Source organism: Oceanobacillus sojae (assembly GCF_007991515.1).
Classification (GTDB): Bacteria; Bacillota; Bacilli; order Bacillales; family Amphibacillaceae; genus Oceanobacillus; species Oceanobacillus sojae.
Window position 1 is genome coordinate 230,687 of record NZ_BJYM01000001.1, and the last position, 57,671, is coordinate 288,357.

General features: G+C 38.0%; 56 protein-coding genes, 2 tRNA genes, 2 pseudogenes and 2 other annotated features (2 of these 62 running past the window's edge). Of the genes and pseudogenes, 10 read left to right on the plus strand and 50 right to left on the minus strand.

Annotated features, from left to right (window positions below):
- Positions 1-263: the 5' portion of a YhcN/YlaJ family sporulation lipoprotein gene (locus OSO01_RS01160; protein WP_186813509.1), read on the minus strand. 232 nt of this gene lie to the left of the window's left edge; the window shows 263 of its 495 coding nt (coding positions 1-263); the start codon lies at positions 261-263; the stop codon falls past the left edge of the window.
- Between the two features lie 68 nt (positions 264-331).
- Complete coding sequence (safA, locus tag OSO01_RS23525; RefSeq protein ID WP_222595710.1) at positions 332-1,528, minus strand: SafA/ExsA family spore coat assembly protein; 1,197 nt, start codon at positions 1,526-1,528, stop codon at positions 332-334.
- A gap of 524 nt (positions 1,529-2,052) precedes the next feature.
- Between safA and OSO01_RS01170 the strand changes: the two genes are divergently transcribed.
- The gene (locus OSO01_RS01170; RefSeq protein ID WP_147207899.1) at positions 2,053-3,675 is read left to right on the plus strand and encodes a BCCT family transporter; all 1,623 of its coding nucleotides are present in this window, start codon (positions 2,053-2,055) and stop codon (positions 3,673-3,675) included.
- A 104-nt stretch (positions 3,676-3,779) separates the two neighbouring features.
- On the opposite strand, the gene pheA is transcribed toward OSO01_RS01170, so the two are convergent.
- The 7 genes from pheA to OSO01_RS01205 form a co-directional block, all read right to left on the minus strand.
- Positions 3,780-4,628 (minus strand): prephenate dehydratase, encoded by an 849-nt coding sequence (gene pheA, locus OSO01_RS01175; protein ID WP_147207900.1) that lies wholly within the window; start codon positions 4,626-4,628, stop codon positions 3,780-3,782.
- A 217-nt stretch (positions 4,629-4,845) separates the two neighbouring features.
- Positions 4,846-6,126, minus strand: a complete 1,281-nt coding sequence (obgE, locus tag OSO01_RS01180) for a GTPase ObgE (protein WP_147207901.1) — start codon at positions 6,124-6,126, stop codon at positions 4,846-4,848.
- Positions 6,127-6,128: 2 nt separating this feature from the next.
- Entirely contained in the window at positions 6,129-6,662 is a 534-nt protein-coding gene (locus tag OSO01_RS01185) for a Spo0B domain-containing protein (protein WP_147207902.1), read from the minus strand.
- Positions 6,663-6,817: 155 nt separating this feature from the next.
- Positions 6,818-7,108, minus strand: coding sequence for a 50S ribosomal protein L27 (gene rpmA, locus OSO01_RS01190; protein ID WP_147207903.1), 291 nt, complete (start codon positions 7,106-7,108; stop codon positions 6,818-6,820).
- 14 nt (positions 7,109-7,122) lie between these two features.
- Complete coding sequence (locus OSO01_RS01195) at positions 7,123-7,452, minus strand: ribosomal-processing cysteine protease Prp (RefSeq protein ID WP_147207904.1); 330 nt, start codon at positions 7,450-7,452, stop codon at positions 7,123-7,125.
- A gap of 17 nt (positions 7,453-7,469) precedes the next feature.
- Entirely contained in the window at positions 7,470-7,778 is a 309-nt protein-coding gene (gene rplU, locus OSO01_RS01200) for a 50S ribosomal protein L21 (RefSeq protein ID WP_147207905.1), read from the minus strand.
- A 15-nt stretch (positions 7,779-7,793) separates the two neighbouring features.
- Positions 7,794-7,868 (minus strand) — a sequence feature (ribosomal protein L21 leader region).
- Positions 7,869-7,989: 121 nt separating this feature from the next.
- Complete coding sequence (locus tag OSO01_RS01205) at positions 7,990-9,069, minus strand: serine hydrolase domain-containing protein (protein ID WP_147207906.1); 1,080 nt, start codon at positions 9,067-9,069, stop codon at positions 7,990-7,992.
- A 554-nt stretch (positions 9,070-9,623) separates the two neighbouring features.
- Between OSO01_RS01205 and OSO01_RS01210 the strand changes: the two genes are divergently transcribed.
- Positions 9,624-10,406, plus strand: a complete 783-nt coding sequence (locus OSO01_RS01210) for a M23 family metallopeptidase (protein ID WP_147207907.1) — start codon at positions 9,624-9,626, stop codon at positions 10,404-10,406.
- Positions 10,390-11,256 (plus strand): M50 family metallopeptidase, encoded by an 867-nt coding sequence (locus OSO01_RS01215; RefSeq protein ID WP_307725827.1) that lies wholly within the window; start codon positions 10,390-10,392, stop codon positions 11,254-11,256. Before OSO01_RS01210 ends, OSO01_RS01215 begins: the two co-directional genes overlap by 17 nt.
- 52 nt (positions 11,257-11,308) lie before the next feature.
- On the opposite strand, the gene minD is transcribed toward OSO01_RS01215, so the two are convergent.
- The 10 genes and pseudogenes from minD to OSO01_RS01260 all read right to left on the minus strand — a co-directional run bounded on the left by minD (position 11,309) and on the right by OSO01_RS01260 (position 20,271).
- Positions 11,309-12,103: a septum site-determining protein MinD gene (minD, locus tag OSO01_RS01220; RefSeq protein WP_147207908.1), complete on the minus strand. Its 795-nt coding sequence runs from the start codon at positions 12,101-12,103 to the stop codon at positions 11,309-11,311.
- Positions 12,096-12,782: a septum site-determining protein MinC gene (gene minC / locus OSO01_RS01225; protein ID WP_147207909.1), complete on the minus strand. Its 687-nt coding sequence runs from the start codon at positions 12,780-12,782 to the stop codon at positions 12,096-12,098. Before minC ends, minD begins: the two co-directional genes overlap by 8 nt.
- A gap of 114 nt (positions 12,783-12,896) precedes the next feature.
- Positions 12,897-13,421, minus strand: a complete 525-nt coding sequence (gene mreD / locus OSO01_RS01230; RefSeq protein ID WP_147207910.1) for a rod shape-determining protein MreD — start codon at positions 13,419-13,421, stop codon at positions 12,897-12,899.
- Positions 13,418-14,296, minus strand: coding sequence for a rod shape-determining protein MreC (gene mreC, locus OSO01_RS01235; RefSeq protein ID WP_147207911.1), 879 nt, complete (start codon positions 14,294-14,296; stop codon positions 13,418-13,420). Before mreC ends, mreD begins: the two co-directional genes overlap by 4 nt.
- 15 nt (positions 14,297-14,311) lie before the next feature.
- Entirely contained in the window at positions 14,312-15,349 is a 1,038-nt protein-coding gene (locus OSO01_RS01240; RefSeq protein ID WP_147207912.1) for a rod shape-determining protein, read from the minus strand.
- A gap of 207 nt (positions 15,350-15,556) precedes the next feature.
- Positions 15,557-16,243, minus strand: coding sequence for a RadC family protein (gene radC / locus OSO01_RS01245; protein ID WP_147207913.1), 687 nt, complete (start codon positions 16,241-16,243; stop codon positions 15,557-15,559).
- Positions 16,244-16,522: 279 nt separating this feature from the next.
- Positions 16,523-17,443: pseudogene (locus tag OSO01_RS01250) on the minus strand (RNA-guided endonuclease TnpB family protein).
- 139 nt (positions 17,444-17,582) lie between these two features.
- A complete protein-coding gene (locus OSO01_RS24030; RefSeq protein WP_371863274.1) occupies positions 17,583-17,753 on the minus strand; it encodes a helix-turn-helix domain-containing protein in 171 nt (56 codons plus the stop codon).
- Positions 17,754-18,018: 265 nt separating this feature from the next.
- A complete protein-coding gene (locus OSO01_RS01255) occupies positions 18,019-18,885 on the minus strand; it encodes an SPOR domain-containing protein (protein ID WP_147207914.1) in 867 nt (288 codons plus the stop codon).
- 129 nt (positions 18,886-19,014) lie between these two features.
- A complete protein-coding gene (locus OSO01_RS01260; RefSeq protein WP_186813511.1) occupies positions 19,015-20,271 on the minus strand; it encodes a bifunctional folylpolyglutamate synthase/dihydrofolate synthase in 1,257 nt (418 codons plus the stop codon).
- A gap of 267 nt (positions 20,272-20,538) precedes the next feature.
- Here OSO01_RS01260 and OSO01_RS01265 point away from each other — a divergent pair, with 267 nt between their 5' ends.
- Positions 20,539-21,435, plus strand: coding sequence for an ATP-grasp domain-containing protein (locus tag OSO01_RS01265; RefSeq protein ID WP_147207916.1), 897 nt, complete (start codon positions 20,539-20,541; stop codon positions 21,433-21,435).
- Positions 21,432-22,286 (plus strand): ATP-grasp domain-containing protein, encoded by an 855-nt coding sequence (locus tag OSO01_RS01270; protein WP_147207917.1) that lies wholly within the window; start codon positions 21,432-21,434, stop codon positions 22,284-22,286. Before OSO01_RS01265 ends, OSO01_RS01270 begins: the two co-directional genes overlap by 4 nt.
- Before the next feature lie 26 nt (positions 22,287-22,312).
- Here OSO01_RS01270 and OSO01_RS01275 read toward each other — a convergent pair whose 3' ends face one another.
- Positions 22,313-24,958: a valine--tRNA ligase gene (locus OSO01_RS01275; protein WP_147207918.1), complete on the minus strand. Its 2,646-nt coding sequence runs from the start codon at positions 24,956-24,958 to the stop codon at positions 22,313-22,315.
- 51 nt (positions 24,959-25,009) lie between these two features.
- Positions 25,010-25,254, minus strand: a binding site (T-box leader).
- A 232-nt stretch (positions 25,255-25,486) separates the two neighbouring features.
- Here OSO01_RS01275 and OSO01_RS01280 point away from each other — a divergent pair.
- A complete protein-coding gene (locus tag OSO01_RS01280) occupies positions 25,487-25,675 on the plus strand; it encodes a YszA family small membrane protein (RefSeq protein WP_147207919.1) in 189 nt (62 codons plus the stop codon).
- On the opposite strand, the gene ysxE is transcribed toward OSO01_RS01280, so the two are convergent.
- From ysxE to hemA, 8 genes are all read right to left on the minus strand, one after another.
- Complete coding sequence (gene ysxE, locus OSO01_RS01285) at positions 25,672-26,670, minus strand: spore coat protein YsxE (protein ID WP_147207920.1); 999 nt, start codon at positions 26,668-26,670, stop codon at positions 25,672-25,674. The genes OSO01_RS01280 and ysxE overlap by 4 nt on opposite strands.
- A 163-nt stretch (positions 26,671-26,833) precedes the next feature.
- Positions 26,834-27,988: a stage VI sporulation protein D gene (gene spoVID, locus OSO01_RS01290; protein ID WP_147207921.1), complete on the minus strand. Its 1,155-nt coding sequence runs from the start codon at positions 27,986-27,988 to the stop codon at positions 26,834-26,836.
- A 236-nt stretch (positions 27,989-28,224) separates the two neighbouring features.
- On the minus strand, positions 28,225-28,488 hold the full coding sequence (locus OSO01_RS01295) for a PDZ domain-containing protein (protein ID WP_147207922.1): 264 nt from the start codon (positions 28,486-28,488) through the stop codon (positions 28,225-28,227).
- A gap of 208 nt (positions 28,489-28,696) precedes the next feature.
- Positions 28,697-29,983 carry a glutamate-1-semialdehyde 2,1-aminomutase gene (hemL, locus tag OSO01_RS01300; RefSeq protein WP_147207923.1) on the minus strand — a complete coding sequence of 429 codons (1,287 nt, stop codon included), beginning with the start codon at positions 29,981-29,983 and terminating at the stop codon, positions 28,697-28,699.
- 12 nt (positions 29,984-29,995) lie between these two features.
- A complete protein-coding gene (gene hemB / locus OSO01_RS01305) occupies positions 29,996-30,979 on the minus strand; it encodes a porphobilinogen synthase (RefSeq protein ID WP_147207924.1) in 984 nt (327 codons plus the stop codon).
- Positions 30,972-31,739, minus strand: a complete 768-nt coding sequence (locus OSO01_RS01310; protein ID WP_147207925.1) for a uroporphyrinogen-III synthase — start codon at positions 31,737-31,739, stop codon at positions 30,972-30,974. Before OSO01_RS01310 ends, hemB begins: the two co-directional genes overlap by 8 nt.
- A 2-nt stretch (positions 31,740-31,741) precedes the next feature.
- Positions 31,742-32,668 carry a hydroxymethylbilane synthase gene (gene hemC / locus OSO01_RS01315; protein ID WP_147207926.1) on the minus strand — a complete coding sequence of 309 codons (927 nt, stop codon included), beginning with the start codon at positions 32,666-32,668 and terminating at the stop codon, positions 31,742-31,744.
- A gap of 121 nt (positions 32,669-32,789) precedes the next feature.
- Positions 32,790-34,163: a glutamyl-tRNA reductase gene (hemA, locus tag OSO01_RS01320; RefSeq protein ID WP_147207927.1), complete on the minus strand. Its 1,374-nt coding sequence runs from the start codon at positions 34,161-34,163 to the stop codon at positions 32,790-32,792.
- 312 nt (positions 34,164-34,475) lie between these two features.
- Between hemA and OSO01_RS01325 the strand changes: the two genes are divergently transcribed.
- Positions 34,476-34,955 carry a LiaI-LiaF-like domain-containing protein gene (locus OSO01_RS01325; protein ID WP_147207928.1) on the plus strand — a complete coding sequence of 160 codons (480 nt, stop codon included), beginning with the start codon at positions 34,476-34,478 and terminating at the stop codon, positions 34,953-34,955.
- A 62-nt stretch (positions 34,956-35,017) separates the two neighbouring features.
- Here the strand turns inward: OSO01_RS01325 and yihA are convergent, their stop codons facing one another.
- The 6 genes and pseudogenes from yihA to OSO01_RS01355 all read right to left on the minus strand — a co-directional run bounded on the left by yihA (position 35,018) and on the right by OSO01_RS01355 (position 42,295).
- Positions 35,018-35,599 carry a ribosome biogenesis GTP-binding protein YihA/YsxC gene (gene yihA / locus OSO01_RS01330; protein WP_147207929.1) on the minus strand — a complete coding sequence of 194 codons (582 nt, stop codon included), beginning with the start codon at positions 35,597-35,599 and terminating at the stop codon, positions 35,018-35,020.
- Between the two features lies 1 nt (position 35,600).
- Entirely contained in the window at positions 35,601-37,925 is a 2,325-nt protein-coding gene (gene lon / locus OSO01_RS01335; RefSeq protein ID WP_147207930.1) for an endopeptidase La, read from the minus strand.
- 230 nt (positions 37,926-38,155) lie between these two features.
- A complete protein-coding gene (gene clpX, locus OSO01_RS01340) occupies positions 38,156-39,433 on the minus strand; it encodes an ATP-dependent protease ATP-binding subunit ClpX (RefSeq protein ID WP_147207931.1) in 1,278 nt (425 codons plus the stop codon).
- Positions 39,433-39,513: pseudogene (locus OSO01_RS24035) on the minus strand (hypothetical protein); the annotation flags it as partial. The pseudogene OSO01_RS24035 and the gene clpX, both read right to left, overlap by 1 nt.
- 401 nt (positions 39,514-39,914) lie before the next feature.
- Complete coding sequence (tig, locus tag OSO01_RS01350) at positions 39,915-41,201, minus strand: trigger factor (RefSeq protein ID WP_147207932.1); 1,287 nt, start codon at positions 41,199-41,201, stop codon at positions 39,915-39,917.
- Positions 41,202-41,320: 119 nt separating this feature from the next.
- Positions 41,321-42,295, minus strand: a complete 975-nt coding sequence (locus tag OSO01_RS01355; protein ID WP_147207933.1) for a tetratricopeptide repeat protein — start codon at positions 42,293-42,295, stop codon at positions 41,321-41,323.
- Between the two features lie 791 nt (positions 42,296-43,086).
- Between OSO01_RS01355 and OSO01_RS01360 the strand changes: the two genes are divergently transcribed.
- Positions 43,087-43,467: a hypothetical protein gene (locus OSO01_RS01360; RefSeq protein WP_147207934.1), complete on the plus strand. Its 381-nt coding sequence runs from the start codon at positions 43,087-43,089 to the stop codon at positions 43,465-43,467.
- A gap of 684 nt (positions 43,468-44,151) precedes the next feature.
- Here the strand turns inward: OSO01_RS01360 and OSO01_RS01365 are convergent.
- The 11 genes from OSO01_RS01365 to OSO01_RS01415 form a co-directional block, all read right to left on the minus strand.
- A complete protein-coding gene (locus OSO01_RS01365; protein ID WP_186813513.1) occupies positions 44,152-44,394 on the minus strand; it encodes a hypothetical protein in 243 nt (80 codons plus the stop codon).
- Between the two features lie 574 nt (positions 44,395-44,968).
- Positions 44,969-45,340, minus strand: coding sequence for a peptidoglycan recognition protein family protein (locus OSO01_RS24040; RefSeq protein ID WP_222595711.1), 372 nt, complete (start codon positions 45,338-45,340; stop codon positions 44,969-44,971).
- A 10-nt stretch (positions 45,341-45,350) separates the two neighbouring features.
- Positions 45,351-45,626: a phage holin gene (locus tag OSO01_RS01375; RefSeq protein ID WP_147207936.1), complete on the minus strand. Its 276-nt coding sequence runs from the start codon at positions 45,624-45,626 to the stop codon at positions 45,351-45,353.
- 164 nt (positions 45,627-45,790) lie between these two features.
- Positions 45,791-45,864, minus strand: a tRNA-Arg gene (locus tag OSO01_RS01380).
- 4 nt (positions 45,865-45,868) lie between these two features.
- Positions 45,869-45,942, minus strand: a tRNA-Gly gene (locus tag OSO01_RS01385).
- A gap of 237 nt (positions 45,943-46,179) precedes the next feature.
- Positions 46,180-46,689, minus strand: coding sequence for a metallophosphoesterase (locus tag OSO01_RS01390; protein ID WP_147207937.1), 510 nt, complete (start codon positions 46,687-46,689; stop codon positions 46,180-46,182).
- A 24-nt stretch (positions 46,690-46,713) separates the two neighbouring features.
- The gene (locus OSO01_RS01395) at positions 46,714-47,307 is read right to left on the minus strand and encodes an XTP/dITP diphosphatase (RefSeq protein WP_147207938.1); all 594 of its coding nucleotides are present in this window, start codon (positions 47,305-47,307) and stop codon (positions 46,714-46,716) included.
- 21 nt (positions 47,308-47,328) lie between these two features.
- A complete protein-coding gene (gene rph, locus OSO01_RS01400; protein WP_147207939.1) occupies positions 47,329-48,075 on the minus strand; it encodes a ribonuclease PH in 747 nt (248 codons plus the stop codon).
- Between the two features lie 183 nt (positions 48,076-48,258).
- Positions 48,259-49,317, minus strand: coding sequence for a GerMN domain-containing protein (locus OSO01_RS01405; protein ID WP_147207940.1), 1,059 nt, complete (start codon positions 49,315-49,317; stop codon positions 48,259-48,261).
- A 374-nt stretch (positions 49,318-49,691) separates the two neighbouring features.
- A complete protein-coding gene (racE, locus tag OSO01_RS01410; protein ID WP_147207941.1) occupies positions 49,692-50,507 on the minus strand; it encodes a glutamate racemase in 816 nt (271 codons plus the stop codon).
- A gap of 25 nt (positions 50,508-50,532) precedes the next feature.
- Positions 50,533-50,949 carry a MarR family winged helix-turn-helix transcriptional regulator gene (locus OSO01_RS01415; RefSeq protein ID WP_186813517.1) on the minus strand — a complete coding sequence of 139 codons (417 nt, stop codon included), beginning with the start codon at positions 50,947-50,949 and terminating at the stop codon, positions 50,533-50,535.
- Positions 50,950-51,442: 493 nt separating this feature from the next.
- Here OSO01_RS01415 and OSO01_RS01420 point away from each other — a divergent pair, with 493 nt between their 5' ends.
- Positions 51,443-51,667: a helix-turn-helix domain-containing protein gene (locus OSO01_RS01420; RefSeq protein WP_040981732.1), complete on the plus strand. Its 225-nt coding sequence runs from the start codon at positions 51,443-51,445 to the stop codon at positions 51,665-51,667.
- Positions 51,668-52,151: 484 nt separating this feature from the next.
- On the opposite strand, the gene OSO01_RS01425 is transcribed toward OSO01_RS01420, so the two are convergent.
- The 4 genes from OSO01_RS01425 to OSO01_RS01440 all read right to left on the minus strand — a co-directional run bounded on the left by OSO01_RS01425 (position 52,152) and on the right by OSO01_RS01440 (position 55,916).
- A complete protein-coding gene (locus tag OSO01_RS01425) occupies positions 52,152-52,592 on the minus strand; it encodes an acyl-CoA thioesterase (RefSeq protein ID WP_147207942.1) in 441 nt (146 codons plus the stop codon).
- Positions 52,593-52,728: 136 nt separating this feature from the next.
- Entirely contained in the window at positions 52,729-53,493 is a 765-nt protein-coding gene (gene sdhB / locus OSO01_RS01430) for a succinate dehydrogenase iron-sulfur subunit (protein ID WP_147207943.1), read from the minus strand.
- 15 nt (positions 53,494-53,508) lie between these two features.
- The gene (gene sdhA, locus OSO01_RS01435; protein WP_147207944.1) at positions 53,509-55,260 is read right to left on the minus strand and encodes a succinate dehydrogenase flavoprotein subunit; all 1,752 of its coding nucleotides are present in this window, start codon (positions 55,258-55,260) and stop codon (positions 53,509-53,511) included.
- A 35-nt stretch (positions 55,261-55,295) separates the two neighbouring features.
- A complete protein-coding gene (locus OSO01_RS01440; RefSeq protein WP_147207945.1) occupies positions 55,296-55,916 on the minus strand; it encodes a succinate dehydrogenase cytochrome b558 subunit in 621 nt (206 codons plus the stop codon).
- A 482-nt stretch (positions 55,917-56,398) separates the two neighbouring features.
- On the opposite strand from OSO01_RS01440, the gene OSO01_RS01445 reads away from it, so the two are divergent.
- Positions 56,399-56,851, plus strand: coding sequence for a DUF2507 domain-containing protein (locus tag OSO01_RS01445; RefSeq protein ID WP_147207946.1), 453 nt, complete (start codon positions 56,399-56,401; stop codon positions 56,849-56,851).
- An 81-nt stretch (positions 56,852-56,932) separates the two neighbouring features.
- Here OSO01_RS01445 and uvrC read toward each other — a convergent pair whose 3' ends face one another.
- Positions 56,933-57,671, minus strand: partial view of an excinuclease ABC subunit UvrC gene (uvrC, locus tag OSO01_RS01450; protein WP_147207947.1) — the 3' end only. 1,070 nt of this gene lie beyond the right edge of the window; 739 of the gene's 1,809 nt are visible here — the last part of the coding sequence; its start codon lies beyond the right edge, outside the window; the stop codon is at positions 56,933-56,935.

Below are 57,671 nucleotides of genomic sequence, written 5' to 3' on the forward strand. Positions count from 1 at the left end.
ACCTGTACATCTTCCACATCTACATTCTCCCGAAGTAATTCTTGAAATGCTGCTGACTCTTCTTTATCAAAGGATTCTAATGATGGCGGTTCATTTTGCCTTTCAGCATTGTTTTCTGAGGGTACCTGTCCTTTATTTTCCTCATAGTGAATTGGCTGAACAGGCTGTTCTTTGCTTGCATTTCTTTCTGTAGATGTACCTGTACAGCCTGTCAGTAATAATAAAATGGATATCGCATAAATCATATATTGTATTTTCAGCATAATAAAATCCTCCCTTATACTGTTAGTATGGATAAGGAAGGACTTTTTAGACATCTAATTTAATGCTGTTATGAACTGGAATCATGCTTATCTTTAGACTGTTCAGGAAAGAATGGCGGCTTTGGATAGAATGAATTTTCTGGTGAATTGGATAATGGTGTCGGGTTAAAATAAGCATACTGCCGATTCTCTGCAACCCCTGGATCCCTTCTTATATCATCCATAAATGATGCCGATGTCGGCATCTGGCTTGGTTTGTCAGGTGAGACAGGACTATTATCCATAGTCTGCTTGGAAGCTGTTGCGTTATTTGCTGATGTATATATATCAGGTGCAGGTCCTTGCCGATTCATCTGATTTACAGTCTGTTCCGGCTGATAAGGCATCATCCCTTGAAACTGCTGATGTCCACCTTCATATTGCATTTCATTGAATCCCATTGGTACCGGGTTGAAAGTAGCCTGCATCGGCCCTGATTGATTCTGATTCCCCCCACAGCCGCAGTCTCCACCTGCATGCATAGGGGGCATCATTGGAAATCCCTGCTGCATCCCCGGGTGCATACCATACGGATTAAAATGAGGCATCGGTGGACAAGGCATGAAAAATACCGGCATCATTGGTGGACAAAAAGGCACTGGTTCACAAGGGATTGCTGGTGGATGCTGATAAGCTTCAAACTCAAAGGCCTCCTGCTGTTGTGGTACTTCTTTACCGGCAGGCTGCTCCATGCTTGGTGCAGTTTTTTCTTTTTGCTGCTTTTTAGGAGGTTCTTCTTTCTTTATCGGTTTCTGCATCGATTTTGGTTCCTTTTCTAAAATGGGCATAGAAGGAACCTTGGGCATTTTGGGCATAACTGCTTCAAATTGTTCTTTTTTCTTTTCTTTTTGATCATCTTCTTTTAATACAGCGATTGGTGTCGGTGTCTTTTGTTTATATGGATGCTCTGTTTTTTTCTTTTCTTCTTTCTGGACCGGTTTTGTCTGTTCTTTTTTTGCAGATTTTACCTCTTCTTTAGAAGGTAATGTCTTTTGCTCTTTTTTGGTTGTCTTTTCCTTCTTGGACACCGGTGTCATTTGTTCCTTTTTTGATGTTCCTTTTTGCACTTGTTTTGTTGCCCCTGGTATTTTTATTTTCATTCCAGGCATAAGCTTTTCCGGATTAGCTAAGTGTGAGTTTACCTTTTTCAATTCCTCAAAAGAAGCATTATACTTCTCCGCCAAATTCCATAACGTATCTCCAAGCTGTACAATGTGTATTTTCAAAAGTAACGAACTCCTTTCCCTTTCATAATTGAAATGGGCTAATGCTCTATATCAGCATATGCACATAATAGAAAAAAGTTGCACACTGGGCTTATGAATGTTTACGAAGCTGTTTTTTAGTTTTAAGTGCTTTAAATGGAAAAAGAAAAACCTGACTTATCCACTTTATAAATGTAAAAGTTAAAATTGCGCATACTAAAAACAGCAATTTTATTTCAAATCATTCATGCTGTTTTTGATTAAAAAGATTGTACTGCCTGATACCACAAGTTTATTTTTTACTTAATAAAGGTATAGAGAGGTAATAGCATATTCTATAACAACTATCTTGTCATTGCCGAAAAGACACAAAGATTTATTTCATACTGTCCTTTTTATGACTGATATAACGTACGTTTTTAGTTTCATTGGTATCTTCAAAGCATTTGATTTTATTTTGGATACTTGTTAGGATGTGAAAGTCTAAAAAATACAATATTAAATTTTGTATTTATAGATTGTTTAAATACAGGAAGGAGCAAATTATGAGTAAAATCTCAAAGAAAAGAAAAATGTCCAATGTTTTTCTATATGCCTCTATTTTAATTGGCATTTTAGTAATTATTGGAGCAGTATTTCCGGATGGATTTGGACAAGTTGCCGGTAATATATCATCCTGGATTACTGAAAATTTTGGCTGGTACTACATGATTCTTACAACTATACTTGTATTCTTTTGTGTATTTCTTATTTTCAGCCCAATTGGAACTTTAAAATTAGGAAAACCAAAGGATAAACCGGAATTTAAAACAATCTCCTGGCTTGCAATGTTATTTAGTGCTGGAATGGGTATTGGATTAGTGTTCTATGGTGCATCTGAACCTGTTTCACATTATCTTGCACCACCTACAGAGGATCCAGAAACAAATGAAGCTATGCTTGAAGCTATGCGTTCAACCTTTTTACATTATGGCTTTCATGCTTGGGCTATATACGGTGTTGTTGCCCTTTCGCTTGCATATTCGCAGTTTAGAAAAGGAGAGGTCGGGCTTTTATCTAAAGCATTGCGCCCGTTATTCCACGATCGGGTTGATGGTCCATTAGGTACTCTAGTAGATGTCCTGGCAGTTTTCGCAACTGTTATCGGTGTTGCAGTATCACTAGGTGTAGGCGCTATGCAGATTAACGGCGGTTTAAACTACTTATTCGGCATACCTAATAATATTTTTGTACAAGCAATAATTATTGCTGTGGTAACTGTATTGTTCTTAATCAGTGCATGGAGCGGATTAAGTAAAGGAATTCAATACCTGAGTAATGTCAACATGGTATTAGCCGGAATTTTATTTCTTATCATATTAATTGTTGGGCCAACTATTTTAATATTAAATATGATGACGAGCGGTACTGGTGCTTATCTGCAAAACTTTATGTATAACGCATTAGATGTTGCTCCGCTGAATCAGCAAAAAAGTGAATGGATGTCTCAATGGACTATTTATTACTGGGGCTGGTGGATGAGCTGGAGCCCATTTGTAGGAATTTTTATTGCACGGGTTTCCAAAGGACGGACAATTCGCGAATTTATTTTAGCTGTCCTTCTTGTACCGACCATTATTGGTATTTTATGGTTTAGCGTATTTGGAGTTACAGGTATTTCTGTCGGACAAAGTGCACCACATATATTTGATATGCCTCCGGAAACACAATTGTTTGGCATTTTTAATGAAATCCCTATGGGTACAGTGTTATCCATTGTTGCAGTTCTGCTCGTGGCAATATTCTTTATCACTTCAGCAGACTCAGCAACCTTCGTTTTAGGAATGCAAACTTCATTTGGATCTTTAACTCCAGCTGGAAGAGTAAAGATCGTTTGGGGAGTTTCTTTATCAGCTATTGCATTTATTCTTCTCTTAGCAGGTGGAGAAACCGGGCTCGATGCACTGCAGTCAGCCGCAATCATAGCTGCACTGCCATTCAGTCTGGTTGTTATCTTACTGGTTATATCCTTCTTCAAGATTGCTAACGAAGAAAGAAAATTCTTAGGCCTGACAATAACACCTAATAAGAAAAGGATGCAAACGTATCTGGAAACTTCTCCAGAGGAATATGAAAAGACATTGGAAACATATAGAGAAAAAAGAAAAGATAATTCAAAAGGAATATAAACAGGAAAAAAGTGCTGATACCATGTGTTCAGCACTTTTTTCCTGTTTCTTGGATTATTAAATTTATATATCAGAGGCTTTAAACATCAATAAAAAGCTTTCATTTATAAGATATTGTAAACGGAATACGACCCTAAAATAGTTACCTCACATCCAAGTGCCTCAAGCTCAGCCTTAACACCAGGCAGCAAAACATCATCGTATTTCTGATCCACATCAATAATAAAGAAATAATTGCCTAAACCAGTCTTTGTAGGTCTGGACTCGATTTTCGATAAGTTCAATTTACGCCAAGCAAATGCAGAAAGAATTTGATGAAGCGCCCCAGCTTTATCACTCGGTAAAGTGATTAGAAACGTTGTTTTTTCGCCTTTTGCCTCACTTTTTATTTTGACCTTCTCCGGCTGATGAGAAAGAACTAGAAAACGGGTATGATTATTTGGATAATCATGAATATTTTCTTTAAATATTTCCAGGCCATACTCTTCAGCAGCTGAACGATTTCCAATAGCTGCAATAGGCCTGTCAGAACCGCTGACTATTTCTGCTGCTCTTCCGGTTGAAGACGTAAAGGCTATTTTGGCATTTTTTAAATTCTGATGCAGATATTGGTGACATTGCGCTATAGCATGGCTATGTGAATGCACCTCTTCTATTTCTGATACTTTGCGAATAATATCACTGCGTACAAGCAAATGCTGTTGAATTGGTACAACGATTTCTCCAACTACAGGTATTCGCACTTGATGAATTAAATAATCAACAGTTAGCTGTACTGTTCCTTCAATTGCATTTTCTAATGGAACAACCCCGATGTCAATTTCTCCCTTATCTACTGCATCGATACATTCCGGAATTGTTTTAAAAGATTCTTTATGCTCACCATTAAAAGTTGCGTCTACTGCTAATTTTGTAAATGTTCCTTTAGGTCCTAAATAACCAATACTCGTCAACTTTATTTCCTCCTAAATATAAAAACTTTAAAGTACCTGTTTAAAAATGTAAAGACTTGAGCCCGGATTGTACCATAGCGAAACTTGCCGTCTGCTCCTTAGTACAGCTATATCGTCCTGTCCGCACCTGTAATCGGGCAATCAGCAAGTCTTCTTTGTTAAGGGGCTCAAGTATTAGAGTTTTCGTTTTTAGCACTTGGAGTTTGTCATTTCAAAGTTACTCAATAAAATCAAATTCGTAATCTAACAGTCGGACAGTATCACCGTCTTGTGCTCCGCGTTCACGCAGTGCCTTGTCAACACCCATTCCTCTTAGCTGGCGGGAGAAACGCTGAACAGCTTCATCGTGCTGAAAGTCGGTCATTTTAAACAATGTCTCGATCCGGTGGCCATAAAGTACAAAAGCACCATCTGGATCTCTTGTTATATGGAAAGGATCCTCTTCCTTCTGATAACGATAGACAACTGTTTCATCAGCCTGTTCTATCTCCTGTTCATATTTCGGAATCTCTTCCAGCTTATCTGCCACTGCAAATAATAAATCTCTCAAGCCATCTTTTGTTACGGCTGAAATTCTATATATAGGGAGCTCTTCTCCAAGTTTTTCTTTAAATTCTTTCAAATTTTCTTCAGCATCCGGCATGTCCATTTTATTAGCAGCGATGATTTGCGGTCTTGTTAAAAGCTTCTTATCATATGCAGCAAGCTCTTCATTAATTTTCACATAGTCCTCATAAGGATCGCGTCCTTCTGTTCCTGCCATATCAATAACATGTACAATCACTCTTGTACGCTCTACATGTCGCAGGAATTGATGCCCCAGTCCGACTCCTTGAGAAGCGCCTTCAATTAAGCCGGGCAAATCTGCCATCACAAAGCTTCGCTGATCTCCTGTATCAACAACTCCCAAATTAGGAGCAATTGTTGTAAAATGATAAGCAGCAACTTTTGGCTTGGCAGCACTCACTACAGACAGCAATGTAGATTTACCCACACTCGGAAAACCTACTAATCCCACATCAGCAATCAGTTTCAACTCAACTTTAATATTACGCTCCTGACCAGGCTCACCATTTTCAGCCATATCTGGAGCTGGATTACGTGGACTGGCAAATCTTGTGTTACCTCTTCCTCCACGTCCGCCTTTTGCAATTACAGCCTCTTGCTCGTGATTTGTTAAATCGGCAATGACTTCGCCTGTATCTTCATCTATTACCGTAGTTCCCGGCGGCACAGGGATAACATAGGCAGCAGCATTTTTGCCATGCTGTGTTTTGCTCATGCCATTTTCACCGCGTTTCCCTTTAAAATGGCGGTTATATCGGAAATCCATTAATGTGTTTAAACCTTCATCTACTTTAAAGACAATATTTGCTCCGTTCCCGCCGTCTCCGCCTGCTGGCCCGCCTTTTGGAACATATTTCTCACGACGGTACGCAACCAGTCCATTTCCGCCATCACCGGCTTTTACATATACACTCACCTGATCGACAAACATTGCTAATCACCTCTTTCTTCTTTTGCTAAATTCCATTCAAAATTCGTTTTTTCTTTTTCCTGTGTTACAGAAACACCATGTTGCTGTTCTATGTTCTCAATACTTATTTTCTCAAGGATGATATCTTTTATAACCATCCTAATTACCCATTGTGTTTCTTGCTCTTCAATATGAAGAACAAGATCGTATACCAGTAAATCTTGTGCAGCTTCTGACAAAAAAGCTAATAGCTTTTCACAGGATGAAAGAAGCTCCTGCTCATCAATCTTTTTCATAGAAGGTTCGAGTAAATCTACATAATACGTTAACGCAAAGGCAGGATATGTATCTTCAAATTGTAAAATCCATATCATAAGCTTATCAGCATTCAACCGCATCAGTTTCCGTTCTTCTTCATAGTATTCCAGAACATTATCTAAATTCATTTTTGCCTTATCCGCTTTCCCCATAGTTAAATAACCGGAAACAATTTGTAATCGGTTCATTAAATCATGTCTGTATTTTTGTATTATACGAACTGTCTCCTTTTCGTCCATTCCTTCACCTCATTAAAATTGAGTATAGCAGAAAACACAGTAAATCAAAAGCAGTAAAACAGAAGCATACGACAATATCCTGGAAATGAAAGCAGGCTGCCGAGAGTTTATCTCGACAGCCTGCTTTGTTCCTTAACTATACTGTTAACCAAGCATTATGCTTCTTTAGCTACAGGATAAACACTAACTTTTTTACGGTCTCTACCGAAGCGTTCAAATTTTACAACACCATCGATTTTAGCGTAAAGAGTGTCATCTCCACCGCGGCCAACGTTCTCACCTGGATAAATTTTTGTACCGCGTTGACGATAAAGGATTGAACCGCCAGTTACAAACTGTCCATCAGCACGTTTAGAACCAAGTCGTTTTGATTGTGAATCACGACCGTTTTTAGAGCTACCTACACCTTTTTTAGATGCGAAAAATTGTAAATCAAGACGTAACATAAAAATGCACCTCCTTATGAGAAATTCAGTCGAACGTGCTCCCCATAACTTTCTTCAATAGTTTCTAAGGAGACAATCATCCCCTGTACTAACCATTGTATCTTTTCAAGTTTTTCGGAGCTTATATTCTTTGGAAGCTGGACAGAAAGATAACCGCCGTCAGCTCCCTGATCGATATTGAGGTCTGTCTCACATAACTTCATAATTGCATTCACAGCGCCAAATGTCACAGCTGAAACACCAGCACATACAAGATCATATCCATAAGGGCCGCTCTCTGCATGTCCAGTAAGTTCAAATGCTGTAACTTGATTATCTGATTGAAAAACAGTTATTTGAATCATTATGAATAACAGAATCCTTATAAGCTGATTTTATCAACTACAAGTTTTGTGTATGGCTGACGATGACCTTGTTTACGATGATAGTTCTTTTTAGGCTTGAACTTCACAACATCAATTTTCTTTTGACGGCCATGCTTTTCAACCTTAGCTGTTACAGATGCGCCCTCAACGTATGGAGCACCAACCTTCACATCGTCTCCTCCGACGAATAGGACTTTTTCAAAAGTTACTGTGTCATTTACTTCACCAGCAACCTTCTCTACATAGATTTCTTGTCCTTCAGTTACTTTAACTTGTTTACCACCAGTTTCAATAATTGCGTACATTTATATGCACCTCCTCATTTAACTCAGACTCGCCATTCAGGTACTGCAGTTTACAGTTTTAAGACCTGTTCTGCGCGGTTGTAGCACGGGTGCTACTTAGAATAACAGATAAATCTTATCATTTTACGGGTTCCATTGTCAACCTTTTTTAATGATCTTAGATAAAAACTCTTAACAATAATATAGTATGGAAGCTTTTATATTTCAAAAACTATTTCACGCTCATTAAAAGCTCCTTCACATATGCCCGTATAGAATGAATATTTTTGTTTTCTCTACTTGGGTGGACTCTGTTTGTCAGAAGAACTGTATACATATTTTTCTTTAAATCAATCCATATTGTTGTACCGGTAAAACCATAGTGCCCGACAATCTTACTATTTTCAGATTTATGGAATATTGCCCAGCCTAATCCCCTGCTTTCATTTAATTGTGTTGTGTAATTAATAAATGAATCCTTTATTAATTTTTGAGAAATAATTTTATTTTCTTCTCCGCTTAAGGAATTCAATAACATAGCGCATAATTTGCCTATATCACCTGCTGTTGAAAATACTCCGGCATGCCCGGCAATTCCGTCTAACAGTTCTGCATTCTCATCATGCACAGTTCCACGCTTAACCAGATTGTCAGCCGGATAAAATTCTGTTGAAACAATTCTTTCAATTAAATTTTGGTCTGGATTAAAAATTGTATCGTTCATATTCAGAACATCCCAAATATTTTCTTTCACGAGTCGATCAAGGCTCATTCCACTGACTTTTTCTATAATATCACCCAAAATAATAAAACCCCTGTTACTGTAGATAACCTGTTTATCAGGAGGATATTCTAGACCATCCTTTAACAGTCCTGTCATAATGTCTTTTTTATTATTGCCAAATTGCTTTAAATAAGTTCTCTCAGAAAGACCGGAAGTATGCGTTAAATGTTGAAATATCGTTGTATATTTGAGTTCTGAATCTATTTCATCCCCATAAAAGCGAAATAATTCATCATTCATATTTATGTATCCCTTATCTATCAAGAACATAACTGCCGGCCAAACAGCAACCACTTTTGTTAATGAGGCTATATCAAAAATCGATACCTTATTCATTGGCAATGAATAAGGTATAATTTGAGAAAAGCCATACTCTTTATGCAACTGCACTTTCTTATCCTTCACAATTAATATTACTGCACCGGGAACCTCCTCATTATCAACAGAATTACTCAAATATTTATCAATATTCAACATGATATCTGAATTATGCTCTGATTCATCTTGATAACTTTTTATATTGCTCAATATAAATACACTCCCCTCTAATACATAATTCAATATTCTTACCTATTATTACTCAACTTTCGCACCTGAGAATAAGCATCTACACCTTGCCATTCTAGGTTAAACATGTACTTCATTATCCTGCTTGCATTTTGTTAAATTATCTTACTTTTGAAATGGAGATTGTGTATAGCTCCTGCAACCAACCACTCCGCTTTCCATGGGGACGGCTTCAGCTAACTTGAAAAGCAAAACGGCCCGCCGCAGCGGTGTCCATACACGTTACCTTCTTTCTAGATAGGGTTTATGCTTTGTCAAGAGACAGATGAAAGGAGCGATCAAAACCTATCACTACAATAAGTACATTTTTTTAGGCGCGAAAGTTGAGTTATTATATCTTAATTTATAAATAGACTAATGCTGCAGCCAAGAAAATTTATTATTAAGTAATGTCCGTTTTTATCTTTCATGCATTTACTCATATAGACAGCTTGTTCAGCATATATATACTTGTACCAATCTAAGAAGAAATTTATTTCTAATATTACTATCTTTAAAAAAGGATTGTGAGATGGATGGATAAAAACTTAAAAAAAATTCGTAAATCAATTGAAATGCGTCAGAAAGTAAAAGGACTGAATAGAGCAAAACAGGGCAACCAAGAGGATTATTTACAAAGTAACGCATTACCGGATATGGAAGAATCTCACGGTTTTTATCCTTCTATATCTTCCAGCCATACAAATTCAGCAATTCCTGAAAATAATTCCCGTATTACCAGTATTGCAGTGAAAGCTCTATTGTCCGTTTCGCTTTTTCTGGGAACAGCACTTGTTACTGAAGTAGACAAACCTTTTATGGAGCAGCCAAGAGAATGGATAACTTCCACTTTAACAAATCAATTTCCTTTTGCAAAAGTTAACGCGTGGTATTCTGAAGTATTTGGTACTCCTTTATCTTTTCGGCCAAGTACGATTACAGAGGAGGTTGTTACCGATTCAACATATCTTCCGGTGAACGGCACCATTTCAGAACACTTCCATGAAAATGGTCAAGGTGTCTATATTGATACAGAAGGAGAAGAAAATGTGGCAGCAGTTGGAGAAGGTATTGTCGTGTTTGCTGGAAATGACCGTTCTACAGATAAAACGGTAAAGATTCAACACGCAGACGGTTCTACAACGCAGTATGGTTTTTTAGATTCAATCGAAGTTCACTTATATCAGCATATTTCTAATGGTCAAGTTCTTGGAGCATTAGGAAAAGAAAGCGGCAATCAATCTGTTTTTTTCGCAATTGAGCAAGAGAACCAATATATTGATCCTGAGCAGGTGATTCTGGTTGATCAACAGCCTTAAAACTTCTATACAACTCATTCATTTCCACCCTATTCTATGGATATTTATTATCATTTCTTTTTTGACAGGCTCTTTTACAGAGCTTGCTATTATTTTCAGCATTGTTTTTCTCCATGAATTAGGGCACTACATCGCTGCTTCTTCGTTTAAGTGGCGAATTTCATCTATTGTACTTTGGGCTTTTGGCGGAGTTATGAAAACAGATGAACACGGCACTCGCCCTGTCCGCGAGGAAGCAATCGTTATAATTGCAGGGCCGTTTGTACAAATTTTAATTTATGGCTTTTTATATGCCGTATCTTCCTCTGGAGTAATTCCGGATTATTATTTTGAATTAATACTTTATTATAATACAATTATTCTCCTGTTTAATCTGCTGCCAATTTGGCCGTTGGACGGCGGAAAGCTTGTTTTCTTAGCTTTAACTACTTTCTTAACCTTTAAAAAAGCATATTATACAACAATTATCAGTTCTTTAGTGATATGCGCAATAATCATTTTAGGACAGCTTCTTTTCTTTCCATTTACGTTAAGCAGTTTTCTTATCTGGCTCTTCTTAATACAGGAAAATTGGAAGGAATGGAAATATCGCTTTTATGTTTTTATTCGTTTTCTTTTAAAGAGATACGAAGGAGATAATATTGTACGTGCTATTAAACCAATTTACGCGTCTCCCCAGGACAGTTTTTTAGATGTATTGACCCGTTTTCACCGTGAAAAGAAGCATACCATTTATATTGAATACCCTGACAGGGAGCGGATTTCTGTTGAGGATAATGAGTGTTTAGATTATTACTTTAATGAAAGACCTTATCGACAAACGATTGGGGAAGCTTTTACCGGTTATTAAAAAATAAACATCCGATGGATTTTTTCCTGTCGGATGTTTTCTTTATTAATTATTATATTTTAAAAAATGCTTTTACCTTTTGCATAAAACCTTTTTCTTCCTCCAGTGACTGCAAGGGAACTGTTTCTCCCAGAATTCTTCTGGCTATATTACGATAGCTGATAGAAGCTTTAAAATTTGGAGAGAGAGAAATTGGTTCTCCTTTATTTGCAGCTTTAATCATTTCTTCATCATCAGCTACAATACCTATTAAATCAATCGCTAACAGTTGAACAATATCATCAATATCCAGCATATCGCCATTTTTCATCATATGATTGCGAATTCGGTTAATAATTAGTCTGGGAGGTTCTATCATATCCTCTTTTTCGATAAGCCCTATGATGCGATCGGCATCCCGTACACTTGAATTTTCAGGAGTTGTTACTACAATTGCTCTGTCAGCACCGGCAATTGCATTTTGAAAGCCTTGTTCAATACCGGCAGGACAATCAATAATAATATAATCATACTCTTGCTTCAGTTCTGAAACAATCTCTTTCATGCCTTCTGTCGTTACAGCAGATTTATCACTTGTTTGTGCAGCAGGGAGCAATGAAAGGTAATCAAAACGTTTATCTTTGATCAGAGCCTGCTGCAGCTTGCATCGTCCCTGAATAACATCGACAATATCATAAATAATCCGATTTTCAAGTCCCATAATTACATCTAAATTACGCAGGCCAATATCTGTATCAATTAAACATACTTTTTTATCCATCAAAGCTAAAGATGTACCAATATTTGCAGATGTAGTTGTTTTACCAACCCCACCCTTCCCGGATGTAATTACAATCGCTTCACCCATTATTCATTCTCCTCTCAAATGCGCTAATCACCTTTCTCTGTTTAGAAAGTGTTTTAATCGAATCGATCACAATCTTGTTCTGATCTGGATCAATGATTCCGCATTCCATGTATACTCCATCAGCTTCATAATCAGGTGCCCGACTAATATATTCTGCAATTCGAAGCTGTGCCGGCTTCATATAGGAGGCAGCTATAAAAGCCTCTTGATCTCCTTCTATACCGGCATGCGCAATTCCTAATAAGTTCCCCATAATATAGATGTTCCCGCTGGCTCTTACCCTGCCGCCGGGATTTACATCTCCAATTAATAATAAATCTCCTTTTGTTTCAAGTACTTGTCCGGATCTGACAATCTGATTAACTACCTTTAATTGACTTTCATCCAGCCATGTTTTTGCATCTTTAATTGGTATCACATCTGATTCCATTGCTTCAATTTGAAAACGGTTTTTTTCTTCAATAATACCTTTTAATTGATGGCGCTGTTCCTCCGTCAGATAACGATGGCCGAGTTTTACTTTAACCGAAACAACAGGCTCTTCTTTTTGGGGGGTGCTGGCGTCCAGTTTTTTTATCAGGTCTTGTAAAATCTCCTCAAAGGAAGAATTTTCATCAATAAATAAAATCAAACCATCTCTTGTACCTTTAATTGTGATGGTCGGTTTCGTTTCTTGCACGATACATTCACCTCTTTTTTCTACAGCTGCATCTAATGAATGATGCCGACTGAGCAGAGTCTGCCGCTCTTTAATAAATAATTCGGTTTGTTCGGTTTATTTCAAACGGTCAGATTATGTTAATTCTGTACCCCATTTCCGCATTGGTTTTATAATAAACGGATAAATTAATACCAGGAATAATAGATTCATAAGAATTGTAGGTATTAACCGGTTCAATAAGTATACTTCAATCGGCATATCTGTAAATCCGATAACAGTAAAAATGGCATAAATACTAACATCAGCTATGGCTATTCCAAAAGCTGACAGCATTAGCAGTACATAAAAGTTTCCCTGCAACATTTTCTTCAAACCGCGGACAATATAAATAACAAGTGCATAAGAGAACATATAGACACCTAATATACCTGTATAAACGATATCGAAAAGCAATCCAAAAATAAGCGCATATAAAACAGCATAATAAGTGTCATTCCGGTCGTAGAAAATAGCAATATAAATCAGCATGACAAACAGCCAGTGGGGCACAATCATATATGTACCCATTAACAGCTGATGAGGCAAAAGCTCTAAAGCTACTCCAGAGAGTACCATTACTGCAAAAAGAATCAAAGGGAATATTACACGCCTGGTCAAGACTCTTCATCCCCTTCTTCTTCATCTTCCGGCTGATCTATGGAACGATTCACAACAATCACATTCCGGATATCAAATAAGTCTGCAGCCGGTTCGATCATTGCAATCCTTGTTAATCCGTATTGATCAGCAACAACTTCTTTGACTTCACCAATTGTAATACCTGCCGGAAATTCTCCGCCCAGTTCTGAGGAATATACTGTATCCCCTTCTTCGATATCGGCATCAGACTCTTCAATAATACGGAACAAGAGCATCTCTGTTTCCTCATCAAATCCTTCAATCATTCCAAAAATATCTTTGTCATCTTCCCGTAAAACCGTTGCGGAAACACGGTTAAATTCATCAAATCCGGTCAATAATTGTACTGTAGATGTACCCTTGGAAGTATGAAGGACTTTTCCAATCATTCCTTCTGCTGTTCTGACAACCATATTTTCCTGGATTCCGTCATTCTCTCCGCGATTAATGGTTACCTGGTCCACCCATTGCTCCGGCGAACGGGCAATCACGGTCGCATAGATCGGTTCATAATCCCGAGCTGTTTCCGTCATATCGATAATGGAGCGCAGCTCTTCATTCTCATCCTCCAGCTTTTGCAAATCATATACCATGCTTTTTTGTTGAGATAATTGTTCTCTTAATACCTGATTTTCTTCATATGTTGTCTTAAAATCACTAACATTTGACACAATATCAGTAACAAACGTAACTGGAGCCTGTGCAATATTTTGCACCCACCCTACAGAATCACTGACAATCTTCTCGGCAAAGTTTAAATGCCCACGACTGTTTAAAGAATATCCTATTAATACTACTAGTACAATAAATCCAATTAGGATCACAAATAATTTCTTACTTCGAAAAAAATTCATACAAACACCTACTTATTAATTTAAAGCGCGTGAAGACACACTTGGAGCAGAACGGAATTGATCAATATAATCAAGTGATTTGCCCGTTCCGATTGCTACACTTTCCAACGGTTCATCTGTAACAAATACCGGAATTTTTGTTTCCTCACTAATTACCTTATCAAGATTTTTTAAAAGAGCGCCGCCTCCCGATAAAACAATACCCCGATCCATAATATCAGCAGATAATTCTGGCGGTGTTTTTTCTAATGTTGCTTTGACGGCATTAACAATTGCATCAATATTATCATCCAAAGCTCCGGAAATTTCTTCAGAAGTAACTGTAATCGTTTTTGGCAATCCCGTCAATAAATCACGCCCTCTTAAATCCATTTCTTCTCCAACAATGCCTTGTTTAGCTGCTGCTATATCCATTTTAATCGATTCAGCGGATCTTTCTCCAATCATTAGGCTATAATTTTTTCTTATGTAAGAGATAATCGCTTCATCCATGTCATCTCCCGCAATCCGGATAGAATTACTGGTTACGATCCCTCCTAAAGAAATAACGGCAATTTCAGTGGTTCCGCCGCCAATATCAACAATCATACTGCCTGTCGGCTCCCAAACAGGCAACCCCGCTCCAATTGCTGCTGCAAAAGGCTCTGCTATCGGATAAGCTTCTTTTGCTCCTGCCTGTTTTGTTGCATCAATAACTGCTCTTTCCTCAACCATAGTGATACCAGACGGCACACAAACCATTACATTTGGTTTTCTAGCAAAGAGAGAACGCTTCTTCATTGCTTTTTTCATATAGTAACTCATCATAATGGAAGTTGTATCGTAATCTGCAATTACCCCGTCCTTCATCGGGCGGACAACAGAAATATTTCCAGGTGTACGTCCAATCATCATTCTTGCATCACTTCCGACAGCCTCAACTGCACCAGTCTCTAAATTCTTTGCCACAACTGATGGCTCGCGGACAATAACGCCCTTGCCCTTTACATAGACTAATGTATTTGCTGTTCCTAAATCAATTCCTAAATCCTGAGAAATATTAAATATCCCCATATATTTCATCCTCTCTCGTTCTTCCATCAATAATTATATTTTCAGTTTCTCGTTTTATATCAGCACGTATTATAGACTGAACCCTCTCATGAATCAAGCTTTGTTTATACAATTTTAAGAAGCGCCACTTTTACATTTTTTGAAAAATGGCGCTGAAAATTAATTCCATATACAATTATACGAAAAAAAATCTAAAATAGATAGTATTTATAAGTATCCTTTTTGTTTTAACGACACAAAGCGCTCATTCCCAATAACAAGATGATCAATAACCTCTATTCCAATTATTTTTCCTGATTCAACAAGACGCTTGGTAACAAGGATATCCTCCTGTGATGGTGTCGGGTCTCCTGAAGGATGATTATGACAAACTAAAACAGAGGCAGCAGAACGTCTGACCGCCTCGCGGAACAGTTCACGAGGATGTACTATTGAAGCATTTAAAGAGCCAATAAAAAGGGTTTGCCGATGAATGATTTGATTTTTTGTATTTAAAAAAAGAGCTACAAAATGCTCCTGTGCTAAATTACGCATCTCTTCCATAACATAATTCGCTCCATCTTCTGGAGAACGGATCATATAGGTATCTATCGACTTATAACTGCTGATTCTTTTTCCAAGCTCAATTGCAGCCAATATATTTAAACTTTTTGCAACACCTATCCCCTTAATAGCTGTTAATTCTTCTACCGTAGCATCCCTTAATAATTTAATACCTTCAAAATGCATAAGAATACGGTCTGCAAGCAGTTGAACAGGATCATTTTTAGAGCCGCTGCCAATTAATATAGATAATATTTCTTGATTGCTCAGCTTATCAGCACCATGCTTTAATAAACGTTCTCTTGGCCTGTCTTCCGTTGGTAAATCCCGAATAAAAATTGGTTTTCCCATGTTATCCCACCTTTCTTTTATCTATATCATACCGATACTAATCTTCTTCTACAAATTGGCAATTACTTATTTCTAAGCAATATCAGTAAGTTATAATTGATTTTTTCTAATAAGAAATTGGTTCTTTAAAGTCTTTTTACCAAAGCAAAAAAAGAATTTTATAAAAAAATCTTCTTTTCGTTATCTCTGAAAGCCTCTTGGACTACCCCACTTATCAACCTTATTAGTTGTTTGAAGTGGGAGATTCCTAAGAACACCAACCCATTGGTCAGTTATGGATTAGGCTATCCCCACAGTTCCTGCGGTTAATCGCAATGCTTCCTTACGAAGATTCCTGCTTGCGTTAACATCTCTTTGATGATGGCATTGACAGATGTCACATGTCCATGGACGCAAGGCGAGATTTTTAACGCTTTGGTTTTGATGTCCACAATGAGAACACAGCTGACTGGATGGATAGTTTTTAGCAACCTTAACAACCTGTTTTCCATACCAGGCCGCTTTATATGCCAGCATCGTTTGGAACGCAGACCAGGACACGTCGCTAATGGATTTCGATAGATTTCGATTTTTTAACATGGTTTTCACAGATAAATCTTCTATTCCGATGATATCGTGGTTTAGGCCAACATGATGTTGGTCATGCAAGCGTTGCCGCTAGACGCGGCGTTCTTAGCTTGCCTCCTTATCGGTGGAGATCTTATCTAACATATCTTTTCTTTTATTAGCAATTTTTTCATGAAGCCGGGCTACTTTTCGTTTTTGTTTCTGCCAATTTGCTGATCCTATTTGTCTTCTGGACAGAATTACCTGTGCTTTTGTGAGTTTCTTTTCTAATGTCCGGAAGAATCTTGTATTTCCATACACGGTGCCATCGGAAAGGGTTGCAAAATCCGTTAATCCGACATCGATGCCTACGCAGGTACCAGCCTTTTCATGAGGCTCAACTTCGGCTTCAACTAATATAAAAACAAAGTATTTACCGGCAGGGTTGCGTCGGACTGTTACATGCATCATACGGCCTTCCACTTCCAGACTTTTAGCCATACGAACAAGCCCTAGCTTGGGCAGCTTAATATGTTTATCGAACACGGCAATATTTCCATTGACATATTTCGTAGTATACGATTGAATAGGGTTCTTCTTAGATTTAAAACGAGGCGTCCCTATTCTGTTTCTTGTAATAACGGGTATAGGCATCGTTCACGTTTTCCACCGCTTTTTGAAGGGCAATGCTATCGACTTCTTTGAGGAAGGGATAGTTTTTCTTCAATTCCCGAACCGCTTTAATCGACTTATTTTTATTGAAAAATTCACCCTTCCAATTATTTTGAAGGAGCTATCCGTTTTGCACCATTTCATTCACCCTATACCAGTAAATATCTTTTTGTTTTTGTTTTCCTGTAAAATAGTTGTAGACAAAACGGGTACAGCCCATTGTCTTATGGATGAAAGCGATTTGGTTTTTGTTCGGATAGATACGAAAACGAAACACTTTTTTTACTTTCATGGTCCCTTCCCTCCTCCTGTCTATTATATCAGAAGAAGGACCGAAAAAGAACGCTTGTTCTGTTTATTTACGAGCAATTACTGCTCAAAAGCAATCTCTTGTCGGCAGGCGATTCACCTTTCCCTTATCGCTTCGATTAAAGCCTTCAAGCGCTTGAAGAGGGAGTCTTCTCGCCTGTTTTGATAAAAATCCCCTAAGGAAAGCTGGTGTTTGGGACCACGCTTTCCTTAGGGGATTTTATAAAACCTGCTATGCACGTTATCCGCTATAATTCATCATATACCTTCACCCAGTTTAATAATTGATAAGAAGAAGGTTTTCCCATCATTTCTGTTAAACTGGTTACTAATTCAGCTATCCTATCTGCCCCCTCAGGAGCCTTATCTACCAGTACGGTTATCTCTTCATCTGCAATCGGCTGATTTAAATCGGCCTGCTTGAGCTGTTCATCAAAAAAAGATTGAAACTCTGTTATCCAGGCACTTTCTGCTTCTGTCATTTCTATTTCTCTCGCTTCTGTACTCCATTTCTTCACATAAAGGTCAGCTTGATTATTAGCAAGTGACGCAGCAAGAGATTTTACTGCTTCTTCTGACGGACCAACTCCTGCCATCAGATAAAACTGTCCATCCTTTTCCAAAAATACAGTTGGAATATCCAAACTTGTTAAACTTTCTATTAAAGGATCGGCGTTTTCTAGTTCCGAAAAAATACCAGCCTGAATAATATATGTCTCTAGTGAATCTAGTGAACCCGTTACTATATCTGACTCTGCTTCTTCTTTTTCCGGCTGTGCAACCGGTGTAGTTCCCTGCGTCGGATTCCCAGCACTCGCAGGTGTATCAACCTGTACAAACATCCGGAAAAGAATAAAACCTATAATCGTTCCAACAAAAATAGCACTTACCCCGCTGACCAGGATAGCTTTCCATATTATATTTATTTTTCTTAGGGGCTTCCCTTTATTCATGCTGTTAACTGCTGATAGCGTTGAGAAGTCAGGTTCTTCTTGTTCATTTTCAACAGTTGCCGCAGATTCTGCGTCTACTGCATCTTCTTTGGAGGATGTTTTAACTTTATATGTCCAAGTACCTTTCGTATCATCTATCATATGTGGTTTTTGTTTTGTCATCAATCCGGCCCTCCAATGCTAGTATTGGTTTTACTCTAGCATAGCTCTTGTAAAAAGTAAGGCGAATTATGACATCAGCTTTTATAATCGTTCTACAATATTCTTTTTGTTCTTATCATTTTCTGTTATTTAATCTGATTCCTTCAAAGATTTAACAAAAGAACGGATTAAATCAATAAAATGGAATGATCCTGTTATCAGAACAGGCGCTGTAGACATTTTTATCTTATCTTCAATCCATGCCTGCCAATTTTCTACCTGCTCCCCTTTATTTTGCAGCGGATAATCTGTTAATGTAAGAGCCCTGGGATGTTCAAAAGAAGTTATATACAAATTTGGAAAAACATCTGCCAGCAATCTTTGCATTTCTGCTACATCCTTATCCTTGAAAGCGGCAAATAAAACCAGCACTTTTCTTCTTGGATAAATTGCTCTCACCGTTTTAATAAAAGCCTTTATTCCTTCTTCATTATGTGCACCGTCGACCAGAATAAATGGATTATCATGGATTTTTTCCATTCTTCCCGGTATCGTAACCTTTTGCATAGCATCAATCGATACACGCATATCCAAATGACCGAATCTATTCTTTAATACCTTTAAAGCTTGTATTGCTACGGAAGCATTGTGATGCTGATGTAAACCAATTGTCCGGAGTTTTACACGATATTTTGAAGCAAGGTTTTTCCATTCAAACTCATCAATCTGTAAATCTGTAATCGTGAAGTCCATCCCAAATCGATATAATACTGCTCTCTTTTCATTTGCTTCGTTGATAATAGGAATAAGCCCTTCCCCCTCCACCCCTGTTATAATAGGAGTAAATGGTTTAATAATCCCCGCTTTATGGGCAGCTATTTCCTCAAGTGTATTACCCAAAAATGCAGTATGATCTTTAGAAACTGTCGTAATAATTGATAAAATGGGGTTAATAACATTTGTTGTATCTTCTCTTCCTCCCATACCGGCTTCTACAATAGCTATATCTACATTCCTGGAAAAATATAAAAAAGCCAGCGCAGTGATAATTTCAAAGTGGCTCGGTGCCCTGCCATCCTTATCCATTTGCTGAATCACCGGTTTTATTTCTTGAAATAATGCAGTAAAAGCTCCCTCAGAGACTGGTTCTCCGTTATTAAGTATAAAGCCCGTAAGGCCTTGTAAACTAGGTGATGTAAAGGTACCTATACGATAACGATTTGCTCTTAATGCAGCTTGCAGAAAGGTACCTGTAGACCCTTTTCCATTTGTTCCGGCAATATGAATAGATGCAAATTTTTTCTCTGGATGATCTAAAGCTTTTAGCAAAGCCTCAATGCGATCTAAGCCCGGCTGTATACCAAGTTTCTGCCTTTCTTTAAAAAAATTAGTGATGTCTGAATGCATCTCTCTTTCCCCCTTCATCTATTTCATCGTATACTAATTATCACGGCATGAGTGTCCGTAATTCCGCCTTTTTCTTACAGTGTTATTATTTTTTAGGGTTTGGCGGAAAACGGCCTCTTCATCTCCTGATTGGTTCAGGCCAACACGATGTTGGTCACACAAGCGTTTTCGAAGGATTCGAAGACGTTAGCTTGTGTTCCTTGTTCTTATCGGGATAAACCATTCGTTAAATCAGGTTTCACTGTATCACAGAAAGGATGTTCTATTTTGAATTGTTTTGGCTGGATTATTATTAATGGAAGTATTGCAACAGACAAATTCCTGGACTATGCAGATATGATTAAAGATGCTGCTGCAAAGCAAGGAATTAATACAATCTGCTTAAAAAATGATGATTTAATAACTTTATTATGCCCGAAAAAAAGCACTGTGTCATCTATATCAAATAATGGTAAACTGCCTGACTTTGCTTTTTTTATTGACAAGGATATTTACTTAGCAAGACAGTTGGAACGGCTTGGAGTACGCGTATTTAATTCTTCAAAAGCAATTGAAATCAGTGATGATAAAATTTATACTTATCAAATGCTCGAGAAGCAGCAGCTTCCCATTCCTAACACCATCATTGCTCCTAAAAAATATCATGCAGAGAACCTTTCTTCCTGTTATATACAGAAAGTAATCGATTATCTCGGTTTTCCAATGATTGTGAAGGAAACATTTGGCTCCTTTGGAGAGCAGGTTCATTTAGTTCATAATAAAGAAAAACTAACCAGTGTTATCTCTCTGATTGGACAGCGCCCATTTTTATTTCAGACTTATATTGAGGAAAGCAGGGGGCGGGATATTCGCGTTCAAGTCATTGGCGATCAGGCAATTACAGCTGTGGAACGCCAAAACGGTCAGGATTTCCGGGCAAATGTAACGAATGGAGGAAAGATGCTCCCATTTACCATTAATGATAAAATAGAGAAGCTTGCCGTTGCAGCTGTAAAAGCAATCGGAGCGGATTTTGCAGGTGTTGATTTATTATTTGGACCAAATAACGAATGGTTGATTTGTGAAATAAATGCTAACGCACATATCCGAAATCTGTATGAATGTACAGGGATCAACGCTGCAGACCATATGATAGCATATATAAAAAAGGAGCTTTTCCAATGAATGGCTGGTTAATCTATACAGAAGCTGATTCCATACGAAATAAAAGTTATATTGACTGGTTTATTGATGAAGCCAAAAAGCAGTCAATTGAACTAACACTACTATTACGAGAAGATATTTCTATTGGTATTCGAAGAGATAAACAGATTATTAATACAAAAGGAAAAGAAGTCTATGCTGATTTTGCTGTTGTCAGGACAATGGATCCGCTTTTAAATAAGCAGCTGGAGCAGATGGGGGTTACTGTATTTAATAATGCGGTGATTTCAGAAACATTTAATCATAAGGCTCATGGATATCTAGCTATGCAGCAGCTGGGTATACCAGTACCGGAAAGCTATTTTTTTCACGGAAAACTTATTCCTTCCTCTTTGCCACTAAATTTCCCATTTGTTGCCAAAGCGGCTAAGGGCAAAGGTGGAAACCAGGTTACGATGATTGATAACCAGCAGGAATGGGAAGCATATCGAAAAAGCTGTACAGAGGATTTCTTATTACAATCTCCTAAAAATATTCAGCCCGGGAAGGATTTACGGGTATTTGTCATTAATAAAAAAATCATTGCTGCTGTTTTACGGTCTAATGCAAATGATTTTCGGGCAAATTATTCTCTCGGAGGAACAGCATCCTTGTACACTTTAAATAAAACCGAAATAAGAACCATTCAAAAGATTATAGATGCTTATGATTTTGGACTTGTCGGTATTGACTTTATGTTTACAGAGGATGGAAAACTTATATTTAATGAAATTGAAGATGCTGTCGGCTCTCGTACCTTGAGTATGCTGACTGATATCAATATTTTAGAAGCGTATATAAGTTATATAAAAGAAAAAATAGCTGTGCGATAATGTTTCCACACAGCTATTTTTTCATATTAATTTTTCAACTCTGCCAAACGGGCTTTTACTTTCGCCTGTTTATCCAGATAGTCTTTTTCTTTCTGCTTTTCTTCTTCTACTAATGCTTCTGGCGCTTTACTTATAAATCCTTGGTTAGAAAGCTTCTTTTGCACTCTTTCTACTTCTTTATTCCATTTTTTCAGGTCATTTTCCAAGCGGGCAATCTCTTTGCCAAAATCGATTAAGCCCTCTAATGGAAGGAAGATTTCTGCACCAGTCACCACAGAAGTCATTGCTTTATCCGGAACTGCGATATCCGTTGCAATTTGTAATGAGCCGGGATTACAGAAACGCTCTAAATATTCTCGGTTTTTCTCTAATTCTTGAACGAGCGCATTACTTTCCGCTGAGATAAGCATATCAATTTGTTTAGACATTGGTGTATCCACCTCTGCCCGGCTGTTACGAACGGATTTGATAATTGCAACTAAACGCTGCATTTCAGACACTGCCTCTTTATCATCATATTCCGGATTTACTTTCGGCCATTCACTGACGGTGATAGACGGTCCTTCATGAGGGAGCTGCTGCCAAATTTCCTCCGTGATAAACGGCATAAATGGATGCAGCATACGCATGGTCTGGTCTAAAACATGGGCTAAAACAGAACGAGTTGTCTTTTTCTTCGTTTCGTCTTCACCGTATAATGTCAGTTTTGCCATTTCAATATACCAATCACAGAATTCATCCCAGATAAAGTTATAGAGATGTCTCCCTGCTTCACCAAATTCATATTTATCGGCATTTCTTGTTACGTGATCGATTGTTTCATTCAAACGGGATAAGATCCATCTGTCAGCAACAGTTAAGTCTCCAGTTAAATCAATATCCTCATACGTGAATCCTTCCATATTCATAAGAGAAAAACGGGAGGCATTCCATACTTTATTGGCAAAATTCCAGGTAGACTCGATTCTTTCCCAATGGAAACGCAGATCCTGGCCAGGTGTTGATCCGGTCATTAAGAAATAACGCAGTGAATCTGCTCCATATTTATCAATAACATCCATTGGGTCTACACCGTTACCCAAGGATTTACTCATTTTTCTTCCTTCTGCATCGCGGATTAAACCATGCAGCAAGGTATCTTGAAACGGGCGTTCATTCATAAATTCTTTTGATTGGAAAATCATCCGGGATACCCAGAAGAAAATGATATCATAGCCTGTTACTAATACATTGGTTGGAAAATAACGTTTCAAATCAGCTGATTCCTCATTTGGCCAGCCCATGGTAGAAAATGGCCATAATGCAGATGAGAACCATGTATCTAATACATCTTCATCCTGTTCCCAGTTTTCGGCATCTGACGGAGCTTCTTTGCCTACATAGATTTCTCCTGTTTCTTTATGGTACCAGGCTGGAATCCGATGCCCCCACCATAATTGTCTGGAAATACACCAGTCACGGATATTGTCCATCCAGTTAAAATATGTTTTTTCAAATCGTTCTGGAACAAAATTAACTTTTTCCTCATCAGAATCCTGCATGTTTAAAGCTGCTTCTGCCAATGGCTCCATTTTTACAAACCATTGCGTTGACAAATAAGGCTCAACAACTGCACCGCTTCTCTCCGAATGCCCAACCTGATGTGGACGTTCTTCAATCTCAAATAGAACACCTGATTCCTGAAGGTCTTTGACAATTTGCTTACGACATTCAAATCTGTCTAACCCCTGATATTTCCCTGCATTCTCATTCATGGTTCCATCTTCATTCATAATAAGCACGCGCTCTAAATCATGGCGGTTACCGATTTCAAAGTCATTTGGATCATGCGCTGGTGTAATTTTAACCGCTCCAGATCCAAGCTCCATATCTACATATTCATCGGCAACAATCTGCATTTCTCTGCCTACAATCGGTAAAATAACCGTTTTGCCAATTAAATGCTGATAGCGTTCATCTTTCGGATGTACAGCTACTGCAGTATCTCCAAGCATTGTTTCCGGACGGGTTGTTGCAATTTCAATCGTTTCATCACTATCTTTAATCGGGTAGCGCATATGATAAAACTTACCCGGGATTTCTTCGTAAATAACCTCAATATCGGAGAGCGCTGTTTTTGTGGAAGGATCCCAGTTAATAATGTACTCTCCGCGGTAAATAAGTCCTTTTTCATAAAGACGGACAAACACTTCCCGAACGGCTTCAGATAAACCTTCATCCAAAGTAAAGCGTTCCCGGGAATAGTCTAATCCAAGTCCAAGCTTCTCCCACTGTGAGCGGATAAAGCTTGCATATTCTTCTTTCCATTCCCAAGATTTTTTAAGAAATTTCTCACGGCCAAGCTCGTAACGATTTGTTCCCATTTCTTTTAATTTTGCTTCTACCTTTGCCTGTGTTGCGATTCCTGCATGATCCATTCCAGGAAGCCACAGTACATCATAACCCTGCATGCGCTTCATACGTGTAATTGTATCCTGCATTGTTGTATCCCATGCATGCCCTAAATGCAAACGGCCTGTAACATTTGGCGGCGGAATAACAATAGAATAAGGCTCCTTTTCCGGGTCATCTTTTGCTTCAAAAAATTTACCATCTAACCAAAATTGATATCTTCCTTTTTCCACTTCTTGCGGATTGTATTTCGGAGGAAGCTGATTTTGTTTATCTGACATGTTAAAAACCTCCTTCATTCTTATGAAAACTAAAAAAACCCTTTCATCCTGATAAAGGACGAAAAGGTATATTTCCGTGGTACCACCTTTGTTTGCTTATAATTAAAAGCCGTTACAGCTTTTATAAAGCACACTTAAGGTCATGGATATCGGCTGACAACCGGAATCTCCTACTACATTTTCAGAGACTCTGCATCAGAGACGACTTCAAGAACAACCTTCCCAGGAAATTTTCACCGCATGATTTCCCTCTCTAAGAGCGTTTATTCTTTACTACTTCTCTTCCACGCATTCATATGTTTTCTTAGTAACATTTATTTTATCCTTTCCACCAGAGAACGTCAACTATATTTTCATATAATTACCGGTAAATAGGCATTTTCCCAGATAAAACTGTTAAGCAAACAAAAAAATTATCATAAAAAAGTGTATCTATATTATTGACACACTTTTCACAGGTTTATACATAACATATTATATCAAACTGCAGAAATCTATCCTTAATGAAATAAACTGGAGGGAAAAAATATGTCCCGTTATTATCGTTACCGTATACCGCCTTGGGCAAGAAAATGTATTTTTATTGTAGAGACCTGTATTACACCTATTTTGGTGTTTCAAATTATTAGAACGCTTTTAATACCTACAGCATTTGATATTTTAATACTGGCTGTATTAATTGGCCTTGCTCTTTCTTTTTACATGCAATGGATCTAATCTGGCTGTTCCTCCTTTGACTCATATGTTTCTTGTATAAAATCCACCCAGTTCATACCGAATTCTAAACGGCGAAATTGCTGTTGCAGCTCCTTCACCTGATTTACCATTGACTTTTTTGTGCGGCGGTTTGTATAATTTTTGAGCACACTTAAATAGGTTGATGGGTTAAGCAAATAGACAGAAATAAGATGCATTTCCTTCACAGTCAGATGATTTGTTTTTTGATAGACCGTAAATGCCTGCTGTATTGATTTCTCGGGCTGATTATAAGCACCCGTCAAGCCCCGGAAATAATGTGATAAATCACGTGCCGGATGCTCAAAACCGCCCGATTCCCAATTAATTAAATAACCGCCCTTTGAATGCGTGTCATCCACTCGCTGATGGCATAAGCTGGTGGACCATAAAATATCTGTTTCTTCCTCACCATAGATTTTTTCAAGTTTATCCTGCAGCAAACCTACAGCATGACAAACTCCTTTATAATGTGTGCAATAAAGAAGTTCAAATGGAGACATGTATTTTCTGCTTTCATAATCTGTAACACGATTATGCAGCAGATCTAAGGATGCTTTACAAAAGCTTTCAAAGCCTTGAAATGAATCTTTTAGACGATTTGATCTAATGCGGCTGGTCTGCCGTGTTTTTTTATGAATTTGCGCAAGCGTCTGTAGAGTTCTCTCTATATGATACGTAGAATCAGTTATTTCCGGAGCGTCAATCCAGGGTGATAAATAGTAATAAAAATTTTCTTCTTTATGAAAAAATGTATTATCCCTGGTCAAATACACAGGTAAGATTTCTGTTACATTTTGTTCACGAGCAATATGGTAGACATGCTGCCAATTTTCAATTGTCTGTTCAGTTAAAAAACTGCGCTTCAATGCATACTCCTGCATACCGTCAAATACCTTTACCACTCGTTCTGTCTGTTTTTCGATACTGACGGGGTAGATATGATATGCTTCCAGCACTTTTTTCCATAAATTCATCCCATGTCACCTCTTATTTAGAAGAACTTGAATTCGCTCGTGTTTTAGGCAAACCTGCTTCATTCTGTATTTGGTACAGTAACATCGTTACTGTTTTAAAACCTAAATTATGTAAAATCCCTACACAAATAAGCTTTTTTCTTATTTGTGCAGGTTTATTCATTTATTGATTTGCCGGAATATAGAGCAGCTGCCCTTCATTCACTTCATAATCTGCATCTAACTGATTATGCTTAATTAATTGCAATGGACTGATTGCAAACCGTTCAGCTATGGTATCAATTGTATCATTCTCCTGAACAATGCATAGCCGCATTCTTGCATAATGATTTTCTCCTGCTTCTCTGAAAATTTCGGATAATATGGATTCACTTTCTGCTCTTTCTTCTGATTTCTCCGTTTCCTCGCTCTCTGTTATCTCTTCATCTCTCGGTGTATCTTGATAAATTGTATCCTCTATATAATCAATTATTTCCGACTCATCTGTTATATCCCAGCCTGACTCTTCTTCTATATCTTCTTTTTCATCTGTCTCTTCTATCGATATAATGTCTTCAACCATTTCTAATTGTTCATCCATCTGTTCCTCATCATCTTTTTCTTCCTCTGAAACCTTTGCCTCCGATAGAGACTGAAAATATTCAGATAGAGGCTGTGATTTTATTTTCCATCTATCCGGGTCATCCTCTGCTTGCTTTTCCACTGTTGTTTGTTCTTCCGATACTGTTTGCTCTTCTTGTGCTGTTTTTTCTTCTGAAGTAGTTTGTTCATTACGTGTTAACGTTTCTTCAGGATGCTCAATTTCAAATGAAAATGTATCCCCTACCTGCTCTTGATCCGCTTCCTCTTCCTCCAGATCGTCCTCTCGAGGACGGTAGACTTCATCCTGTAAAATGCCATGTATTTCAACTGCAGCGGATATTTTCAAGTTATCTGGTCCTAGTAAATCATAATCAAAGGTTTCAATCTGTACAGTTACATCCTCTAAATTTTTCACCCGGTGAGGCGGCACAGATATATCTACAGGGAATTTATGTGTAAATAGATATAGACCGTTAACCTCCCGGATGCTCTCTACATAACGCTTTGCCTGAATCTGGTCAAAGTCAAGCACTTCTCCCTCTTCTTCATCAACATTTACTTTTTGGTATTCCCCTTGAAGCTCAATAGCACCGCGAATAGAAATATAGTTATCTAATGACTCGATTGTTATTTCTGGTTCAATGGAAATACCCCTGATTTCCTCTACTTCCTGTCCTTTTTCAAAAAACAGTGATTCTTCCAGTTCAAAAATAAATGAATTAGAATCTACTGACAAATGTATTCCTCCTCTCGCAAACAGTCCAGATGCGGATCATTCGTTATCAATTATATGATTTGGGACAGCGGAATATGCTAAGGAGGAGAAATGACTCACAGTAAATATTAAAAACCTGTAACTCCAGATACTTTTTTATGTATAGGATTACAGGCTTTTAAATTCCCGTCTTAGATTCAGTTTGAAAACATATATGCAATATTTTATGAAGAGTGAAAAATAACAAACTGCTCTTTTCAATAAGTTTCTGGGTAATTATCTACCATACAATTCACGCTTATCCGTTTATTTTTTCTTAAGATGATAAGATGAACATAAGAATGAACAGCTCTTTTATTTAAAGTTAATTCAAATGCTTCATATCCTGTTATTTTATCTCCATCCATTTCTAAAATAATATCATTTGGCTTTATTTCAGCAGTGTCTGCCGTCGAGCTTTCTTTCACCTGCAAAACCTCTGTACCGATATTTCCTTTTGCGGAAGAATGAACAATACCAATTCATCTCTTCCAAAAAGTTTTCCGTTTATCATTACCCGCTTCATATTCGCTTTTTAAATTTCTCAAAAACTATGTAGTGTCAAATTGCATATTTTTAGGGTATGCGCTGTTCTAGTCGGCTTGCTGCACAATTAAAAAAAAAGAAATCCAAATTCGCATAGAATTTAAATTTCCCTTTTCATTAAAGTTTTATAAAATATTATTTTCTTTACTTTTCAATCTTCGCAAAAGCTGTGTCAATTGCTTCAATTGTCTTTTCAATATCCTCGTCTGAATGTGCAGTAGATAAGAATAATCCCTCAAATTGAGATGGAGGCAGGAATACACCTTCTTCAATCATCGTACGGTAATATTGTGCAAAATAATCTAAATTAGAAGACTGAGCCGTTTCAAAATCAACTACTTCCTGATCAGTAAAGAATACACCGACCATAGAACCAGCACGGTTAATATGAAGCGGGATATTATATTTATCTGCGGCCAGGCGGAAGCCTTCAGCAAGCCGGTCGACTTTCTTGTTAATTTCTTCATAAGAAGCTTCTGTTAAAGCAGCTAAAGACTCATAGCCTGCTGTCATTGCCAACGGATTACCAGATAATGTTCCAGCCTGATAAATTGGACCAGTTGGTGCAATCTGTTCAACAATTTCACGCTTCCCTCCGTAAGCACCTACAGGAAGGCCGCCGCCAATTACTTTACCTAGACAAGTTAAATCCGGTGTTACATCAAAATGTCCTTGTGCACTGTAGTAGCCGACACGAAACCCTGTCATCACCTCATCAAAGATAAGTAGAGAGCCGTTTTCTTTCGTAATTTCGCGTACTCCTTTTAAGAAACCTTCTTTTGGAGGCACAACGCCCATATTTCCACACACAGGCTCCATAATGACTGCTGCAATTTTATCGCCATAATGCTCAAAAGCCAATTTTAAGCTGTCCATATCATTATAAGGAACTGTAATGGTGCTTTTTGCGATATTCGCAGGAACCCCAGGGCTGTCCGGAAGACCAAGAGTTGCGACACCGGAACCAGCTTTAATCAGTAAGGAATCACCATGACCATGATAGCTTCCTTCAAATTTAATAATCAAGTCTCTGTCAGTATAACCGCGTGCCAGACGAATCGCACTCATCGTTGCCTCTGTTCCTGAGTTCACCATCCGCACCATCTCAATGGAAGGGACACGATCAATCACAAGCTTTGCCAGTTTATTTTCCAATAATGAAGGAGCTCCAAAGCTTGTCCCTTTCTCAACAACTTCTTTTAAGCTACCTGTAACACGTTCATCCGCATGACCTAAAATTAACGGCCCCCAGCTTAATACATAATCAATATACGTATTACCATCAATATCCGTAATTTTAGAACCTTTTCCTTTTTCCATAAAGATTGGGTCTAATCCGACAGATTTAAATGCGCGGACTGGAGAATTCACTCCACCAGGCATTAAATCAACGGCTTCTTTATAGGCATCTACTGATCTTGTATTTTCCATGCTCTTCCTCCTTTATTTCTCTTCCTGCAACCATTTTGCCACATCTTTTGCAAAATAGGTAATAATTAAATCCGCACCTGCACGTTTCATAGACAGCAGTGTTTCTGTAACCAGTTTTTTCTCATCAATCCAGCCATTTAAAGCAGCTGCTTTAATCATGGCATACTCTCCACTCACATTATATGCAACGACAGGAACATCAAAATTATCTCTTACCTCACGCATAATATCCATATAAGACAGACTAGGCTTTACAATTAAGAAATCTGCGCCTTCTTTGATATCAGATTTTGCTTCACGGATTGCCTCCAAACGGTTAGCCGGGTTCATCTGGTATGTCTTCCGGTCACCAAACTGCGGCGTGCTGTCTGCAGCGTCACGGAATGGACCATAATAAGCAGATGCATATTTTACTGCATAGGACATAATTGGAATGTGATGAAAGCCTGCTTCATCTAAAGCATGGCGGATTACTGTCACAAAACCATCCATCATGTTGGAAGGTGCAATAATATCAGCCCCTGCTTTCGCTTGAGAAACAGCTGTTTTAGCTAACAATTCCAGAGAAGCATCATTTGACACATCTCCATTTTCAATCACACCGCAATGTCCATGCGACGTATATTCACATAGGCAGGTATCCGCAACAACAAGCATTTCCGGATAGGCTTGTTTCACTATTCTTGTTGCTTCCTGAATAATTCCATGATCATGAAAAGCCTCTGATCCAATTTCATCCTTTTCTTCTACTACGCCAAACAAAATCAATGAACGAATCCCTAATTGATAAGCTTCCTCTACTTCTTCCAATAAATGATCAAAAGAAAGCTGGTAAACGCCAGGCATGGAAGGGACCTCATTCCGGATGTCCTCCCCTTCAATCACAAAAATTGGATAAATAAAATCTGTTACTCTTAAATGTGTTTCTTGAACGAGCGCACGCATCGAAACGGATGAACGCAATCGTCTATGTCTGTCAAATGTGAATTCACTCATGATTTATCTTCCTTTCATTTACTATCTTTGCAATTAAGTCTAACATAGCATCTGTTGTATACGGAGTTGAAGTATACACATCAGGAATCCCTAATTGTTTTGCCTTTTCCTCCGTTGTTTTACCAATGCAAATATACGTTGCTGTATTTGGAATATACTCTGCTAATTGAACAAACGCTTCTACTGTTGATGGGCTTGTAAATGTTATATAGCTGACTGTTGGAAGCTCCCGATTCAGCTTCCGTTTCGATTCTATACAGTATGTTGTCTCATATACTTCCAGCACTTCATAAGTAACCTGTTCTTCTTCCAGTTTTTCCGGAAGCGTAGGCCGGGATAAATTACCTCGAATCAACAGCACCGGTTTATCTGATGTGTAGAACGCAAGAAACTCCTCTGCCATCGCCAGCGCATCATAAGTTGCCGGAATAAAAGAAGCTTCATAGCCATACGTATGCAATGCCTCTTCTGTTTTCTTTCCGACAATCCCTATCTTCACTTCTTCCGGAAGTTTTATATTTTGTTTACGGAGCAATTGAAAAAAACCGTCCACACCGTTTGCGCTTGTTATAAATACCCAGCTAAAGCTGGAAAGCCGCTTCAGTATAGAAATATCCCCAAGGTTCTTCAAAAACTTTATTTCAATCATTGGAGTGATAACAGGACTTCCGCCTAACTTTATGACTTTTTTCGCCATTTCAGCAGCTTTTGTCTCTTCTCTCGTAATTAATATGCGCTCCCCATGAAGCGGCTTCTCCATGATTATTCCATCTCCTCTTTGACCCGCTCCACAATATCTTTGGCTCCCTGTTCAATTAATAACTCTGCTGCCTGCTTACCAACCTGGACAGAGTCATTTCCGCGGACAACCTCTTTCAGGACTGTTTTTCCATCTGGTGTACCCACTAAAGCAGTTAATACAATTTCTTCACCATCTAAATAAGCATACCCGCCGATAGGTACTTGACAGCCGCCTTCTAATAAATGTAAGAAAGTACGTTCAGCTAATACTGTCTTTGCTGTATATTCATCATGAATTTTTAGGACAATTTCTTGTAATTCCAAGTCATCTGCGCGGCTTTCAATAGCCAGTGCTCCCTGCCCTACAGCAGGTACACATATTTCTGGATCTAGGTATTCTGTAATCAGACTCTCACTTAAACCAACACGCTTCAAACCGGATACAGCCAAAATAATAGCGTCATAGTCCTCTTCATTTAATTTACGAATACGCGTTTCCACATTTCCCCGGATCCACTTGATTTCTAAATCAGGTCTGGCCGCAAGAATTTGTGCACCTCTGCGTAAACTGCTTGTCCCGACGATAGAGCCTTTTTTTAGGTCTGCTAATTTCACATTATCTTTTGCGATATAAGCATCACGATGATCTTCTCTGATGGGAATAGAGGAAATTTCTAAACCTTCCGGGAGAGCAGAAGGCATATCCTTCATACTATGGACCGCAAAATCTATCTCTTTGTCAAACATTGCTTTTTCAATTTCTTTCACGAAAAGTCCTTTTCCGCCAACCTTTGATAATGTAACATCAAGGATTTGATCTCCTTTTGTAACAATTTTTTTAATCTCGAATTCATTTTCCACACCAGCTTTTTTCAGCTGATCAATAACCCACTTTGTTTGTGTAATTGCTAAATTACTTTTTCTGGAACCAACAATTATTTTTCGCACGATGTACCCTCCTCGATTCTATGCAGTTTGGCAATTCTTCTACAATAAAAAGCAACCAGAAAGTGATTAAATTACCTTCTGGTTGGATGTGAATGATGTAAGATGGCAGGGTTCCGTCCAATTAAGCAGTAGGTACCCGTTCAACTACTGGAAAAGAGGCAATGTCCTCTTGAGTAAATTTGTTTAATGTATCATTTTTCTTTATTTGTTTCTCAAGTTCCTCTTTTACTTCATTCTCTATTCCAAAAATATCAACAAACAACTGTAAAGCCTCGTTTGCCTGTTCTGTACCGGCCAGCTCTTTTGCTTGCGTAATTGGCTCTTTCAGCAGCTGATTAATAATACTTTTCGTGTGCTTATTAAGTACTTTTTTCTCACGCTCAGTTAAGCTTGGAATTTTCCGCTCTATACTTTTCATTGTTTCAGATTGAATAGATAATGCTTTTTGTCTGAGTGCTGATATAACTGGTATAACACCCAGTGTTTTCATCCATTCTTTAAATTGAACAATTTCTTCTTCAAGGGATAATTCGATTTGCACTGCTGCTGCTTTTCTGGATTCCAAGTGGTCATCTACTATATGCTGCAGGTGATCAATATCATATAAAGCAACATCAGCCATCTCGGCAACCTCCGGATCGATATCCCTTGGAACAGCAATATCAACTAAGAATAATGGATTTTCCTGGCGTTTCTTTTGTGCTTTTTCAATATCTTCTTTTGATAAAACGACAGACTCTGAGCCGGTAGAACTGATTAATATATCAGCAGCTTCTAAAACAGAGGGCAGTTCATTCATTTCTGCTGCATTACCCTGAAATTTTTCAGCCATTAACGCTGCTTTTTCCTTTGTCCGATTAATAACAGTGATTTCTTTTACACCGGCACTTTGAATGTTTTTTGCCGCCAGTTCGCCCATTTTCCCTGCTCCTAAAATAGCAACATGCTTATCACTCAAGTCTCCGAATTTTTCTTTTGCTAATTCAACTGCAGCATAACTGATTGATACAGCGTGTTCGCCGATACCGGTCTCTTTATGCATTCGTTTACCGAATGTAATGGCTTGTTTGAACAACTCATTAAAAATAGTACCTGTTGTATTTGCCAGCTGTCCTTTTGAAAAGGCCTGTTTCAACTGACCAAGAATCTGTGTTTCTCCAAGCACCATGGAATCAAGTCCGGTTGTCACCCGGAATAAATGCTCAATTGCACCGTCATCCTCTGTAATTTGCAGATAAGTTGAAAATGTTTCTTTTTCCTCCTTAAACCAATCTGCTAAAAATTGCTTAATATAATATCTTCCGGTATGAAGCTGGTCGACAACTGCATACACTTCTGTCCGATTGCATGTTGAAACAATTACATCTTCAAGAATACTTTTCTGATTCTTTAATGCAATCATTGCTTCTGCTAATTTTTCTTCATTAAATGTGAACTTTTCCCTAATTTCTACAGGGGTTGTTTTGTAATTAAAACCAACCTTTAAAATATGCACAGTACTACCCCCACTATGATAAAATGATTCATACTTTTTACTATTATTATCTAATAATCATTATAACATGTAATGAAATGCTTTTCGTGCTAAAATGTGAACAGAATCTGAAACAATTTCTATGTATGTAAGTTAATGATATGTAGGATAACACGATTCAGTCCAAGTAAAAAACGTCCGTTACAACAACTCATTCCGACTGTAATGTAACATAACTGGCTTTTTATAGCAAGGGACACGCTTTATTTACATGCTGGTTAATTAGAATTTTTATAGAGTACAGCAAGACAAGAAACAAGGGGGAACTTCTTAATGAAAAGAAAGCATTCATTGCTTGCTTATTTATGTATTGGAGTGGGTATTTTTCTTCTGCTCCGGGAACTTCGGATTCCATTTTTTGTTGACTTTTATTCGTGGCAATCTTTATTAATCGTAATTGGCCTTGGTGTTATTATTCACAGCTATACAACCAGAACATATCAGAATTTATTTATAGGTACATTATTATTCGGGGTTGGAATTCATCTGCACGGGATAAAGCATTATTCTTTTTGGGTAGACGATTGGTCTGTTTATTTAATTATTATCGGACTCGCCTTTATCATTCGTTATACTAAAACGAAAAAAGGCTTTTTCTCAGGTGTTTTCTTTATCCTGACAGGTTTGCTGTTTCTTTTTGCTGAACAGCTTTCTATTTATACAAGCTGGCTAGAGCCCATCATTTTATTATTAGAACGCTTTTGGCCAGTTCTGCTTATTCTATTAGGTATTATTATGCTGAAACGTAAATAAAGGATACGGCCAGAAGCTTTTGCTTCTGATAACCGTATCCTTTATTTTTATCCATTATCCATTTACATAAAAGATCTGATAGCGCTCCAAACGTCATCTTTGCCTTCTGATGTTTCTGCTGAAAACGGAATAAAAATATCCTCTGGATCCATCTCAAGAACTTTTTTGGAACGTTTAATATGTTTATACCGTCTTGTCTTTGGAATTTTATCCAGCTTTGTTCCAATTACAATAACAGGGATCCCAAAATATTTCAGATAATCATACATCTGAATATCATCCTCTGTCGGCTCATGGCGCAAATCTGTAATCAGAATAACCGCCCGGAGCGTTTCTCTGTTTTTAAAATATTCTTCCATCATGCCGCCCCATTTTGCACGTTCCTTCTTGGACACCTGTGCGTAACCATAGCCTGGAACATCTACAAAATAAATGGACTCATTAATCAGATAGAAATTTAATGTTTGTGTTTTGCCGGGTTTGGAAGAAGTTCTTGCTAAATTTTTTCGGTTAATTAGCCGGTTAATTAAGGAAGACTTCCCAACATTGGATCGCCCTGCAAGTGCAAATTCTGGATACTGCTCCTGTGGATATTGTTTCTCACTGACTGCACTGATAACGATCTCTGCTTGATTAACCTTCATATTACTCTTCCTCCTTTACCAATGCAATTTCTAATACTTCATCTAAGTGTTTCACTGGTATAAATTCCAGCCCTTCGCGAACACTTTCCGGAATATTTTCTATATCCTTTTCATTATCCTCAGGTAAAATAATCGTTCTCAGCCCCGCCCTGTGCGCACTTAATGCTTTTTCTTTTAGTCCGCCAATAGGCAAAACGCGCCCCCGAAGTGTGATTTCACCAGTCATTCCTACCTCTCTCCGGATAGCACGTCCTGTCAGCGAGGATACAAGTGCTGTTGCAATGGTGATTCCCGCTGAAGGACCATCTTTCGGTGTCGCTCCGGCAGGAACATGGATATGAATATCATATTTTTCATAGAAGTCGGAATCAATATTCAACTGTTCTGCACGAGACCTTACATAACTGAAAGCAGCCTGAGCAGATTCCTGCATAACGCCTCCAAGTTTACCCGTAAGCTTTAAATTACCTTTCCCTGGATAGTGTGTCACTTCAATCGATAAAATATCTCCACCGGCTGTTGTATATGCAAGCCCCGTTGCAGCACCAATTTGGTTTTCTTCTTCAATCAATCCATATCGATATACTGGCTTACCTAAATATTCTTCAACAATACGTTCGGTTACAATAATCCGATCCTTATTTTCATCTGAGACGAGTTCTTTTGCTGCTTTACGGCATAACGTCGCAAGCTGTCTTTCCAGACCGCGGACACCGGCTTCCCTGGTATATCTACGGATTAATTTCATGATAGCAGACTCACGAATTTGAATTTTACTCTTTGTCAGTCCGTTTTCTTTAATTTGTTTCGGCAGGAGATGGCGTTTTGCGATATGCAGCTTTTCAACCTCTGTATAGCCCGGGATAGATATTAATTCCATCCGGTCAAGCAACGGTTCTGGAATACTGTTTATATTATTTGCTGTAGCAATAAACAATACATTGGATAAATCATAGGTTTCTTCAATATAGTGATCACTGAAGTTATGATTTTGCTCCGGATCCAGAACCTCCAGCATTGCTGAAGATGGATCACCACGAAAATCATTTGACATTTTCTCAATTTCATCTAATAAAAATACTGGATTGACCGTTCCAGCCCGCCTCATTCCTTGCATAATTCTTCCCGGCATTGCTCCAATATAGGTGCGGCGATGGCCGCGTATTTCTGCTTCATCCCGAACTCCGCCTAAAGAAATGCGAACAAAATTCCGGTCAATGGCATTAGCGATTGATTTTGCTAAAGAGGTCTTCCCGACTCCTGGAGGACCAACTAAACAAAGAATAGGTCCTTTTATTGTGTTGGTAAGCTTTTGAACCGCCAAATATTCTAAAATTCGTTCCTTTACTTTTTCTAAACCATAGTGGTCAGCATTTAATACCTTTTCAGCCTTTTTCATTTGAATATTATCTTTTGTTTTAGTTTGCCACGGGAGAGCAACAAGCCATTCAATATAGTTTCGGATCACAGAGCTTTCTGCGGATGATTGCGGTACTCTTTCATACCGGCCGAGCTCTTTCATCGCAACACTGGTAATGTTTTCAGGCATATCGGATTGTTCAATTTTTGTCCGAAGCTGCTCTAAATCACCAGATTTGCCGTCACGGTCTCCCAGTTCTTTCTGGATAACTTTTAATTGCTCCCTTAAGTAATATTCTTTTTGGGTCTTTTCCATCGATGTTTTAATCTTTTGTCCGATTCTCTTCTCAATGGATAAAATTTTTCGCTCATCAGCAATAATATCTAAGAGTTTATGTATTCTCTCCATCACATCAAAAGCTTCTAGTATCTCCTGCTTATCATTTAGCTTCAAAGAAAGATGTGAAGTAATCATATCTGCTAAACGGCCGGGATTATCAATATCGCCGACTGTTTCAAATGTCTCTTCTGTTAATTTACGGGAAACTTTTATGTATTGCTGGAATTGCTCAAGTAATGTACGCATTAAAGCTTCTGTTTCAAATGCATTTCCTACAATATCTTCCTTTTCCTCTACCTCTACGATAAAGTTTTCTTCTTCCTCCAGGTAACGGACAATTCCAGCCCGGTAAAACCCTTCAACGAGTACTCTCTGTGTCCCATTTGGAAGCTTGGTAATCTGTTTAATCTTTGCCACTGTCCCAACATTGTATATATCTGCAGGATTAGGATCATCTGAATTCATTTTCTTTTGTGAAGCTAAAAATATGTACTGATCAGCCAACATAGCCTGTTCTAAAGAAGCAATAGACTTATCTCTGCCAACATCAAGGTGCAACACCATCGACGGAAATACGATTAATCCTCGTAAAGGCAACAGCGGCATCTTCAAATAGTTTGCTGTCATACATTCACCCCCTATGTTCTTTTATTATTTATTTTTCTTTGTAAGGCTCTTTCTCAGTGTAAAAAAAAATCATCTAAATGTAAACACCGTTATACTTTCTTTTAGTATAAACAGTTATACAAGTATCTATGATTATTACACTAATTTAATAATAAGAAAAGTTTTTTACTATAAGAAAGAGTAAAAAATGCAGATTCTCCTCAGAATCTGCATTTTTTATTTAACTATGCTTATGCACTTTCTTTTGGAAACTTTTCATTTCCTTCCTGAATCGTTCCATCACGGAAAATAAGTTTTGGTGTGCCATTTTCCTGAATAACAGTATCCTTTGTAATCACACACTTTTCTACGTCTTCTCTTGAAGGAAGATCAAACATGACATCTACAATGATTCCTTCAATGATAGAACGAAGTCCACGTGCACCTGTTTTCCGTTCAATAGCCTTCTTCGCAATCTCTTCCAGCGCATCCTGCTCAAACTCAAGCTCTACATTATCAATTTCAAATAACTTTTGATACTGCTTGACCAAGGCATTCTTTGGTTTCGTCAGAATTTCGATTAGTGCATCCTCATCCAGCGGAGTAAGACTGCCGATTACTGGTATACGTCCGATAAACTCTGGAATAAGTCCATAGCGCAATAAATCCTCCGGAAGGACTTTAGACAGCAATTGTGCTGTATCTAACTCTTCCTGTTCTTCATTTGCACCAAAACCGATAACCTTTTTACCGATACGGCGTTTAATCACCTGATCAATTCCGTCAAATGCACCACCGACGATAAATAGAATATTCGTTGTATCAATTTGAATAAATTCCTGATGCGGATGTTTTCGTCCGCCTTGAGGTGGAACACTTGCTACTGTTCCTTCAAGAATTTTTAAAAGGGCCTGCTGTACACCTTCCCCAGAAACATCTCTGGTAATAGAGGGATTTTCAGATTTTCTGGCTACCTTATCAATTTCGTCAATATAGATAATCCCTTTTTCTGCTTTTTCTACATCATAGTCTGCAGATTGAATCAGCTTAAGAAGAATATTTTCTACATCTTCCCCTACATACCCAGCTTCTGTTAATGATGTTGCATCTGCCATCGCGAAAGGTACATTAATAATTCTTGCTAATGTTTGAGCCAGTAATGTTTTACCGCTACCAGTCGGTCCAATCATCGCAATATTACTTTTAGAAATTTCCACATCGCCGCTATTCATACCTGAGTTAACACGTTTGTAGTGATTATATACTGCAACAGAAAGGTTTCTTTTTGCCTTATCCTGTCCAATTACATAATCATCAAGCGTGTCACAAATTTCTTTCGGCTTTGGAATTTCATTCATTTCCATGCCTTCTTCTGTACCTAGCTCTTCCTCAACAATTTCTGTGCACAGTTCAATACATTCATCACATATATAAACGCCAGGACCAGCTACCAGTTTTCGCACCTGCTCTTGACTTTTGCCACAAAAAGAACATTTTAATTGTCCTTTTTCTTCATTGAATTTAAACATTACTTTTCGCCGCCTTCCTCAACAATCTCCAAGACTTTCTCATCACATTCATTACATATATAAACGTTTGGGCCAGCTACTAACTTTTGAACTTTTTATCGGCTCTTCCCACAAAAGGGCAATTTGGGCTGTCGTTTCTTATCTTTCGACTATAACCAATTCCATTGCCTTTGCATGTGCTGTTACAGATTAGCAGTCAGCTTTATAATTTATCATATCAGATACATATAGAAATACAAAATAATATACTTTTTGTATTTGCCATAAACAATTGTATGATAAGTCTGTCATTCCAGTATGCCTCAATTCTTTTAAATGTCAACTATTTGCAATTCCATTTGTATAGTATGCTTTTCCAAGCAAGAAAAATGCAGTTTTGACAAAAAAATTGTTTTTTCGACTGCGTCCTAATTAACAGGAAAGACAAGGCACGTATTTAGGCGCACCTTGTCTTTTGTATCCTCTTTTTTTATTTAACACTTTATTTTGTTTTGCTGTTTTCTGCTAAGAAGTCAATTGCCGCACGCATTTTCAAATCATTTTCCAACGTTTCTGTTGAACCGCCAAGCATTTGAACAAGCTGCTCTTTTTCAACTCCATACATAGAACCCATTTTCTCAAGTTCCGCATCAATATCTTCTTCAGAAGCTTTAAGATCTTCTGCTTCTGCGATTGCTTCTAAAGTAAGATTTGTTTTAACGCGTTTTTCGGCATCAGCACGCATTTGTTCTTTTAGTGCATCCTCATCTTGCCCTGAAAATTGGCTGTACATTTCTAAAGTCATACCTTGCATTTGAAGCTGCTGTTCGAATTCACGAACCATTTGATTTACTTCTGTATCTACCATAGCTTCAGGAACTTCTACTTCAATATTGTCTGAAGCTTGTTGAAGCAGCTCTTCACGTTTTTCATTTTCAGCCTGCTGCTTTTTGTTTGTTTCGAGCTCTTCACGTTTTTTTGCTTTTAATTCATCAAGTGTTTCCACATCTTCATCTACATCTTTTGCAAATTCATCGTCAAGCTCTGGCAATTCTTTTGCTTTTACTTCATGAATTTTCACTTTGAATACTGCTTCTTGACCAGCTAAATCTTCTGCATGGTATTCTTCAGGGAAAGTTACTTTTACTTCTGTTTCATCGCCTGCTTTTTTGCCAATTAATTGCTCTTCAAATCCAGGGATAAATTGACCTGAACCAATTTCAAGTGAATGATTTTCACCTTGTCCGCCTTCAAAAGCTTCTCCGTCTTTAAAGCCTTCAAAATCAATTACTGCTGTATCACCGTTTTCAATTGCACTATCTTCTTTCACAACTAATTCTGCATGACGTTCACGAAGATTTTCAATTTCCTGCTCAACATCTTCATCTGTTACTTCTACAGATTTTTCTTCTACTTCTAATCCTTTGTATTCACCAAGCTTCACTTCCGGTTTCACTTCTACTTCAGCAGTGAAAACAAGCGGCTGTCCTTTTTCAATTTGGTCAATATCAATAGATGGTTGTGCAATTGGGAAAATCTCAGCTTCATCAACTGCTTTAGAATAAGCACCTGGAAGTACAATATCTACGGCATCTTGATATAGAGATTCTACACCAAAGCGTTTTTCGAAAATACCGCGGGGAATTTTCCCTTTACGGAATCCTGGAACTTGTACATCCTTTGATACTTTTTTAAATGCTTGATCTAACGCCTGGTCAAATTCTTCAGACGAAACTTCAAACGTTAATACACCTTTGTTACCTTCTTGTTTTTCCCATTTTGTTGTCATTATTATTCCCTCCAAAATCAAATCTATCATTGCATTTCATTATTCATTTGATCAATAGTTTTTTCCTAATTTACAACCACCTCATTATAACATATATCTTATGTGTTTCAAGCATTTTACTACTCTTCAATAATACTTAGATAAAGGGAATTACAAATTTTTATAGATTCTATCCATGATTGGGCAGCTGTGTCCAGTTCCTCCAGCCGGGTATCTGCCTGTAAATAATCGTTCCCAAGTGTATGAATCGCCTCCGTAATAGAAGCCACATCATTTTCTGAAGGTATGAATGGATAGGTTACATAAAAGTAGCGGTATATGAGCTGCTGAAGTAAATTGAATAAAGTAGGATTATCTACCGTCCGATTTTCTAATTCTCTCATTATAGCTATGTAGCTGTTCTCCTCAGAGATTTGAATCAGTTTAGATGGCTGAACCATCATCTTTGTATCAAACTTATGTATATGAACTGACTTCTCTATACCAGCTTCTCTGAACCATTCTAATAGTGCCGTTTTTATAACAGGATGAACTTGTTCGTTTTCAAGCAGCTGAATAATATCTTCTTTTGGATCAGCATGTATTCGCCGAAGCTGTTCAATAAGGTTCCATTGTTTCAAAAAATCATTTCCGTTTACAGCTTCCTTAAGCTCTTCTATAAAACCAGGGCTATTATCTTCATCAATTCCAATCTTCATGTTCTCGCTCATTTCATACAGCTGCTGAAAAGGCTCCTGAAGCATATCAGGAATCATATCGTATTCAAATTCTACCTCCAGCAAATCCATCAAGTGTTGATACTGACTTGTTTGAAAGAGGATGGTTAAATAAATATGGAAGTAATGATAATAATGTGCATCCTTATTTGCCAATAATTCTTCACTGAGCCGTTCAGCTTCTTTATAACTTCCCAGTTCCATCAGGCACATTAACTTACCAATATATATTTCGTGACTTCCTTCATGATATTCAATGAGGCAATTTAATTTCTCGAGTGCCTCTTTATATTTCTTTTTTCTTAAAGCATCTAGTCCTTCTTCTTCCAGCTGCTTTTTTGTGTTTGGAAATAAGATTACCTTTGTACTATCTTTCATTTGTTCACCTCTATTCTGGATTACCAAAAAATGTTCATCAAATCTGTTATTCCCTTATACAGTAAAATTTAAACCGTTTATTGGGACTGTATAAGCTGAAATAAAGATTTTAGCTTCCAGCATTTATCCTGAGAATACTTCATGCTTTTACGGGAATCTCCATGCATTCTCTTTGAAATTGATATAAGGATTATTCATCCTATCGAAAGCTTCTGTCAGTAACAATAATTAATCATATAATAAATGATTTAATCTGTGAAATCTAAAAGAGATTCAAGTATTCAGCTCATAGATTGGTTTATACTTATTCATACCTCATCCTAATACAATGTTACCTTTAAAAAGCCCAAGGGTCTATATTAATTTGAAAATGACATATAAAACGACAGACCATTTAATAAGCTCCTTTGCTCTTCTTCTACACAAAATAACGAATGCGTACTAACATCATCGTATGCCGGAAGAACAATAATATTGGAGACAAATAAACCTGCTGCAATTCAACACCAAGCTTGTTTCAAAATATACTTTAGTAATATAATATAACGAAATTAAACAACTCGTACAAGCAGTATCATTTTTAATACGGGATGTTCCCGAGTTTCTTCCTATAAGAGTACACGCTTAAAATCCGATATAATTCTCCGTCATAAAGTAATACTGATTCGGTCGTTACCTCAAGCGCTGATTCCGCGAATGCTGCGGAGGTTGAGAAAGAAACCGAAGATGCAGAAAACCTTCCTATTGCCTAATCTATAGTCGAGAATGATAGTTACGTAGAAGCTGCGGAGTTGTCCGACGATGGAATACTTACGATACTTCTTAAAGCAAGTAGTTCACTTGGACCGAAATCTGTAGCAAGCACGCATATTTATTGGTCGTTTGAAGCGATGAATGAGACGTTTAAAGACAATTCTGTGAAAGAGGTTGACTTAGTTATTCAAGCATTACTGATCGACAATAAAGGTAATGAAGAATACGAAAACGTGATAACATACGCTTACACAAGGGATGATTTTAACGAACTAAATTACGATAATTTTCTAAACCTTGTTTCCGGACAAGAGTGGAGAATATTAAATGAATCTTACGCTTATTTTATGCATCCGGCAGTTTTAACGAAATCGACGAAGATTATCAAAACAGCTTATCTCACGGAAAATCTAAAATAAAGCCAGTCGAATAATACGCAGTACCGAGCGCCGCTCTTAACGGATTGGCGTTTTTTTCGGAATATATTGCCAGCAGAGTCTCATTGTTAATTTCGGATGAATTACATATACTAATCACACGAACAAACATTCCGTTCAGAAAGGGATGTCGAATATGGAATCGTATAATATCACGAACTTTATACCGGAATAAATTGGATATAAAGACCGAAGCATCCTTAAGTAACAAGGTATGATTCTCGCCAACCAAACGGACGCCTTATAGAGGATAGATAGCCAGATTACAGAAATCGAAGGAAAAGAAGAAATGCCGGAGATAGAAATAGCGAAAGTGTTACATCACGCTTACCTATCGAAATCCTCTCTCTTACTTCAAGCGAACATTATGCGAAATGGCAGCTATTATAAAGACATCAAATGTCAGGTCGTTGGATACAACGGAGGCGTATATTTTTACGCCTAAAGGGCGGAAGAAAAAACAGGTTGTATGCTCGAAGAAATCCGAAATGTAGAATTCATGGAACCGTTAGCAGGGTACGATAAACAACATAACAATGTATGTAAAGCCCCTCACTCTTTATGAGGGGCTACTTACCTGAATGATTTAGAGTGAAAAAAAGAATTTAATGAACTCATAGCTCTATTAAGGAGGGAGTCCGACACGGACTTAATACAGCTAATTAATTAAAACTCTTCCTTCCCGGCACTAACATTTCTTTTAGTAATACCTGTTACAGCAGTGACAGAATCTTTTTTTACATCGCTTACCATAATAGCAATTTTCTTGATACCTATCATAGCCTTTGTTATCGTAACGATTGTTTTTTCGACATCTATCATGGTCTCGGTTATCATAGTAATCATTTCTCCAACACCAATCATGATGGCGCACTTTCTTCTTGTGACAGCGACATTTACAATGGTCATCGTGTTTCTTTTTACATGGATCATCATAATAACACATAGCTTTATCACTCCTTTCGTATTCAACATACGCAAATTCGGAAAAGGAGATTGGACAAAGCTAATAGTAGATAACACATTTTTGTTAAAATGTGCCAGCATTTAATCTGCGTTGCAGCTCTTAACCACTGCAGATGGTCGACTTAACTTTCCGTCTTGTGGAGTACCGAAATATTTTTGCGTCGCTCCAATTGTTCCCGGACCGAGTTTTCCGTCTGCGACTGCGCCTAGCTTTTTCTGTAGCGCTGCAATGACGTTACTTCCTCCACTGCCGAATTGTACCGTTATGCCGTAAAGGGACTGCGGTACAGAGTTCCAAGGTTACTTGCTGATAAAGCCCCGTCCTGTGGTATACCTAACGCCTTTTGTAGCGCAAGAGTAGTCGAGAATTACCCCACTTGCCATCTACGGTAAGATTAGCTCCGCTTGAACCGGAGGAGGGTTTCGAAGGGGTTCCAGAGGAAGAGCTTCCACTTAATTAGTTGCGTACTGTGTTCATGTTAATTCCGGGGCATAACGTACCAACTCCCGAAACTTCTCAGTGCCCTAACACATCGGACACTTTTAGCACGAATCTCTTTAGGTTATACTTTGCGCGCTCTTCAAACGACCTTTCTTGCGCAGCAGTGAACGACCCGTTACCGACTACGCAAATATGATACGAGGTCTGATTGTGACCGCATACTCCGTTTGTTACTACATTGCTGTCATAGCAGAGTTGAACCGTTCCGTCACGTAAAATAATTTTGTGGTAACCGGCTGTCTTCCATCCTAATGAGCGCCAATGATTCTGAAATGAATTGACATTTCCGGACGTAGTAGCGGAATGATGTCGGGCAATCTTCGTTATCTTTGACTGCTTATCCCCGCCACCCATTACTTTACCACGTAAATCTGTCACTTTCTCCATTATTTATCTACTACCTTTCGTAAGTTTTTTTCCCTTTCTTCGCCTGCTTTTTCGCCTTCATGTCTTTATCGGCCTGCTTCGCTTCTTCGGTCAGCGAGTTATTTTTCCAGTAAGCTGCGTCCATCGCTACAAAGTTAAAAACGACTGTTAGAAACGTCTCTACGTCATTCTCCGTAAAAGGCAGTACGTCATATCCCGCTAACTGCAAAGCGCTATTTAATAACACTAATACTATGAGCGCGCCCCTTTCTCCGATATACGGACGATTATTTATAGCTTTGCGCATAAAAATACCTCCATGTTTCGGACGAATACGTCCAATGCACGGAGGTTTCTTAGTCTCACAACCTAACGTTAAATAGCGTAGGTTCGAGCGTTATTTGCCTACGAGGCACATTCTTCGATACACTCTTCGAATGGCTTATCGTATAGGCTTTCGAGTTTAATTTACGTCCCAGGCAGGATTCGAACCTGCGACCCACAGCTTAGAAGGCTGTTGCTCTATCCAGCTGAGCTACTGGGACATTCTGGAGCGGGTGAAGGGAATCGAACCCTCATCATCAGCTTGGAAGGCTGAGGTTTTACCACTAAACTACACCCGCAACTACTGTATTTCTCGCATTTCTTATGTATGCCGTTTTTAACGGACAAGTAATATTATATGTTGGATAGAAGTTTTTGTCAACAGATTTTTAAACATTATTTTCATTCTTTATAATATAGCTTAAAAACCCTTGATACAAAAGGAAAAACACGTTAGATACAACGTTGATTTAAAGAAGAAAAGCAGTTCATATCTTCTTTTCAACAGAAGAATGAACTGCTTTTCTAATCTGATTCTACAAAGAAGTTTGGTAAGTCATATCTTTTACCTTTCCATCTTTTAAAGTGTAAAAGTCGACTTGTACTTGGTCAGTATTTTCCCAGCTTAGAATAGCATATGTTTTTTCAACACGATTCCTGGGCATACGGATGCTGCCTGGATTGATAAATAATTGATTCCCTATTTTTTCAGCACCAGCAATATGTGTATGTCCAAAGCATACAACATTTGCTCGATGTTCTTCCGCTGCATAAGACAGGTTTGTTAAATTTCCTTTTACCTGATGGAGGTGACCATGAGTTACAAAGAAGCGAATACCATTTAAGTCCAGTACTTCCTGATCTGGGTATAGCGAATCAAAATCACAATTTCCGCCAACTTTATAAAAAGGACTTAACTCAGCAGCATCAAAATCCAGCTCTGAATCCCCACAATGGATGTATAAGTCCACAGTATGTTTTTCCTTCATTTCTTCCAGTTCTTTTGTCAGCCCATGACTGTCACTTGTAATTAGAACGCTTGTCATCATACCCCTCCTCAATATATTTATTTATAGCAAGTGTATTCTTTTTTCCAATTGCTTCATCGCCTGTTTCCGGTGGCTTATTTGATTTTTTTCAGATGGATCAAGCTGGGCCATTGTTTCTGTATATCCTTTTGGTATAAAAATAGGATCATAGCCAAAACCGTTCTCTCCACACTGTTCCGTTTTAATATGTCCTTCGCAATAACCCGTTACAAATATTGTCTCTTCATCAGGACGGGCGATCGCCAAAACACATACGAAGCGGGCACTCCGTTCTTCTAAAGGTATCTGTTTCATTTCCTCCAGAACTTTATCTATATTTGCTTGATCATTTGTCGGCTCCCCTGCATATCGCGCAGAATAAATACCCGGTCTTCCCTCCAGGCTATCGATTATCAGGCCCGAATCGTCTGCAAGCACCGGCTGTTGAAATCGGCTTGAAATCTCTTCTGCTTTTAAAGCTGCATTTTCTACGAAGCTTTCTCCTGTTTCTTCAATATCAGGAACTTCCTCTTCTAAATCAAGCAGGGAAACAGCCTCTATTTTGTAAGGGGCAAAAAATGCTTTGAATTCCTTTGCCTTCCCTTTATTTTTGGTCGCAATAATAACCTTCTTCATGGTGTCCATCCCCCAATGAAATTATTCTTGATTAACTAAATCTGCGATAGAGCCAAGTATTTGTTTCTGCTGATTGATTAACTCCTGGATACCTTGTTCGCCCAAGGTCAGCATTGCTTGTAATTGCTGCACGCTGAAAGTAGCTTCTTCTCCTGTTCCCTGAAGCTCTACAAATTCACCTTGTCCAGTCATGACAATATTCATATCTACATTTGCTGTACTGTCTTCCTGATAATTCAAATCGAGTACTTCTTGTCCGTCAGGTAATACACCAACAGAAATAGCAGCCAAGAAATCTCTTACTGGAAGTTCCTTAAGTACTTTCTTTTCTACAAGCTGATGAAGTGCAATTACCATAGCTACATATGCACCCGTGATAGAAGCCGTTCTAGTGCCTCCATCTGCTTGAATAACATCGCAATCGATCCAAATTGTCCGTTCTCCAATTTTTGAAAGATCGACGACAGAACGTAATGCACGTCCAATCAGGCGCTGGATTTCCATCGTTCTTCCGCTTACTTTCCCTTTTGAAGACTCACGGATATTCCGCTGTTCTGTTGCCCGCGGCAGCATTGCATATTCTGCAGTGATCCATCCTTTCCCCTGCCCTCTCATAAATGGTGGCACTCTATCTTCAATACTCGCATTACAAATAACCTTTGTCTGACCCATCTCAATTAATACAGAGCCTTCCGGATGCGTAATATAATCGGGTGTTATTTGAATGGACCGCAGTTCATTTTGTTTTCTATTATCATGTCTTCCCATTTTTCTTCCTCCTTATTTCACATTACATAGCTTATCATATTTTCTAAAAAAGAAACATGAGGAAGGTGGAAGATGCAGTGAAAAATCAATCTCATAACGGGATTTTGTCAGCAAACAAAAAAAGAGCATCTAAAGAGTGGTTAAACACACTCTTCAGGTGCTCTGTACAATATTTTCATATCATTATAATTCTTCGCTTGGAGTGAAAAATTGTGCAGATACCGGTTCAGAATACGGCTCTCCATTTTCATTGAATACTTCATCCACATTTTCAACCTGGACATTTACTGCATCTACATTCGGCTGCGCTGTCAAGGTTCTCACTATTGTCTCCATTACTTCATCAGAGATTACATGCTGTTCCTGATCCATCAGGATGCCCTCATTGAAAATCAAATTAGCTACTCCTTCTTCTACAACTGGTTCTGCGGCTAATGCTGCTTCCGGATTAAATACATTGAGAACATTGTTTTGATAACCTGGGCCCTCTATCAGTTCATTAACAATACCTGCTAAATCATTTTCATCATCCATCGTTACATATTGTGTTACAGGAACATAATAACGGTTATTTTCTTTTTCTACTGGATAAAACATAGTGACAGGATTGCTGCTGAAATAATCTAATGTATCATTGTTTATCAGATTAATTCCATTTGCCCGTGTATATCCATTATTGAGCGGCGTACCGTTAACAGGCATTTCTGCTAAGTCCTCACCTTCTACCCGGAGCTTGACTTTGTGAACATTATCAAATTGCGTTAAGGTATACGTAACGGCTTCTATAATTGGAAGCTCAGAGGATGCTTCATATTCCGAAAACTCTCCAGATAAGTCAACAACAATCGTTCCATCCTCCTGTAGATCCAAACCAAGTACTTCTGTATCTTCTGGAAGTACGGCCTGGAAGCCGTTCGGCAGCATTGGTGTTATTGGACCGCCTTTAACCAGATATTCAATAACCTGCTGCGCCACTTGATTAGCTTCAGGAACTGGAAGTTCAACAGTCTGAGAAGCAACCATACCATTCGAATCAATTAAATACAGCTCTCTTGAAACAGTATCCTCCACTTCATCAGGGGTAGCTGCAGCATCTTCCCCATCCACTGTCTCTTCACCATTTACTGCTTCTGCATTTTGTGGAGGATCTACCTCTTTTGATGACTGCTCTCCATTAAAGCATCCTGCCAGTAAGACTAATATTCCAAAAGCTCCTATTAATTGGATTAACTTTTTACTCATGCAACTACCTCCCAAGATGGTTTGTACTATTATTTATACGAGCCCATCTTTAGAAATAGACCATGAATTCGATAGTTTCTAAAACAAAACTTGATTTAAAAGATTTACTTTTTGAGTATTGAATCCTAGTTTGAGTTAATCAAAAGATCAGGGGACCATTTTCTCCTAAACAGATTATATTTCTTCCAAATGAGACAAGAATAATTGCGGATACACAAAAAACAAACTTTCCACATGATCCATAACCCGTGCATTGTTTAAATCGAATTTACCAGTCAAAGCTGCTTTCTTACATAAAGTTTTTATCCATATAAAAAACACTTGTACAATGCTGAGAAAATAAACTTTTCAACCATCGTACAGGTGCTCTATCTCTAAATATTTTGTAAGTCAGCATGCTTAATCGTAAGAACTTCAAAATTACTATCCTTAAATATTTTTTCGGTGATTTCAATAAAAATATCCAAATCTCCAGTGGCATAAAATTGGTGCGGAGGCATGTGGTCATCATGATTTGCAATTTGATGAATGTCCAATGTTGTACTCGTTTCCCTTGCTGTCTCTTCACTCGAAGAAATAACGATAATCTTCTTACCGACAACCTCCTGAATGGTATCCTTTAACAAAGGATAATGCGTGCAGCCTAAAATTAGTGTATCCATCTTATCATGCTCTAAAATTGGTGCTAAGGCATTTTCTACTACTTGTTTGGCTTCTGGTCCATCTAATACCCCTTTTTCTACCATCGGCACAAATGAAGGGCAAGCTAAAGAAATAACTTCAATATCGGATTTAATTTTACGAAGTGCATAGCTATATGCACCGCTCCGTACAGTTCCCTCTGTTCCAATAACCCCGATATAGTTATTCTCAGTTGACTTAATTGCAGCCCTCGCACCAGGCTTAATAACGCCAATAACAGGGATATCCAATTCCTTTTGTAAGTCCTTTATTGTAAATGCCGTTGCTGTATTACAGGCAATCACGAGCATTTTTATATTTTTCCCAAGTAAAAAGCGGACCATTTCCCAAGTAAATTGTTTTACTTCTTCTTCTGTTCTTGGTCCATATGGGCATCTCGCTGTATCTCCTAAGTAAATAAGCGGTTCTTTAGGAAGCTGTCTCATTAATTCATGAACGACAGTCAACCCGCCCACTCCAGAATCAATTACACCAATTGGCTGTTTCAAAATTCTCTCTCCCTTTTTTCCTTCTCTACTTTTCATTCACCTGTTTCATCTCATCATGCAGGAAGCTTAATAATTCATTTAAGGTTTCTTTCTGCTCATCCGAGAATTGAGATAAAACGTCTCGTAAGTATTCTTGCCGTTTTTGGATTACTTCTTCAATAATGTGCTTTCCTTTTTCCAGAAGATGAATTCGCACAACACGACGATCATTCGTATCGCGAACACGCTCAACCAGTTCATTCTTCTCTAAACGATCGACTAAATCTGTGGTAGTACTAAATGCATGGCTAATACGGTTAGATAATTCACCAACTGTCAGATCCCCTTCTTCCAGCAGCCATTGTAAAGCAATAAACTGTGGTGAGGTAATCGGATAGTGATGTAAAATTTTCCGGCCGTTTTGTTTAATCATACCAGAAATATATCTTAATTTTTTTTCCATTTTATTAACTGCTTCTACTTCTTGGTTTTTTTCCAATATGGTACCCCCTAAAATTAAAAAATCCACTAAAATTTTTAACAATAATTTATGTAGCGATTGTTATGAGGCATTTAACATCTGCTTGTAATCCATAGTAAACTAAAAAACGGTTCTTGAAAACTTTTTTAGGGAAAAGCCTTCAAATGTTATTGCATTGAAGCAATATTTCAAAATTTATTAGGAAATCTTAGCCAGGGTAAAATCTCAAATATCTTGTTTTCCGAGAAGTAAAAATGCAGGCTGATGAACTTTTCACATGATACATTGACTTCTACACTTATCACATGATGTGGGAGATTTTAAAAGGCTTCTCTTCCAAATATGTTATTCCAGCCAAAATTTTGAATGTCCTTTTCAAAATGTACGCACTCTTTTGTTTCAGCCTTCATAAGCTATATCGACTAAATAATTTCCCTTCATGATGCAGTTCTATAAAGCAAGGAGGGGGTAACATTTGAAGGATAATGGGTATAAACCGAAGCAGCTACTGACCAAACGCGAGAAAGAAGTGTTTGAACTATTGGTACAAGATAAAACAACAAAAGAGATTGCCCAAGAGCTATTCATCTCAGAAAAAACTGTGAGAAACCACATTTCAAACGCGATGCAAAAATTAGGGGTAAAGGGCCGTTCACAGGCTGTTGTCGAATTGCTTCGTATGGGTGAATTAAAGCTGTAATCAAACGAAAAAGAGAGAGCGATAAACAGGATATTGTTCGAGATCAAAAATACATTTATTTCTTCTTTTATTTAAATTTTGTTTTGAACTCAATACAATGCTTACGTTTATTGCTGGTATTTCGAGGCATCTGCGCTTACCATTCAAACGTATTCTTTATCATCATTCCTTACAGGGAGAATGGAAACTATATGAAGGTGCTGTTTAAGTCTGAGCTTTGGAAAGGGGAGCTCAGACTTTTTTATTTACTTTGCCTATTATAAAAAAGACATCTCGGGGATGTCTTTTAAAATTGAAACAGAAAGAAATGTTAATTCCTGAGATCAAACGATATACAAATGGAACGCAGGAAATATACGTAGATTCCTTTAGAAAGCGAAGTATATTTCTGAGATGGATATCCGCACAATTTATGTTCAGAAATCGCTAGATTAAAACACTTTTGTCTCAGACTTTTTCTTTATAAATCAATGATTCTGCACGGCTACCTTGAAAGTAACTTTTGCTTCATTTCATCCGACAATTTCTTTGGAGCTTTCTTCTGAGTATCAATATAAACCAGCCTGCCCCTTGCTGTCATAACAACTTCTTCTTTTTTTACAACTTTATAATGAATATCAAAAGAGGTAGTGCCAACAGATGCTGTTTTAACATAAACTTGAATATCGTCTCCAAAATAAAGCTCCTTCAGATAATTACACTGTAAATCAGCGACAATTACTCCGTCAGTCTGCCGCATATCCTTTGATAAAAATCCTAAGTTGTTTAAATAGGCGATACGTGCTTCTTCAAAATAAATAAATGGAGAAACATTATTTACATGACCATACATATCTGTTTCAGAAAATCGGACAGATACCGGCACATAAAAAGAAAAACCTTCTTCCCAGGTTGTAAAATCTTCAATATAAGAGATACGGCTCATACATAATCACCTCCCTTGTATATATTTTATACACGTCGTCCACCGATATTTCAAAGCGCTTTCATTGCTTGTTTAAGAAAAACCCTGACCAGATGAATGGCTAGGGTTTTCTATTGTTGTTAATCTTCATTTTGTATTAAAGTGCTGTGTCACTTCCAAAGAAGTTTTTGAAAGCCTGGATGTTTGTAGCGCGGTTCATTGCTGCGATAGAAGTTGTCAAAGGGATACCTTTTGGACAAACCTGTACACAGTTTTGAGAGTTCCCACAGCCGTCAATTCCTCCAGCTTCCATTAAACCGTTTAGACGCTCACTGGCATTCATTTCTCCAGTTGGATGAGCGTTAAATAAACGTGCCTGCGAAATAGCAGCAGGGCCAATGAAATTCGAGCTGTCATTTACATTCGGACAAGCTTCCAGGCAAACGCCGCATGTCATACATTTAGATAATTCATATGCCCATTGACGTTTATTCTCCGGCATTCTTGGCCCAGGTCCTAAATCGTACGTTCCATCAATCGGAATCCATGCTTTCACCTGTTTTAATGCATCAAACATGCGTTCACGGTCTACGATAAGATCACGGACAATCGGGAATGTAGACATTGGCTCTAAACGGATTGGCTGCTCCAGCTGATCAACCAATGCTGCACAGGACTGTCTTGCCGTTCCATTAATAACCATGGAGCAGGCGCCACAAACCTCCTCTAAGCAGTTCATATCCCACATGACCGGGGTAGTTTGCTCTCCTTTACTATTTACAGGATTTTTTCGGATTTCCATTAAAGCAGAAATAACATTCATATTCTGCCTGTAAGGAATCTCAAATGTTTCCTCATAAGGAGCAGCATCCGGGCCGTCTTGTCTAGTTATTATAAAGGTAACTTTACTTTGTTCAGCCATTTCATTTACTCCTTTCTAATGTTTGGTTGTATAATCTCGTTTTCGAGGTGGAATCAAGGAAACATCCACTTCTTCATAGCTAAATACCGGCTCATTATTTTTGGCATCATATTCAGCAATGGTTGTTTTCAGCCAGTCCTCATCATTACGCTCTGGAAACTCTGGTTTATAATGTGCTCCTCGGCTTTCATTACGATTGTATGCACCAATTGTAATCACACGCGCTAATTGAAGCATATGCTTTAATTGACGGGTAAACATAACTCCCTGATTGCTCCAGCGGGATGTATCATTAATATTGATATTTTCCCAGCGTTCCATCAATTCAACAATTTTCTTATCTGTTTTTAACAGTTTTTCATTTTCACGAACAACTGTTACGTTATCTGTCATCCATTCTCCAAGTTCTTTATGGATTTGATATGCATTTTCAGTTCCCTGCATATTCATAAGCTTATCAAAATCATTCTGTTCTGCTTCTTCACGAGATTGATAGAGTTCATCTGGAAGCTCCTCCACATGTTCATCCAAACCTTCAATATATTCAATAGCATTAGGTCCGGCCACCATACCGCCATAGATTGCAGATAACAAAGAATTCGCGCCTAAACGATTTCCACCATGCTGAGAATAGTCACATTCGCCAGCAGCAAAAATTCCAGGGATACTTGTCATCTGTTTTTCATCAACCCATAAACCGCCCATAGAATAGTGAACAGCAGGGAATATTTTCATTGGAACCTTACGAGGATCCTCCCCGACAAATTTCTCATAAATCTCAATAATACCTCCAAGCTTAATATCCAGCTCTTTCGCATCTTTATGAGATAAATCAAGATAAACCATGTTTTCTCCATTGATACCCAGTTTTTGATTTACACAGACATCAAAAATTTCACGGGTTGCGATATCCCGTGGCACAAGATTTCCATATGCCGGATATTTCTCTTCTAAAAAGTACCAAGGCTCTCCATCTTTATACGTCCAGACACGCCCGCCTTCCCCACGCGCTGATTCACTCATTAATCGCAGTTTATCATCTCCGGGAATAGCTGTCGGATGAATTTGAATAAATTCTCCATTTGCATATTTTGCCCCCTGCAAATAGAGCTTACTTGCTGCAGAACCTGTATTAATCATAGAGTTGGTAGATTTACCAAAGATGATTCCAGGTCCTCCTGTCGCAAAAATTGTTGCATCTGAACGAAATGCTTTAATTTCATGTGTTTTTACATTTTGAGCCACAATCCCTTTACCAACACCGTTATCGTCAATAACAGCTTCAAGGAATTCCCAGCCCTCAAACTTAGTTACAAGTCCTTCAACCTCATAGCGGCGGACCTGCTCATCTAATGCATATAATAATTGCTGCCCTGTTGTCGCTCCTGCATATGCAGTACGGTGCATCTGAGTACCGCCAAAACGTCGGAAATCTAATAATCCTTCCGGTGTACGGTTAAACATAACTCCCATACGGTCAAACATATGTATAATACCGGGTGCAGCATCACACATTGCTTTTACCTGCGGTTGATTGGCGAGAAAATCTCCCCCATAAACTGTATCGTCAAAATGCAGATCAGGAGAATCTCCTTCTCCTTTTGTATTAACAGCTCCATTTATACCGCCTTGTGCACATACAGAGTGAGAGCGTTTTACTGGAACAATAGAAAATAAGTCTACACTGACGCCCGCTTCAGCAGCTTTGATGGTAGCCATTAAACCGGCTAAACCGCCGCCGACAACGGCAACTTTTTGATTACTCATTCGTTAGCTCACTCCTTCTTTCATTTCATTACCTTTTAAATACCATATGCGAATGCAAGTAATGATCTTATACCTAAATAACCGACTGCTAAGAATACAATCAGACACACATACGTGGAAATGCGCTGTGATTTTGGTGTTTGTGTAATTCCCCATGTTACCAGGAAGCTCCATAATCCATTTGCGAAATGGAATACAGCCGAAAGTACTCCGACCACATAGAACCAAAACATCGGTGTACTGGACAGAATGCCTTCCATAAGGCTATAGTTTACATCTACATTTCCTAAACCAACCTGAACTCTTGTTTCAAATACGTGCCATGCAATGAAGATAACAAGTACAATACCAGTAAACCGCTGTAATGCGAACATCCAGTTACGGAAAAAACCATAACGGCGTGTGCTGTATCTAGATGTAAAAACAATATAAACACCCAGAATTGCATGGAACAAGATAGGTAGATAGATTACCAGTGTCTCCAATACCAATACAAATGGTAATTGATGCATAATACCAGCTGCCGCATTAAACGCTTCTTCCCCATACACAGCAAGATGATTGATGAAAAGATGTTGTACCAGGAAAATACCAATCGGCACAACTCCCAGTAGCGAATGTAGTCTTCTAAAGAAGAACTCGCGCTGCTCTGCCATGTTTACCCCCCTTTAAAACTTAATACCTTAATATATGTATACTATAAAAAATAAAGCGCTTTACAAGAAAGCAAAAAAATGATTTTTTACAGTACAGCCAATAACATCTATTATTGTACTTCTTACAGGGTAAAGCGTCAAGAATTCCCAACCACCTTCTTAAAGAAAGCAAAGCACTATCAATCGAAATAACATTAATAACAAAAACATAATCACGATATCGCTGCTGCTAAAGGAAAAAATACTATTTTTTATACAGGAATGAAATGAAAGATACATGATTCCTAGAAAAAGATTTAGAAAAAGCACAGGTAATGTTATTATAATAGAGGTAATTAAGTTCACTTGTGACTAAACGAGAGGATAGTCTATCAAACATCCTCAAAAAATATTAAAAATTTTAGTATCAATACTTGCTAATTAATAGACGGCAATAGATAATAACCTTAGACATTTAACATGAACGAGACGTGTAGGAAAGGATGAAAGTGGTGCCAAAGTACGACGGTAATCAAAAATTAGATGTAAATGAATTAGAAAAATTACATAGCGATGGTGCGGGATATGATATTTTACGCTATATTGGCTTACCAGAGCTGTTTGGAGAAGAAAAAGAAACACTGCTTTATTTTTTAGGAAGGAATTTAGCTCGCAAATTCGAATTTAGCAGTCTGGAAGATTTAAGTTTATTTTTTGAAAAAATGGGTTTGGGATCATTAGATCTCGTAAAAGATAAGAAGAAAGTAAAAACATTTTATCTTTTGTCCGATGCTATTGTAACTAAACTAAACTCAAAGATTGAAACCGATTTTCGATTAGAAGCTGGAATAATAGCAGAAGTGCTTCAACAATTAGAAGGTGTGGACTGTGAATGCCTTGAATCTGTACACCACCGCCTGAAGCAAATTGAGTTTACAGTTTATATACAAGATTGACAGCTTTTTTTAAGTTATACTGAAAGATGCGCCTGTGGAACAGAATAACAAATTATTCAGCTTAAAAAACGATCGCGAAAATTATTCCTTTTCACGATCGTTTTTTTCTTTGTCATGTTCTTTTAAATGCCCGATAATTTCTGTGGCAATATTTTTTGGTATACCTATTTTACGCATCTCCTCTAAAGACGCATTTTTTATTTCTTCTATCGATTTAAAATGCGTTAATAGAAGTACACGGCGCTTTTCGCCAACACCGGGAATACGATCGAGCTCTGATTGAAACAATCCTTTTCCTCTTAATTGTCTGTGGAAAGTAATTGCGAAGCGATGGACCTCATCCTGTATTCGCTGTACTAAATAAAATGCCTGTGACTGACGCTGTAAAGGGATCACTTCAGGCGGATCACCATACAGCAATTCGCTTGTTTTATGACGGTCATCTTTAGCAAGACCGGCAAGTGGAATACTTAAACCAAGCTCGTTCTCTAATACATCTGTTGCTGCTGACATCTGCCCTTTTCCGCCATCTACAATAATTAAATCGGGCAAAGGAAGTTCCTCGCGCAATACTCTCGAATAACGGCGACGTATCACTTCCCGCATTGTATCATAATCATCCGGACCTTTAACATCTCTGATTTTGTATTTCCGATATTCCTTTTTATTTGGTTTTCCATCCTCGAAAACAATCATCGCTGATACAGGGTCTGCCCCCTGAATATTAGAATTATCAAACGCTTCAATCCGATGTGGAATCTCTATATTTAAGTATTTGCCTAAATCCTCTACCGCTTGAAATGTTCTTTCTTCATCACGC

Coding starts and splice junctions, on each gene's coding strand:
- OSO01_RS01170 (WP_147207899.1), top strand. CDS start 2,053: ATGAGTAAAATCTCAAAGAAAAGAAAAATGTCCAATGTTTTTCTATAT.
- obgE (WP_147207901.1), bottom strand. CDS start 6,126: ATGTTTGTCGATCAGGTGAGTGTATATGTAAAAGCCGGTGATGGCGGA.
- OSO01_RS01185 (WP_147207902.1), bottom strand. CDS start 6,662: ATGGACGAAAAGGAGACAGTTCGTATAATACAAAAATACAGACATGAT.
- rpmA (WP_147207903.1), bottom strand. CDS start 7,108: ATGTTACGTCTTGATTTACAATTTTTCGCATCTAAAAAAGGTGTAGGT.
- OSO01_RS01195 (WP_147207904.1), bottom strand. CDS start 7,452: ATGATTCAAATAACTGTTTTTCAATCAGATAATCAAGTTACAGCATTT.
- rplU (WP_147207905.1), bottom strand. CDS start 7,778: ATGTACGCAATTATTGAAACTGGTGGTAAACAAGTTAAAGTAACTGAA.
- OSO01_RS01210 (WP_147207907.1), top strand. CDS start 9,624: ATGGATAAAAACTTAAAAAAAATTCGTAAATCAATTGAAATGCGTCAG.
- minD (WP_147207908.1), bottom strand. CDS start 12,103: ATGGGTGAAGCGATTGTAATTACATCCGGGAAGGGTGGGGTTGGTAAA.
- mreC (WP_147207911.1), bottom strand. CDS start 14,296: ATGAATTTTTTTCGAAGTAAGAAATTATTTGTGATCCTAATTGGATTT.
- OSO01_RS01240 (WP_147207912.1), bottom strand. CDS start 15,349: ATGGGGATATTTAATATTTCTCAGGATTTAGGAATTGATTTAGGAACA.
- radC (WP_147207913.1), bottom strand. CDS start 16,243: ATGGGAAAACCAATTTTTATTCGGGATTTACCAACGGAAGACAGGCCA.
- OSO01_RS24030 (WP_371863274.1), bottom strand. CDS start 17,753: ATGAAAGTAAAAAAAGTGTTTCGTTTTCGTATCTATCCGAACAAAAAC.
- OSO01_RS01255 (WP_147207914.1), bottom strand. CDS start 18,885: ATGACAAAACAAAAACCACATATGATAGATGATACGAAAGGTACTTGG.
- OSO01_RS01260 (WP_186813511.1), bottom strand. CDS start 20,271: ATGCATTCAGACATCACTAATTTTTTTAAAGAAAGGCAGAAACTTGGT.
- OSO01_RS01270 (WP_147207917.1), top strand. CDS start 21,432: ATGAATGGCTGGTTAATCTATACAGAAGCTGATTCCATACGAAATAAA.
- OSO01_RS01275 (WP_147207918.1), bottom strand. CDS start 24,958: ATGTCAGATAAACAAAATCAGCTTCCTCCGAAATACAATCCGCAAGAA.
- OSO01_RS01280 (WP_147207919.1), top strand. CDS start 25,487: ATGTCCCGTTATTATCGTTACCGTATACCGCCTTGGGCAAGAAAATGT.
- ysxE (WP_147207920.1), bottom strand. CDS start 26,670: ATGAATTTATGGAAAAAAGTGCTGGAAGCATATCATATCTACCCCGTC.
- hemL (WP_147207923.1), bottom strand. CDS start 29,983: ATGGAAAATACAAGATCAGTAGATGCCTATAAAGAAGCCGTTGATTTA.
- hemB (WP_147207924.1), bottom strand. CDS start 30,979: ATGAGTGAATTCACATTTGACAGACATAGACGATTGCGTTCATCCGTT.
- OSO01_RS01310 (WP_147207925.1), bottom strand. CDS start 31,739: ATGGAGAAGCCGCTTCATGGGGAGCGCATATTAATTACGAGAGAAGAG.
- OSO01_RS01325 (WP_147207928.1), top strand. CDS start 34,476: ATGAAAAGAAAGCATTCATTGCTTGCTTATTTATGTATTGGAGTGGGT.
- yihA (WP_147207929.1), bottom strand. CDS start 35,599: ATGAAGGTTAATCAAGCAGAGATCGTTATCAGTGCAGTCAGTGAGAAA.
- lon (WP_147207930.1), bottom strand. CDS start 37,925: ATGACAGCAAACTATTTGAAGATGCCGCTGTTGCCTTTACGAGGATTA.
- clpX (WP_147207931.1), bottom strand. CDS start 39,433: ATGTTTAAATTCAATGAAGAAAAAGGACAATTAAAATGTTCTTTTTGT.
- tig (WP_147207932.1), bottom strand. CDS start 41,201: ATGACAACAAAATGGGAAAAACAAGAAGGTAACAAAGGTGTATTAACG.
- OSO01_RS01355 (WP_147207933.1), bottom strand. CDS start 42,295: ATGAAAGATAGTACAAAGGTAATCTTATTTCCAAACACAAAAAAGCAG.
- OSO01_RS01365 (WP_186813513.1), bottom strand. CDS start 44,394: ATGACCATTGTAAATGTCGCTGTCACAAGAAGAAAGTGCGCCATCATG.
- OSO01_RS24040 (WP_222595711.1), bottom strand. CDS start 45,340: ATGGAGAAAGTGACAGATTTACGTGGTAAAGTAATGGGTGGCGGGGAT.
- OSO01_RS01375 (WP_147207936.1), bottom strand. CDS start 45,626: ATGCGCAAAGCTATAAATAATCGTCCGTATATCGGAGAAAGGGGCGCG.
- OSO01_RS01390 (WP_147207937.1), bottom strand. CDS start 46,689: ATGACAAGCGTTCTAATTACAAGTGACAGTCATGGGCTGACAAAAGAA.
- OSO01_RS01395 (WP_147207938.1), bottom strand. CDS start 47,307: ATGAAGAAGGTTATTATTGCGACCAAAAATAAAGGGAAGGCAAAGGAA.
- rph (WP_147207939.1), bottom strand. CDS start 48,075: ATGGGAAGACATGATAATAGAAAACAAAATGAACTGCGGTCCATTCAA.
- OSO01_RS01405 (WP_147207940.1), bottom strand. CDS start 49,317: ATGAGTAAAAAGTTAATCCAATTAATAGGAGCTTTTGGAATATTAGTC.
- OSO01_RS01415 (WP_186813517.1), bottom strand. CDS start 50,949: ATGGAAAAAAAATTAAGATATATTTCTGGTATGATTAAACAAAACGGC.
- OSO01_RS01425 (WP_147207942.1), bottom strand. CDS start 52,592: ATGAGCCGTATCTCTTATATTGAAGATTTTACAACCTGGGAAGAAGGT.
- sdhB (WP_147207943.1), bottom strand. CDS start 53,493: ATGGCTGAACAAAGTAAAGTTACCTTTATAATAACTAGACAAGACGGC.
- sdhA (WP_147207944.1), bottom strand. CDS start 55,260: ATGAGTAATCAAAAAGTTGCCGTTGTCGGCGGCGGTTTAGCCGGTTTA.
- OSO01_RS01440 (WP_147207945.1), bottom strand. CDS start 55,916: ATGGCAGAGCAGCGCGAGTTCTTCTTTAGAAGACTACATTCGCTACTG.
- OSO01_RS01445 (WP_147207946.1), top strand. CDS start 56,399: ATGAAAGTGGTGCCAAAGTACGACGGTAATCAAAAATTAGATGTAAAT.